The sequence below is a fragment of the Streptomyces sp. NPDC087859 genome (assembly GCF_044742595.1).
Classification (GTDB): domain Bacteria; phylum Actinomycetota; class Actinomycetes; order Streptomycetales; family Streptomycetaceae; genus Streptomyces; species Streptomyces canus_F.
The window spans coordinates 225,419-280,557 of the sequence record NZ_JBIUUU010000012.1 but is presented as its reverse complement, the minus strand read 5'-3'; the positions used below and the strand labels follow the sequence as shown (position 1 = coordinate 280,557).

General features: G+C 70.4%; 55 protein-coding genes and 4 pseudogenes (2 of these 59 running past the window's edge). 28 read left to right on the top strand and 31 right to left on the bottom strand.

The window, feature by feature from the left end:
* Positions 1-79: the 3' portion of an Acg family FMN-binding oxidoreductase gene (locus tag ACIOHP_RS29780; protein WP_401892246.1), read on the top strand. Its footprint begins 902 nt before the window's first position; only the last 79 of its 981 coding nucleotides appear in the window; the start codon falls outside the window, past its left edge; it ends in the stop codon at positions 77-79.
* A 32-nt stretch (positions 80-111) separates the two neighbouring features.
* On the opposite strand, the gene ACIOHP_RS29775 is transcribed toward ACIOHP_RS29780, so the two are convergent.
* The 4 genes from ACIOHP_RS29775 to ACIOHP_RS29760 all read right to left on the bottom strand — a co-directional run bounded on the left by ACIOHP_RS29775 (position 112) and on the right by ACIOHP_RS29760 (position 2,915).
* Positions 112-720, bottom strand: a complete 609-nt coding sequence (locus tag ACIOHP_RS29775; protein ID WP_401892245.1) for an ABC transporter permease — start codon at positions 718-720, stop codon at positions 112-114.
* Positions 690-1,556, bottom strand: a complete 867-nt coding sequence (locus ACIOHP_RS29770) for a universal stress protein (protein ID WP_401892243.1) — start codon at positions 1,554-1,556, stop codon at positions 690-692. Before ACIOHP_RS29770 ends, ACIOHP_RS29775 begins: the two co-directional genes overlap by 31 nt.
* A 192-nt stretch (positions 1,557-1,748) precedes the next feature.
* Complete coding sequence (locus ACIOHP_RS29765; protein ID WP_401892242.1) at positions 1,749-2,408, bottom strand: CBS domain-containing protein; 660 nt, start codon at positions 2,406-2,408, stop codon at positions 1,749-1,751.
* 42 nt (positions 2,409-2,450) lie between these two features.
* Positions 2,451-2,915 (bottom strand): cyclic nucleotide-binding domain-containing protein, encoded by a 465-nt coding sequence (locus ACIOHP_RS29760; RefSeq protein ID WP_401892241.1) that lies wholly within the window; start codon positions 2,913-2,915, stop codon positions 2,451-2,453.
* Between the two features lie 157 nt (positions 2,916-3,072).
* On the opposite strand from ACIOHP_RS29760, the pseudogene ACIOHP_RS29755 reads away from it, so the two are divergent.
* From ACIOHP_RS29755 to ACIOHP_RS29715, 9 genes and pseudogenes are all read left to right on the top strand, one after another.
* Positions 3,073-3,294 (top strand): annotated as a pseudogene (locus tag ACIOHP_RS29755) (carbamate kinase); the annotation flags it as partial.
* Positions 3,295-3,455: 161 nt separating this feature from the next.
* Positions 3,456-4,361: a universal stress protein gene (locus ACIOHP_RS29750; RefSeq protein WP_401892240.1), complete on the top strand. Its 906-nt coding sequence runs from the start codon at positions 3,456-3,458 to the stop codon at positions 4,359-4,361.
* A 39-nt stretch (positions 4,362-4,400) separates the two neighbouring features.
* The gene (locus ACIOHP_RS29745) at positions 4,401-5,285 is read left to right on the top strand and encodes a universal stress protein (RefSeq protein WP_401892239.1); all 885 of its coding nucleotides are present in this window, start codon (positions 4,401-4,403) and stop codon (positions 5,283-5,285) included.
* Positions 5,286-5,459: 174 nt separating this feature from the next.
* Entirely contained in the window at positions 5,460-8,153 is a 2,694-nt protein-coding gene (locus tag ACIOHP_RS29740; RefSeq protein ID WP_401892238.1) for a GNAT family N-acetyltransferase, read from the top strand.
* Positions 8,154-8,165: 12 nt separating this feature from the next.
* Positions 8,166-8,897, top strand: a complete 732-nt coding sequence (locus ACIOHP_RS29735; RefSeq protein WP_401892236.1) for a CBS domain-containing protein — start codon at positions 8,166-8,168, stop codon at positions 8,895-8,897.
* A 21-nt stretch (positions 8,898-8,918) separates the two neighbouring features.
* Positions 8,919-9,425: a flavodoxin domain-containing protein gene (locus ACIOHP_RS29730; protein WP_401892234.1), complete on the top strand. Its 507-nt coding sequence runs from the start codon at positions 8,919-8,921 to the stop codon at positions 9,423-9,425.
* A gap of 55 nt (positions 9,426-9,480) precedes the next feature.
* The gene (locus ACIOHP_RS29725; protein ID WP_401892233.1) at positions 9,481-10,452 is read left to right on the top strand and encodes an Acg family FMN-binding oxidoreductase; all 972 of its coding nucleotides are present in this window, start codon (positions 9,481-9,483) and stop codon (positions 10,450-10,452) included.
* 2 nt (positions 10,453-10,454) lie between these two features.
* Positions 10,455-11,024 carry a hypothetical protein gene (locus ACIOHP_RS29720; RefSeq protein WP_401892232.1) on the top strand — a complete coding sequence of 190 codons (570 nt, stop codon included), beginning with the start codon at positions 10,455-10,457 and terminating at the stop codon, positions 11,022-11,024.
* 136 nt (positions 11,025-11,160) lie between these two features.
* A complete protein-coding gene (locus ACIOHP_RS29715; RefSeq protein ID WP_401892231.1) occupies positions 11,161-11,583 on the top strand; it encodes an Hsp20/alpha crystallin family protein in 423 nt (140 codons plus the stop codon).
* A gap of 72 nt (positions 11,584-11,655) precedes the next feature.
* Here ACIOHP_RS29715 and hypE read toward each other — a convergent pair whose 3' ends face one another.
* From hypE to ACIOHP_RS29655, 12 genes are all read right to left on the bottom strand, one after another.
* Positions 11,656-12,690, bottom strand: coding sequence for a hydrogenase expression/formation protein HypE (gene hypE, locus ACIOHP_RS29710; RefSeq protein ID WP_401892230.1), 1,035 nt, complete (start codon positions 12,688-12,690; stop codon positions 11,656-11,658).
* Entirely contained in the window at positions 12,687-13,796 is a 1,110-nt protein-coding gene (gene hypD / locus ACIOHP_RS29705) for a hydrogenase formation protein HypD (protein WP_401892228.1), read from the bottom strand. Before hypD ends, hypE begins: the two co-directional genes overlap by 4 nt.
* Positions 13,793-14,413, bottom strand: a complete 621-nt coding sequence (locus ACIOHP_RS29700; RefSeq protein WP_401892226.1) for a CBS domain-containing protein — start codon at positions 14,411-14,413, stop codon at positions 13,793-13,795. The genes hypD and ACIOHP_RS29700 overlap by 4 nt, the downstream gene beginning before the upstream one ends.
* Positions 14,406-15,767: a Ni/Fe hydrogenase subunit alpha gene (locus ACIOHP_RS29695; protein WP_401892225.1), complete on the bottom strand. Its 1,362-nt coding sequence runs from the start codon at positions 15,765-15,767 to the stop codon at positions 14,406-14,408. The genes ACIOHP_RS29700 and ACIOHP_RS29695 overlap by 8 nt, the downstream gene beginning before the upstream one ends.
* On the bottom strand, positions 15,764-16,516 hold the full coding sequence (locus tag ACIOHP_RS29690; protein ID WP_401892223.1) for an oxidoreductase: 753 nt from the start codon (positions 16,514-16,516) through the stop codon (positions 15,764-15,766). Before ACIOHP_RS29690 ends, ACIOHP_RS29695 begins: the two co-directional genes overlap by 4 nt.
* Positions 16,516-17,322, bottom strand: a complete 807-nt coding sequence (locus ACIOHP_RS29685; protein ID WP_401892220.1) for an FAD/NAD(P)-binding protein — start codon at positions 17,320-17,322, stop codon at positions 16,516-16,518. Before ACIOHP_RS29685 ends, ACIOHP_RS29690 begins: the two co-directional genes overlap by 1 nt.
* Positions 17,319-17,786, bottom strand: a complete 468-nt coding sequence (locus ACIOHP_RS29680) for a Crp/Fnr family transcriptional regulator (RefSeq protein WP_401892218.1) — start codon at positions 17,784-17,786, stop codon at positions 17,319-17,321. Before ACIOHP_RS29680 ends, ACIOHP_RS29685 begins: the two co-directional genes overlap by 4 nt.
* Positions 17,786-18,919, bottom strand: a complete 1,134-nt coding sequence (locus tag ACIOHP_RS29675) for a 4Fe-4S dicluster domain-containing protein (protein WP_401892217.1) — start codon at positions 18,917-18,919, stop codon at positions 17,786-17,788. The genes ACIOHP_RS29680 and ACIOHP_RS29675 overlap by 1 nt, the downstream gene beginning before the upstream one ends.
* 142 nt (positions 18,920-19,061) lie before the next feature.
* Complete coding sequence (locus tag ACIOHP_RS29670) at positions 19,062-19,316, bottom strand: HypC/HybG/HupF family hydrogenase formation chaperone (protein WP_401892215.1); 255 nt, start codon at positions 19,314-19,316, stop codon at positions 19,062-19,064.
* A 6-nt stretch (positions 19,317-19,322) separates the two neighbouring features.
* Complete coding sequence (gene hypF / locus ACIOHP_RS29665) at positions 19,323-21,614, bottom strand: carbamoyltransferase HypF (protein WP_401892214.1); 2,292 nt, start codon at positions 21,612-21,614, stop codon at positions 19,323-19,325.
* Positions 21,611-22,084 carry a hydrogenase maturation protease gene (locus ACIOHP_RS29660; protein WP_401892213.1) on the bottom strand — a complete coding sequence of 158 codons (474 nt, stop codon included), beginning with the start codon at positions 22,082-22,084 and terminating at the stop codon, positions 21,611-21,613. Before ACIOHP_RS29660 ends, hypF begins: the two co-directional genes overlap by 4 nt.
* Before the next feature lie 72 nt (positions 22,085-22,156).
* The gene (locus ACIOHP_RS29655) at positions 22,157-22,975 is read right to left on the bottom strand and encodes a universal stress protein (RefSeq protein ID WP_401892211.1); all 819 of its coding nucleotides are present in this window, start codon (positions 22,973-22,975) and stop codon (positions 22,157-22,159) included.
* A gap of 163 nt (positions 22,976-23,138) precedes the next feature.
* Between ACIOHP_RS29655 and ACIOHP_RS29650 the strand changes: the two genes are divergently transcribed.
* Together ACIOHP_RS29650 and ACIOHP_RS29645 are read left to right on the top strand one after the other, a co-directional pair.
* Positions 23,139-24,038: a universal stress protein gene (locus ACIOHP_RS29650; protein WP_401892209.1), complete on the top strand. Its 900-nt coding sequence runs from the start codon at positions 23,139-23,141 to the stop codon at positions 24,036-24,038.
* A 155-nt stretch (positions 24,039-24,193) separates the two neighbouring features.
* Positions 24,194-24,672 (top strand): annotated as a pseudogene (locus ACIOHP_RS29645) (PEP/pyruvate-binding domain-containing protein); the annotation flags it as partial.
* Between the two features lie 5 nt (positions 24,673-24,677).
* On the opposite strand, the gene ACIOHP_RS29640 reads toward ACIOHP_RS29645, so the two are convergent.
* From ACIOHP_RS29640 to ACIOHP_RS29630, 3 genes are all read right to left on the bottom strand, one after another.
* On the bottom strand, positions 24,678-25,220 hold the full coding sequence (locus ACIOHP_RS29640; protein WP_401892207.1) for an NAD(P)H-dependent oxidoreductase: 543 nt from the start codon (positions 25,218-25,220) through the stop codon (positions 24,678-24,680).
* Positions 25,221-25,289: 69 nt separating this feature from the next.
* Positions 25,290-26,270 carry an aldo/keto reductase gene (locus ACIOHP_RS29635; protein WP_401892205.1) on the bottom strand — a complete coding sequence of 327 codons (981 nt, stop codon included), beginning with the start codon at positions 26,268-26,270 and terminating at the stop codon, positions 25,290-25,292.
* 387 nt (positions 26,271-26,657) lie between these two features.
* On the bottom strand, positions 26,658-27,503 hold the full coding sequence (locus ACIOHP_RS29630) for an SDR family oxidoreductase (protein WP_401892203.1): 846 nt from the start codon (positions 27,501-27,503) through the stop codon (positions 26,658-26,660).
* A 243-nt stretch (positions 27,504-27,746) separates the two neighbouring features.
* On the opposite strand from ACIOHP_RS29630, the gene ACIOHP_RS29625 reads away from it, so the two are divergent.
* Positions 27,747-28,703: a helix-turn-helix domain-containing protein gene (locus ACIOHP_RS29625; RefSeq protein ID WP_401892201.1), complete on the top strand. Its 957-nt coding sequence runs from the start codon at positions 27,747-27,749 to the stop codon at positions 28,701-28,703.
* A 190-nt stretch (positions 28,704-28,893) separates the two neighbouring features.
* On the opposite strand, the gene ACIOHP_RS29620 is transcribed toward ACIOHP_RS29625, so the two are convergent.
* Both ACIOHP_RS29620 and ACIOHP_RS29615 read right to left on the bottom strand, forming a co-directional pair.
* The gene (locus ACIOHP_RS29620) at positions 28,894-29,286 is read right to left on the bottom strand and encodes a hypothetical protein (protein ID WP_401892200.1); all 393 of its coding nucleotides are present in this window, start codon (positions 29,284-29,286) and stop codon (positions 28,894-28,896) included.
* A 17-nt stretch (positions 29,287-29,303) separates the two neighbouring features.
* Positions 29,304-30,260: a threonine/serine dehydratase gene (locus ACIOHP_RS29615; RefSeq protein WP_401892198.1), complete on the bottom strand. Its 957-nt coding sequence runs from the start codon at positions 30,258-30,260 to the stop codon at positions 29,304-29,306.
* 75 nt (positions 30,261-30,335) lie between these two features.
* On the opposite strand from ACIOHP_RS29615, the gene ACIOHP_RS29610 reads away from it, so the two are divergent.
* Entirely contained in the window at positions 30,336-31,004 is a 669-nt protein-coding gene (locus ACIOHP_RS29610) for a TetR/AcrR family transcriptional regulator C-terminal domain-containing protein (RefSeq protein ID WP_401892196.1), read from the top strand.
* Between the two features lie 227 nt (positions 31,005-31,231).
* Here the strand turns inward: ACIOHP_RS29610 and ACIOHP_RS29605 are convergent, their stop codons facing one another.
* The 3 genes from ACIOHP_RS29605 to ACIOHP_RS29595 all read right to left on the bottom strand — a co-directional run bounded on the left by ACIOHP_RS29605 (position 31,232) and on the right by ACIOHP_RS29595 (position 33,788).
* Positions 31,232-32,506 carry an MFS transporter gene (locus ACIOHP_RS29605; protein WP_401892195.1) on the bottom strand — a complete coding sequence of 425 codons (1,275 nt, stop codon included), beginning with the start codon at positions 32,504-32,506 and terminating at the stop codon, positions 31,232-31,234.
* Between the two features lie 17 nt (positions 32,507-32,523).
* Positions 32,524-33,063 (bottom strand): ArsR/SmtB family transcription factor, encoded by a 540-nt coding sequence (locus ACIOHP_RS29600; protein WP_401892193.1) that lies wholly within the window; start codon positions 33,061-33,063, stop codon positions 32,524-32,526.
* Between the two features lie 296 nt (positions 33,064-33,359).
* A complete protein-coding gene (locus ACIOHP_RS29595) occupies positions 33,360-33,788 on the bottom strand; it encodes a VOC family protein (RefSeq protein ID WP_401892191.1) in 429 nt (142 codons plus the stop codon).
* 826 nt (positions 33,789-34,614) lie between these two features.
* Between ACIOHP_RS29595 and ACIOHP_RS29590 the strand changes: the two are divergent.
* A pseudogene (locus ACIOHP_RS29590) lies at positions 34,615-34,791 on the top strand (transposase); the annotation flags it as partial.
* A gap of 103 nt (positions 34,792-34,894) precedes the next feature.
* Here ACIOHP_RS29590 and ACIOHP_RS29585 read toward each other — a convergent pair.
* From ACIOHP_RS29585 to ACIOHP_RS29570, 4 genes are all read right to left on the bottom strand, one after another.
* The gene (locus ACIOHP_RS29585; RefSeq protein ID WP_401892190.1) at positions 34,895-35,293 is read right to left on the bottom strand and encodes a nuclear transport factor 2 family protein; all 399 of its coding nucleotides are present in this window, start codon (positions 35,291-35,293) and stop codon (positions 34,895-34,897) included.
* A 312-nt stretch (positions 35,294-35,605) separates the two neighbouring features.
* Positions 35,606-36,025 carry an ester cyclase gene (locus ACIOHP_RS29580; RefSeq protein ID WP_401892189.1) on the bottom strand — a complete coding sequence of 140 codons (420 nt, stop codon included), beginning with the start codon at positions 36,023-36,025 and terminating at the stop codon, positions 35,606-35,608.
* 44 nt (positions 36,026-36,069) lie between these two features.
* Positions 36,070-37,005 carry an alpha/beta fold hydrolase gene (locus tag ACIOHP_RS29575; RefSeq protein WP_401892188.1) on the bottom strand — a complete coding sequence of 312 codons (936 nt, stop codon included), beginning with the start codon at positions 37,003-37,005 and terminating at the stop codon, positions 36,070-36,072.
* 138 nt (positions 37,006-37,143) lie between these two features.
* Complete coding sequence (locus ACIOHP_RS29570) at positions 37,144-37,911, bottom strand: 3-oxoacyl-ACP reductase family protein (protein WP_401892187.1); 768 nt, start codon at positions 37,909-37,911, stop codon at positions 37,144-37,146.
* 131 nt (positions 37,912-38,042) lie between these two features.
* On the opposite strand from ACIOHP_RS29570, the gene ACIOHP_RS29565 reads away from it, so the two are divergent.
* The 4 genes and pseudogenes from ACIOHP_RS29565 to ACIOHP_RS29550 all read left to right on the top strand — a co-directional run bounded on the left by ACIOHP_RS29565 (position 38,043) and on the right by ACIOHP_RS29550 (position 43,957).
* Entirely contained in the window at positions 38,043-38,636 is a 594-nt protein-coding gene (locus ACIOHP_RS29565) for a TetR/AcrR family transcriptional regulator (protein ID WP_401892185.1), read from the top strand.
* Positions 38,637-39,306: 670 nt separating this feature from the next.
* Positions 39,307-41,571 (top strand): tetratricopeptide repeat protein, encoded by a 2,265-nt coding sequence (locus ACIOHP_RS29560; RefSeq protein ID WP_401892184.1) that lies wholly within the window; start codon positions 39,307-39,309, stop codon positions 41,569-41,571.
* A gap of 255 nt (positions 41,572-41,826) precedes the next feature.
* A pseudogene (locus ACIOHP_RS29555) lies at positions 41,827-42,099 on the top strand (alcohol dehydrogenase catalytic domain-containing protein); the annotation flags it as partial.
* 538 nt (positions 42,100-42,637) lie between these two features.
* A complete protein-coding gene (locus tag ACIOHP_RS29550) occupies positions 42,638-43,957 on the top strand; it encodes a prenyltransferase/squalene oxidase repeat-containing protein (RefSeq protein WP_401892182.1) in 1,320 nt (439 codons plus the stop codon).
* Between the two features lie 215 nt (positions 43,958-44,172).
* Here the strand turns inward: ACIOHP_RS29550 and ACIOHP_RS29545 are convergent, their stop codons facing one another.
* On the bottom strand, positions 44,173-44,319 hold the full coding sequence (locus ACIOHP_RS29545) for a hypothetical protein (protein WP_401892181.1): 147 nt from the start codon (positions 44,317-44,319) through the stop codon (positions 44,173-44,175).
* A 33-nt stretch (positions 44,320-44,352) separates the two neighbouring features.
* On the opposite strand from ACIOHP_RS29545, the gene ACIOHP_RS29540 reads away from it, so the two are divergent.
* A complete protein-coding gene (locus ACIOHP_RS29540) occupies positions 44,353-45,258 on the top strand; it encodes a class I SAM-dependent methyltransferase (RefSeq protein ID WP_401892180.1) in 906 nt (301 codons plus the stop codon).
* The gene (locus ACIOHP_RS29535; protein ID WP_401892178.1) at positions 45,255-46,136 is read left to right on the top strand and encodes an adenosine deaminase; all 882 of its coding nucleotides are present in this window, start codon (positions 45,255-45,257) and stop codon (positions 46,134-46,136) included. Before ACIOHP_RS29540 ends, ACIOHP_RS29535 begins: the two co-directional genes overlap by 4 nt.
* Positions 46,137-46,983: 847 nt before the next feature.
* Here ACIOHP_RS29535 and ACIOHP_RS29530 read toward each other — a convergent pair.
* The gene (locus tag ACIOHP_RS29530) at positions 46,984-47,124 is read right to left on the bottom strand and encodes a hypothetical protein (RefSeq protein ID WP_401892177.1); all 141 of its coding nucleotides are present in this window, start codon (positions 47,122-47,124) and stop codon (positions 46,984-46,986) included.
* A gap of 183 nt (positions 47,125-47,307) precedes the next feature.
* Here ACIOHP_RS29530 and ACIOHP_RS29525 point away from each other — a divergent pair, with 183 nt between their 5' ends.
* The 6 genes from ACIOHP_RS29525 (at position 47,308) to ACIOHP_RS29500 (ending at position 51,213) form a co-directional block, all read left to right on the top strand.
* Positions 47,308-48,174, top strand: a complete 867-nt coding sequence (locus ACIOHP_RS29525) for an alpha/beta fold hydrolase (RefSeq protein ID WP_401892176.1) — start codon at positions 47,308-47,310, stop codon at positions 48,172-48,174.
* 30 nt (positions 48,175-48,204) lie between these two features.
* Positions 48,205-49,011, top strand: coding sequence for a strictosidine synthase (locus ACIOHP_RS29520; RefSeq protein ID WP_401892174.1), 807 nt, complete (start codon positions 48,205-48,207; stop codon positions 49,009-49,011).
* A gap of 128 nt (positions 49,012-49,139) precedes the next feature.
* Positions 49,140-49,337, top strand: a complete 198-nt coding sequence (locus ACIOHP_RS29515; RefSeq protein WP_401892173.1) for a toxin-antitoxin system HicB family antitoxin — start codon at positions 49,140-49,142, stop codon at positions 49,335-49,337.
* A gap of 457 nt (positions 49,338-49,794) precedes the next feature.
* Complete coding sequence (locus ACIOHP_RS29510; protein WP_401892171.1) at positions 49,795-49,953, top strand: hypothetical protein; 159 nt, start codon at positions 49,795-49,797, stop codon at positions 49,951-49,953.
* An 18-nt stretch (positions 49,954-49,971) separates the two neighbouring features.
* Positions 49,972-50,655, top strand: coding sequence for a helix-turn-helix domain-containing protein (locus tag ACIOHP_RS29505; protein WP_401892169.1), 684 nt, complete (start codon positions 49,972-49,974; stop codon positions 50,653-50,655).
* A 117-nt stretch (positions 50,656-50,772) separates the two neighbouring features.
* Positions 50,773-51,213, top strand: a complete 441-nt coding sequence (locus ACIOHP_RS29500; RefSeq protein WP_361552145.1) for a pyridoxamine 5'-phosphate oxidase family protein — start codon at positions 50,773-50,775, stop codon at positions 51,211-51,213.
* Positions 51,214-51,825: 612 nt separating this feature from the next.
* Here the strand turns inward: ACIOHP_RS29500 and ppdK are convergent.
* Positions 51,826-54,522, bottom strand: coding sequence for a pyruvate, phosphate dikinase (gene ppdK / locus ACIOHP_RS29495; RefSeq protein ID WP_401892167.1), 2,697 nt, complete (start codon positions 54,520-54,522; stop codon positions 51,826-51,828).
* Positions 54,523-54,866: 344 nt separating this feature from the next.
* On the opposite strand from ppdK, the gene ACIOHP_RS29490 reads away from it, so the two are divergent.
* Positions 54,867-55,139 carry the beginning of a response regulator gene (locus ACIOHP_RS29490; protein ID WP_401892165.1) on the top strand. 426 nt of this gene lie beyond the right edge of the window, so the window shows 273 of its 699 coding nt (coding positions 1-273); it begins with the start codon at positions 54,867-54,869; its stop codon lies off the right edge, out of view.

Below are 55,139 nucleotides of genomic sequence, written 5' to 3'. Positions count from 1 at the left end.
GGTGCTGCGCCTCGGATACGGCCCTTCGGGGTCCGATACCCCGCGTCGCCCGGTGTCGCAGGTCCTCGAGATCGTCTGAGCGCGCCCACGATCACGCCGTGGAAGCGGCCGTCAGCCGCCGCCGCAGGCACCAGGGCGAAACCCGCCAGCACGGCCGGCTCGCGCAGGATCGACGCCAGGTCCCCGTTCCTGGACAGCAGGGTCGTCCACGCGTCGACGGCCCACGCGTGCGGCACCGCGCAGCCAGTCGGCCACCAGTGCCAGCGGCCACACGCAGCCGCCCAGCATGCCGAGGCCGATCCAGAGCGCCGGGCCGACGGCGTGCACCTGCTCCGGCGTACGGAACACGGCACCGGCCAGGACACCCGCCCCGGTGCCGACCGGCGCCCACACGACGACCAGGACTGCGGCGGCGATCGGGTCGCCCCAGGCGACGTCGAAGGCCAGCGCCCCGACGGCGACGATCAGCAGGGACTGCAGCAGGGCCAGCAGGAGATATGCGATCGTCTCGCCGAGCACCAGGGTGCGGGCGGAGACCGGCGCCGCGAGAGCGCGGGCGTACACCCCGGTCCGGCGGGTCTGCACGGTGTCGTCAACTGCACGGCTGAAAGTGCCGTGCTGACCCGCTGAGGTGGACCTGACGGAAGACTGCGGTGCATGACGGTCCTCCCCCGGCCACTGCTGGCTGCTCAGTCGTGCGGAACGACGGCGACGGGACACGGCAGGTGGTGCAGCACCGCGTGGGCGACGGGGCCGAGCTTCCACGTGAGGTGGGACGGGTGGCGCCGACGGCCCACGACGGTGAGGCTGCTGTGCGTGGACGCGGACAGCAGCACCTGTGCGGCGGGGCCCGTGGTGACGTACTCGACCACGGGGATGTCGGGGAACTTCTCGCGCCACGGCAGCAGCGAGTCGGTCAGTCGTGCCCGCTCCGCGGTCGCGAAGTCCTCGTCGATCTCGGTGAACAGCGCGGACAGGGGCAGCGCCCGGACGACGCGCACCCGGGCACCACGCGGCTCGGCCGTGCCGAAGGCGAACTCCAGCAGCGGTTCGGCGGCCGGTCCCGTTGTCTCCATACCGACCACGACCTCGTGGCGGTCTGCTGCGGCAGGGTGCTCCTCGCCCGCTGCGACGGCGGGGTCACCCGCGCGGACGGCGACGGCCGGACACGGGGCCAGGCCCAGGACGTGAAGGCTGATCGTGCCGAGCAGGAAGCTCGCCACGGAGCCCTGGCCACGCGAACCGAGGACCAGGAGGGACGCGTCCCCGGCGCGTTCCAGAAGGGTCTGCGCGGCCGGTTCCGAGACCAGTTCCGTGGTGAGCGCCAGTCCGGGGTGGCGGCGGCGCAGTTCGGTCGCGGTTCCCCGGAGGAGGTCTCGGCCGTAGCGCCGTTTCGTGTGCGCCTCCTGCGGGATGGGCAGGTCCAGCGGCTGGGTGGTCCACGAGTGGACCAGCAGCACGGGCAGGCGCCGGTCCGCGGCCTCTCGGGCGGCCCACCACGCGGCCGCCATGCTCGCGGGCGAACCGTCGAGCCCGACGACTACAGGTCCGGTCATGACACACCTCCGGAGTCGGGGCGGCAAACCGCGACGGCGCTGCCGCGCACCTGCTCCCCCTTCTGCTTCCAGACTTCACCTCACAGCGCGGTCGGCACGAGGGCCTGATGGGGCGCGCACAGGCCGTAGGGCCCTGTGCGGGGAGAACATCGGTGAGGGTTGCCGGATCGCGGGGCGGCACATGTCCTTGGCTCAAGCCGTGGGATGCCCTGGCCCGTCCAGCTCGAACTCGATGTCCACGACCCCCTCGACCGCCCGGGTCAGCCGCGCCGCCACCGGTACCAGGGACGTGTCGCGGACTCGGCCGCCCAGCTTGACGACTCCCTCCCGCACCTCGACCCGGACCGCCGACTCCGGGGCCGGGAAGAGATAGGCGACGACCTCGCGCCGAACCTCCTCGGCGATGTCCTCGTCGTCCCGCAGGAACACCTTGAGCAGGTCCGCGCGACTGACGACACCCTCCAGCCGGCCCGACTCCTCGACGACGGGCAGGCGCTTGATCCTGGCCCGCGCCATGGTCCGGGCGGCCTGGGCGAGGGTCTCGCCGGACCGGACGGTGAGTGCCGGGGAGGTCATCAGCTCGCCCGCGGTCACCGAACCGGCCTTCGCCAGGTCGGACAGGCGGCGCAGCTGCGTGGACCGGTCCGGGTCGCTGTCGCGGAACTCCTCCTTGGGCAGCAGATCGGCCTCGGAGACGATGCCGAGGACCCGGCGGCCGCCGTCCACCACGGGCAGGGCGCTGACCTTGCGGTCCTGCATGATGCGCACGATGTCCTTGAAGGCCGCGTCAGGGCCGACGGTGGCCACGTCGCGGGTCATCACGTCACTCACGATGTGCGGGGAACCGGGCACTTGGAACTCCTGGGGTGATGGGGTCGGCACGATGTGGGGCGGTCAGCCCTGGACTCCGCTGCCGTAGGGGGCGTAAAGATCCAGGAGGCGGACACGGGCCGTCTGCAGCCGGTGGGCGACGACCTTGCCCACCCACACGGCGACGTCGCGGCCGAACTCGGGGTCGTCCTGGCACATCGCGCGGACGACCGTGGCGTCGAACTCGTAGGCCCGCACCGGCGAGGACGCCTCGGCACCCAGGTGCCAGACGTGCGGGGGGAACAGCCAGGACCAGCCGAGGAGTTCGTTGTGCCGGAGGGTCTCGATGACGGCGGCCCGGCGGCCGGGCACGCGCATGTCGAGATCGACCGTCCCGGTACGGATGATCCAGAACCGGTCGGCGCGTGTGCCCTCCTCGAAGAGCCGGGCACCCTGCGGGAACGACACCTCGCGGGCGATCCCCATGAGCCGTTCCCGGTGTCCGGCGGGGAGCGCCCGCTGCATGCTCGTCGTTGCGGGAGCGTTCATGGCGTGCCTCCAGTGCGGCGTACGGAGCTACCACCTTCATCGTGGCGACGCGGCACCGCAGGGGCCATGGGCCACCCGGCCCCGAGGCGGGGCCGATCGGCGGCCCGGCCGTGCCCTTCGGCGGCCTGCGTTCCCTGTCGGCGGGTCATTCACAGGGGACGTCCTGCTGCTCCTCACCGAGGTCCCGAACCTCTAGGCCGGCTATGGAATCCCCGATCGGCAGGCGGTCCTCGACGTCACGCCCACCGAGCTACGCGCCGCCCGGTTGCCCGAGGACTCGTTGGGCCCCGAGGCCGAGGCCGCCGCCCGGTTCGTCGAGAACACCGGCGGACTCGCCGCGATCGGGGCGCTCGACGCCGCGTACGAGATCGTCCACGGCCATCGGCGGCGTCGGCACGAACAGCTTCCGGACCATCCGGCTCTCTCGCATCGTGCGGCGGTGGGGCCGGTCGGCCCCGCCCGGGGACCTGCGGCCCCTGTGGAACCGGCGCTCGTCGCCCGCACTGTGGGAGCCGGATCCCGATTCAGGAGGTGGACAGCATGCCCCGCAACGTCATCGTGGGCCTCGACGGCTCTCCCGAGAGCCGTGCCGCTGCGGAGTGGGCGGCCCGGGAGGCGCACCTGCGTGGCCTGCCGCTGAAGGTCGTCCACGTGTGGGAGCCCGTGCCGGAGCCCATGGCCCAGGCCCCGCTCCTCGGCGCCGAGACACAGCAGCACTGGAGCGAGCGGATTCCCCGGGAGGCGGCCGAGGGCATCGCCCTTCGCCACCCCGGAGTCGAGGTGGAAAGGGTGGAGCTGAGCGGCCGGCCCGCCGACGTTCTGGTGGACGCGGCGAAGGACGCCGACTTGCTGGTCCTCGGCTCTCGCGGGCTGAGCGGGATCGGCGGATTCTTCGTCGGCTCGGTCGGGCTGGCCGCCGTCGCGCACACGGAGACTCCCGTGGTCCTGGTCCGCGCCGGAGAGCAGGCCGCGGACGAGCACGAGTTCGACCCGGTGGGCATCCCGTCGGCCGCCGCCCCCTACCGCCCCGTCGTGCTGGGCCTGGACCCCGCCGCCCCCGACGACTCGGTGATCGAGTTCGCCTTCGAGGCGGCCGTCCGGCGCTCCGCCGTCCTGCGGGTCGTCCACGGCTGGAACCTGCCGCCCTACTACGCCTACGCCCTCCCGGCCGACCCGCACCTGCACGACGAGATCTCCCGGGCGCAGTCCGCGACCCTCGCCGAGATCCTGCGGCCCTGGCGCCAGAAGTACCCGGACGTCCAGGTCACCGAGGAGTCCCGGTGCGACAGTGCCGCCCGCTACCTGATCGAGGTCGCGGACGGGGCCTCGCTGGTCGTCGTGGGTCGCAGGATCCGCCGCAACTCGTTCGGCGCCCACATCGGACCGGTGGCGCACGGCGTCCTGCACCATGCCGCGGCACCGGTCGCCGTCGTCGCGCACGAGTGACGCACCACCCAGGACCTGTCATCCGGAGGGGAGAAAACCATGAGGACGATGGAGCAACGGCCACTGGTCGTCGGCGTCGACGGCTCCGAGCCGAGCCTGCGCGCCGTGGACTGGGCGGCCGACGAGGCCGTGGTGCGCGGGGTGCCGCTGCGGCTCGTGTACGCCTGCCTGTGGGAGCGCTACGAGGGCGCCGCCCTCGCCCACGAACTCGGCACGCCCGAGGCGCGGGCACTGCCCCAGGATCTTGTCGGCGCCGCCGCGGACCGGGCGCGAGCCCGCCGGCCCGGCCTGAAGGTGTCCGCCGACGTGGTGTTCGAGGAGCCCGAGTACGCCCTGGTGCACGAGGCCCGTCAGGCTTCCGCGCTGGTGGTGGGCTCCCGGGGCCGCAGCGGTCTCGCCGAAATGCTGCTGGGCTCGGTCAGCCTTTCTGTGGCTGCTCACGCAGACTGCCCGGTGATCGTGCTCCGCGGCAACCACGACAAGCGGGCGACGCCCCCCGGCGGCGGACGGGTCGTCGTGGGCGTCGGCGAGGACGCGAAGGACTCGGCGGCGGTGCGCTTCGCCTTCGACGAGGCGCGGCGACGGGGTGCCGTACTGGAGGCCGTAAGGGCCTGGCGGTGCCCCGCGCACGAGACCACCGACCACCCGCTGCTGGCCGACGCCCCCGCACGGCTGCACCGGGAGCAGGCCGAGGAGCAGCTCAGCCAGGCCCTGCACGATGCCCCGCAGGACGTGAAGGTCGAGGGCCGCACCGTCGAGGGCCACCCCCGCCGGGTGCTGGTCGAGGCCGCACAGGGTGCCGACCTCCTGGTCGTGGGTGCCAAGCGCCGCAACGGACACCTGGGGCTCCAGCTGGGTCGCGTCACACACGCGGCACTGCACCACGCGAGCTGTCCGGTGGCCGTCGTTCCGCAGCAGGCGTGAGACGCGGGCTCGCCGTGCGATCGGTCCGGGGGCCGATGGAACGCCCGGCGAGCCCGCCACCGGTCCCGCACGGCAGGGCCGACCGGCCCACCCGTCCCGCCCGGACAGCCCATGTGGCCACGGCACATTCCGCTGGACGCTCTAAGTGCAGAGACAACCTGGAGGAGAACCGCGATGACGGACGACACACTCAGCCGGCCCACGGTCCACGCCCTGCTCGCGGACGGCACCACCGTGTGCATCCGTCCCGTGCGGCGGGCGGACCACGACCAGGTGCAGGGGCTGTACGAGGAGATGTCCCCCGAGAACCTGCGGCTGCGGTTCTTCTCCGCGAGCCGCAGGTCGGCCGCCTCGGCCGCCGACCGGGCCTGTGCCCCGCGGCACCCCGGATACCTGGCCCTGCTGGCCGAGACGGAGGGCCGGCTGATCGGCCTCGCCGAATACGACACCGAAGGCACCGGGGACACCGCCGAGATCTCCATCGCCGTCGCCGACGGACTGCACCACCGGGGCGTCGGCACCCTTCTCGTCGAGCACCTCGTATCCGCCGCCCGCGCTGAGGGCGTCACCGCCTTCGTCGCCGATGCCCTGAGCGAGAACCACGAGGTGCTGCGGCTCTTTTCCGACCTCGGCCTGCGCACGGCCCGTAAGTTCGAAGGGCCGGAGGTGCGCTGCACCATCGCCCTGGACACGAGCGACACCTACCTGACAGCCGTCGAGGAACGCGGCCGCGCCGCCGATGTCGCCAGCATGGAGCCGCTGCTGCGGCCGAAGTCGGTCGCCGTCGTCGGCGCGGGACGCAAGCCCGGCTCGGTGGGCCGGGCGATCCTGCACCAGCTGCACGCGGGCGGCTACACCGGACGTCTGTTCGCAGTGAACCCCGCCGCACACGCGATTCTCGGCGTGCCCGCCCACCCGTCGGTCAGCGCCCTGCCGGTCACCCCCGACCTCGCCGTCCTCGCCGTACCCGCCGCCGCCATCCCCGCGACCGCCGAGGAGTGCGGCAAGGCAGGAGTCCGCGCCCTCCTCGTCGTCACCGCGGGACTCGACGCCGACCAGGCGCGGGACCTGCTCGCCGCCTGCCGCGCCCACGGCATGCGCCTGGTCGGACCCAACTGCCTCGGAATCTCCAACACCGACCCGCAGTACGGCCTCGACGCCACCTTCGCCGCCGCCCACCCCCGCCCCGGCACCGCAGGTGTCGCCGTGCAGTCCGGTGGGGTCGGCATCGCCCTGCTGGACGGGATGTCCCGCCTGGGCATCGGCGTCTCCTCCTTCGCCTCGCTCGGCGACAAGTACGACGTGAGCGGCAACGACATGCTCCAGTGGTGGGAGAGCGACGGCCGCACCGACCTCGCCCTGCTGCACCTGGAGTCCTTCGGCAGCCCACGTGCCTTCTCCCGCACCGCCCGCCGGGTCACCCGCCGGATGCCGGTGCTCACCGTCGACGCGGGCCGCACCGAAGCCGGCCGGCGTGCCGCCGCCTCGCACACCGCGGCCGCCGCCACCCGCACCATGACCCGCGGCGCGCTGTTCACCCAGGCGGGCATCACCGCCGCCCGGTCGATCGGCGAGCTCCTGGAGACGGCTGCCCTGATGCACTCCCAGCCGCTGCCCGCCGGACCCCGCGTCGCGATCGTCACCAACGCGGGTGGAGCCGGAGTCCTAGCCGCCGACGCCTGCGCCGAGGCCGGCCTCCAGCTCCCGGCACCCACGCCGGAGCTGATCGATGACCTGCTCGCCGTGCTTCCGGACGGAGCCGCTGTCGGCAACCCCGTCGACGCCACCGCCGCCGTCACCGAGGAGCAACTCACCGACTGCGTGGACCGGATCATGCGGTACGGCGGTGTCGATGCCGTCCTCGTGGCGCTCGTCCCGACCGCGGTCGCCGCGGCCACCGGCGACGACCTCGTCCGCGCCCTCACCCGCGCTCCCGGCCGGCGCGTCAAGCCGATCGCCGCGGTACGGCTCGAACAGGGCCTGCCCGTCGAGCTGTTGCCCGCCGCGAAGGGCGCCACCGTCCCGTCGTACGCCGAACCTCAGGCAGCCGCACGGGCGTTGGCCCACGCGGCCCGCCGGGCGGCCTGGCTCGCCCGGCCCGCCGGGACGGTGCCCGACCTCGATCGCGTCGAGGCGGACCGCGCCCACGCCGTCGTCGAGGCGTACCTCGACACGCACCCGGACGGCGGTTGGCTCACCCCGCGCGAGTGCGCCGAGCTCCTCGGCTGCTACGGCATCCCACAGGTGGCGTGGGCCTGGGCCGACACCGAGGACGGTGCCGTGCTGGCCGCCGACCGGCTGCGCGGCGCGGACGGACGGGTGGTGATGAAGGGCCACTGGGCAGGCCTGCTGCACAAGAGCGCCGAGCACGCCGTCCACCTCGACCTGCGGGGCGAGGCCCAAGTGCGGGCCGCCTTCCGGGACCTGGAGACCCGGTTCGCCGGCCTGCTGGAGGGCGTGGTGATCCAGCCGCTCGCCGCCCGTGGCACCGAGCTGTTCGCCGGCGTCGTCCAGGACCAGGTCTTCGGGCCGCTCGTCCTGTTCGGACTCGGCGGCACCGCCACCGAGGTCCTCGCCGACCACGCCGCCCGCCTCGCGCCGCTCACCGACCACGACGTACACGACCTGATCACGGCCCCGCGCTGTGCCCCGCTCCTGTTCGGGGCACACGGCACCGCGCCCGTCGACCTGGAAGGGCTCGAACAGCTCCTGCTGCGGCTCTCCCGCATGGCGAGCGACCTGCCACAGCTGGCAGAGGCCGACTTCAACCCCGTTCTCGCGACACCGGGCGGAGTCACCGTGCTCGATGCGCGCGTACGCCTGCTGCCCCGCAGGCCCCAGGATCCGTATCTGCGCCGACTCCGCTGAGGAGGGACAACCATGAAGCACAACAAGGTCGGCTCCGTGATGACCACGGAGGTCGTCCGTGCCACCTACGGCACCACATTCAAGGAGGTGGCCCGGCTGCTGGGCGATCACCGCATCAGCGGGCTGCCCGTGGTCGACGAGGACGAGAGGGTCATCGGCGTCATCTCCGAGACCGATCTGCTGCTCCGGCAGGCCCAGACGCCGGATCCGTACGAGCCGAAGAAGCGCTTCCGTCTCGCCACGCTGACCCGTGCGGGCCGACGGCGTGCCGCCAAGGCCAGGGCCCGCACGGCAGGACAGCTGATGTCCCAGCCGCCGATCACGGTGCCCGCCGACGCCACCATCGTCGAGGCCGCCCGCACCATGGCCCGGCATCACATCGAACGGCTGCCCGTCCTGGACGAGGAACAGCGGCTGGTCGGCATCGTGACCCGTCGTGACCTGCTCCAGGTGTTCCTGCGGCCCGACGCGGAGATCCGTGCCGAGGTGATCGACGAGGTGCTGGTCCGCGCCCTGTGGCTGCCGCCGCGCGGCATCGATGTTGCCGTGACGGAGGGCGTGGTGACCCTCTCCGGCCAGATGGAACGCAAGAGCGAGACGGAGATCGCGGTCTCCATGACCCGGCAGATGGACGGTGTCGTCGCCGTCGTCGACAAGCTCACCCACCGACTCGACGACTCGGACCTCAGGCCCGACGACAACGCCCTGCACGGTGTCGCCGACGACTGGCTGCGCAGGATCTGACAGAAGAGGAGGCGAATCGCCATGACCGGCAAGGTCCTGGTCGCCTATGGGACGACGAACGGATCGACCGCGCGGATCGCCGAGGCCGTGGCCGCGGTGCTGCGCAAGGAGGGTTTCACCGCCGAGGCACTGCCCGCCGGGGCCGTCGCCCGCGTGACACCGTACGACGCCGTCGTGGTCGGCGGCGGACTGTACGCCGGACGCTGGCACAAGAACGCCCGCCGCTTCGTCCGGCGGCACGGCGACGAACTCGCCGGGCTCCCGCTGTGGCTGTTCAGCAGCGGCCCGCTCGACGCCTCGGCCTCGGAACGGGACATCCCGCCGGTGCCCGGTGTGCAGAAAGCCATCACCCGGCTCGACGCCCGGGGACACGTCACCTTCGGTGGCTGCCTGGAGGAGGGCGCGAAGGGCTGGGTCGCCCGGATGATCCTGCGCAACGGAAAGGGGGGTGACTTCCGGGACTTCGACCGGATCGAGCAGTGGGCGCGACAGATCGCCGACGAACTCGTGGCCGACGAGAAGCACTGACCCCGCAGGCCGGGGGAGGCTCGCAGGCCGGGAACTCACGAAGGGTGGATGCGCCATGCCCCTGACCTACGAGAGCCCCGGCCACGCGGCTCTCCACCTGGCCCGTGCCGCCTCCTTGGCGCCCTCGCCGCACAACAGCCAGCCGTGGTCCTTCGTCGAGGAGGGCCACGACCATGGCTTCGAGGTGCACCTGGACGACGGGCGACGGATGATCCTGACCGATCCCGGTGGCCGGGAGGCGGTCATCGCCTGCGGGGCGGCCCTGTTCAACGCGCGGCTCGCCGTGCGGCTGCTGGGTTTCCGGCCCGTCGTCGACCTGCTGCCCGAGCCGGGGAACACCGCCTACCTGGCCCATGTGGGCTATGCGTCGTATGCCCAGGCAGAGCCCGACGAGGCGCTGCTGGCCCGGGCGTTGCCCCGTCGGCACACTCACCGCGGTCCCTTCGGGCCGGTCCCGGTGCCGGACACGCTCCTCGACGATCTGCGCGACGACGCCCAGGCCGAGGGCGCCGTCCTCCGGGTCGTCGACGAGCCGGAGGGACTCCGGCGGTTGGCGCACCTGGTGCGCACGGCGGAGGACGCCCATCGTGCGCATTCCGGCCACGTCGCCGAGCAGACGCGTTGTGTCGGACCGCACGGAGTACCGCGCGAGCTCTGCCGTCATCACCCCGACGGCACGTTGCTGGCCGGCCGCGACTACCTCGGCCTCGCCTGGTACTACGTCCGCCGACCGCAGCGCTGGTCCCCGCGGACGGGCACGGTGGCCGTGCTGTCCAGCCGGTGCGACAGCCGTCAGGACTGGCTGCGCTCGGGGCAGGCGCTCCAGCGCGTCCTGCTGCGCGCGGCCACCCGTGACGTCATGGCGGCCTTCCACACGCAACCCCTCGAACTGCCCGCGCTACGGGCAAAAATGCGGACGGACCTCATGGGGGGCCTGTTCCCCCAGGTGGTTCTGCGCCTGGGTTGCGCCGCCCGGACGGCGAGCACACCCCGGCGCGCGCCCGTCGAACTGCTGGACCGGTGGTGACCATGACCGGAACCCGACGCCTGTGGTGGCGCCTCAGGCCCAGTCCGCTCCGGCGCCGCAGCTACCTCGTCGAGGCCTGGCTGCTGCTCGTGACCTGGACGCTCGCCGTCACGGCGGCCGTGGTCGCGGGTGTGGTGACCGCTCCGGCGGCCGAGCGGGACATCAACGGCCTGCGGGCCCAGCGCCACTCCGTGCCGGCCGTGCTCACCGAGAACGCGGAGCAGTCCGTGGCCGAGGGCGGCGACGGTGACCGGGCATGGGCCACCGTGCGGTGGACCGGCCGGGACGGCAGGGCCCACACAGGCGTGGCCCGGGTGGATCCCGGCAGCAGGGCAGGGAGCCCGGCCGAGGTGTGGCTGGACACGGACGACCGGCTGGTGCCGGAGCCCTCGAGCGCGGAGCAGGCCGAGTTCCATGGCGCTGTGCTGGGCACGGTGGCCGCCGTGCTCGCGGGCGCTGCGGTGGTGCTCGTCGGCTGGGGCGGCCGCGCGTGGCTGGAGCGGCGCCGACTGGCGCAGTGGGACAAGGAATGGGCCGGCTTCGGCAAGCAGCGGGGACGCAAGACCGGCTGACCAGGGTGAGACGACGCCGGCCCGGCACGCCAGGGCCCGACCGGCTCAGGGGTCGGGCCGAACGGCACTCGGCACCCCGGGCCGGCAGGAGGAGGCTGGAAATGAACACGAGGACACGCTGTCGAAGGAGGCAGACATGGCGGGCATGATCGAGCGGCTGCCGGGCTGGCCGACGCTGCCCGACCTGTTCGGCTGGGCCGAGGCCGGCTTCCCCGGGACGCACGGCATCCCCGGGCTGCACGGCATACGGGTCGAGGAGCACCTGACGGACGGAACGTACGTGCTGCGGGCCGAACTGCCGGGCATCGACCCCGCGAAGGACGTCGAGATCACGGTCGATGAGGGCGTGCTGACCCTGCGCGCCGAGCGTGGCGAGGAGACCAAGGAGAAGTACCGCACGGAGTTCCGCTACGGCACCTTCGCCCGCTCCGTCCGGCTGCCGGCCGGCGCTAAGGGGGACGAGGCGAGTGCCGACTACAAGGACGGCGTCCTGACCATCACGGTCCCGCTGCCCGAGACGAAGACAGGAACCACGACCATCAAGGTGCGTCACGGCTGAGCAGGAGTGTGCCGTGACCAGTCCGCCGTCCGGAGAGGGCACTCCGGGCGGCGGACGCATGCGTAGTGGCCGTCAGCAGATCCGGGGCAGTTGCTCCCCGAGCGGCAAGTCCACGATGCGCCGGGCCCCCACCAGCGTCCGCAGCGTGACCCGACCCCGAGGCCCGTCCGGCAGCACCTCACCGATCCGCACCGCTTGCGCCCCTTCCTCGGCCGAACGCATCGCGGCCAGTGCCTCCTCGGCCGCATCGCCGGCGACGAAGGCGACCAGACAGCCCTCGTTGGCGACGACCAGCGGATCCAGGCCGAGCAGATCACAGGCCGAGGCGACTGCCTCGGGCACGGGCACCGCGCTCTCCGCGATCTCGACGGCGACGGACGAGTCCCGCGCGATCTCGTTGAGGGCGGCCGCGAGACCGCCCCGGGTCGGGTCGCGCAGAACGTGGACGTCGCCGCCGATGGGTGCCAGGGCACGCACCAGTCGGTGCAGGGGGCGGGTGTCCGAGGCGATGTCGCTCTCGAAGCCGAGGCCTTCACGCGTACTGAGCACAGTCGTGCCGTGCAGCCCGACCGGCCCGGACAGCAGCACCGCGTCACCGGGGCGGGCCAGGGCGGCGGACGGGCGCAGCGAGCCGTGCCGCTGCCCGATGCCGGTGGTGTTGACGAAGAGCCTGTCGGCCGCGCCCCGGCCCACGACCTTGGTGTCCCCGGTGACCACGGGCACCCCCGCGGACTGCGCAGCCTTCCCCAACGAGCCGAGGATCGTGCGGAGTTCGGCCAGCGGCAGCCCTTCCTCCACGATGAGGGAGACGGACAGGGCGATCGGCCACGCGCCGCGCATGGCGAGGTCGTTGACCGTGCCGTGGACGGCGAGGGACCCGATGTCCCCGCCGGGGAAGAACAGCGGGCTGACGACGAAGCTGTCGGTGCTCATCACCAGTTCCCGGTGCCCGGGCAGCAGCGCCGCGTCCTCCATCGGGCCCGAAGCGCCGTCGAGCGCGGGCAGGATCAACTGGTCGAGGAGCTCGGCGGTGAGTCGGCCGCCGGCACCATGGCCCAGCAGCACGACCTCGTCCTCGTGGTTCGGGGTGGGGCATTCGACGGTCATGTCGTGCTCCTCACGGAAGCGGGGGCGCGCCCGGCCGCGTGGAAGGCGGCACAGGTGCCTTCCGACGACACCATGGGCGCACCGAGGGGATGGCGGGGTGTGCAACGCGTGCCGTACGCGGTGCAGTCGGTGGGCAGCTTCGCCCCGGTCAGGATGGCGCCGGCGATGCACTCGGCGTCCTCGACGGGGCACAGTCCGCCGACGTCGAAGCGCCGGGTCGCGTCGAACTGCCGGTATTTCTCGGCCAGTTCGAGGCCGCTGTCGGGCAGCGCCCCGATCCCGCGCCAGGCACGGTCGGTGACCCGGAACACCTCGCGGACCGTGTCCTGCGCGGCGGTGTTCCCGGACCGGCGTACGGCCCGCACATACTGGTTCTCCACCTCGAACCGCCCGGACTCCAGCTGCCGTACGGCCATCAGGATGCCCTCCAGCAGATCCAGCGGCTCGAACCCGGTCACCACGATCGGCACCCGGTACCGGGCGGCGATCGGTTCGTACTCCCGCCAGCCCATCACCGCGCACACGTGCCCGGCCGCCAGGAACGCCTGCACCTCGCAGTCCGGGTTCTCGAGGAGCGCGGTCATCGCGGGCGGCACCAGAACATGGCTGACCAGCATGGAGAAGTTCGTCAGCCCGAGGCGGGCGGCGTAGAGGACCGCGGTGGCGTTGGCGGGTGCGGTGGTCTCGAAGCCGACCGCGAGGAAGACGACCTCCCGGTCGGGGTGCCGGGCGGCCAGCCGTACGGCGTCCATCGGGGCGTAGACCACACGCACGTCCGCGCCCCGTGCCCGCAGCGAGAGCAGGTCGGTTTCGGTGCCGGGCACGCGCAGCATGTCGCCGAAGCTTGTCAGGATCACACCGGGCCGGGCGGCGACGGCCATGGCCCGGTCCAGGGTCTCCAGCGGTGTCACACAGACCGGGCAGCCCGGTCCGTGAATCATCCGCATCCCGGCGGGCAGCAGCTCGTCGATGCCCTGGCGGACCAGGGTGTGGGTCTGGCCTCCGCACACCTCCATGATCCGCCAGGGGAGCGTGGCGGCCTCCCGCAGCTCATCCAGCAGACGCCGGGCGAGCGTGGGGTCGCGGTACTCGTCGAGGTACTTCATCGGTGCGTCAGCTCTACCCGCACGTCGACCACCCCTTCCACGGCCCGCATGGCGCGGGCGAGCACGGGCTCGAGGCCGCGTTCGGGCAGCGAACCGCCCAGCGTGACCACGCCCTCGCTCACCTCGACCGTCAGCGGGGTGGTGACCGGCAGCCGGTTCAGGACGCTGAGCCGGATCTCCCCGGCGATCTCCGCGTCGGTCCGCAGGAACACCTTCAGCAGGTCACTGCGGCTGACCACGCCCTGTAGGATCCCGATCCGGTCCACCACGGGCAGACGCTTGACGTGGCGGCGGGCCATGATGCGCGCGGCCTCCGCGACCGTGGCGTCGGCGTGCACGGTCACGGCCGGGGCGCTCATCAGCTCGCCCGCGGTCACCGCGCCCGCCTTGGCGCGCTCCGCGAACTCGGCGTCGTCGCTGTCGCGTACCTCCTCCTTGGGCAGCAGGTCGGCCTCGGAGACCACCCCGACGACCCGGCCTTCACCGGCCAGCACTGGCACGGCGCTGACCTTCCACTGGTCGAGCAGCTCGACGATCTCCTTGAACGGTGCCTCGCTGCCGACGGCGACGACGGTGTGCGTCATCACATCGCTCACGGTGTACGGGGATTCAGACATCACAGCCTCCTGATGCGGCTCCTGACGTACGGACGACGGTCAGGTCGAGGAAGTGGGTGGAGCAGGAGATGCACGGGTCGTGGTTGCGGATCGCCCGTTCGCACAGCGCCGTCAACTCGCCGTCGTCCGGGTCGTTCTCCCGGATCGCCCGCTGGGCCAGGCGTCGCAGGTCGTCCTCGATCGCGCCCTGGTTCTGCGCGGTGGGCGGCACCAGCAGGGCGTCGGTGACGAGGCCGTCGGCGTCGAGCCCGTAGCGGTGGTACAGCACTCCGCGGGGCGCCTCGGTGGCGCCGTGCCCGACGCCCGCGACCGGCGGCACCTCCGTGTAAGGGCGGGCGGGAGGTTCGTACGTCTCGATGATCCGCAGCGCCTCGCCGACGGCGTACACGGTCTCCACCGCACGCACCAGGATCGACCGGAACGGATTGCGGCACACGGCCCCCTCCCGCGGATCGCCCAGGCCCGCCGCCACGGCCGCCTGCAGTGCCACGGGCGACAGCCGCGCCCCGCTGATCGCGAACCGCGCGAGTGAGCCGGTGAGATGCAGCCGGCCGTCGAGCCGGGAGTGCAGCGCGGTGGAGTGCGGCAGATGGGTCTCGGCCACATGCGCGGTGAAGTCCCGCACCGGGAAGGAGGTCACGGTTCCGTCGGTGCGCAGCACGGTCGGCGTCCCGCCTTCGATGGCGTACGTGTCCGGCTCGGCCAGCGCCAGCAGATCGGCCTCGACGCACGCGTCCGGGAACTCGAAGTCCGCGACCCAGCGCACCGTGTCCCACGCGTCGTCGAGCGCCTGCTTCAACTCTTCATGGAGGGGACGGAGTTCGTCGCGGGTGGGGGTTCGGTGGAAGCCTCCCAGACGGACGTTCACGGGGTGCACGGCACGCCCGCCGAGCAGCTCCATCAGCGAGTTGCCCGCCTTCTTCAGCCTCAGCCCCCGTTCCACCTCCGCCCGGTGCGTGCGGGCCAGTTCGATCGCGCTCGCCCGGCCCAGGAAGTCCGGGGCGTGCAGCAGATAGATGTGCAGGGCCTGGCTCTCGATCCACTCGCCGCAGTACAGCAGCCGGCGCAACTCACGGATGACCGGATCGACGCTCACCCCGCACGCGTCCTCGATCGCCGCGCAGGCGCTCATCTGGTAGGCCACCGGGCAGATTCCGCACACCCGGGCCGTGATGTCGGGCGGCTCGGTGTACGAACGCCCGCGCAGGAAGGCCTCGAAGAAGCGCGGCGGCTCGTAGATCTCCAGCCGCGCGTCGGTGACCGTGCCGTCGTGGACGCGCAGGCGCAGCGCGCCCTCGCCCTCGACCCGGGACAGCGAGCCGACGTGCAGCACACGGGATCCGCGGTGTGTCACTTCTCCCACTCCTCTGCGAAGGCCTGTGCGTTGAAGGTGTGAAGGAACCGCACCGTGGCGTCCTCGTTGAGTCCGTCGCGGCGCAGCAGCGGGATCAGCGCGGGCAGGTTCACCGAACCGGACGGGCCGAAGCAGCCGAAGCAGCCACGGTGGTAGGCCGGGCACAGCGCCCCGCATCCGGCGTGGGTGACCGGGCCCAGGCAGGGCGTGCCGTGGGCGACGGTGACGCAGACCGTGCCGCGTCGCTTGCACTCGAAGCACACGCTGTGGTTCGGCACGTCAGGCCTGCGGCCGGCCAGGAACGCGGTGATCACCTCGATGAGCTGCCGGCGGTCGATCGGGCAGCCGCGCAGCTCGAAGTCGACGTCCACATGAGCCGAGACGGGAGTGGAGGTGGCGAGCGTCGAGATGTACTCGGGGTGTGCGTAGACCACGCGCCGGTACTCGTCGACGTCCGCGAAGTTCCTCAGGGCCTGAATGCCGCCCGCGGTCGCACACGCCCCGATGGTCACCAGGTGGCGGGAGGCGGCACGGATCGCGCGGACCCGTTCGGCGTCCTCGGCCGTGGTGACCGAGCCCTCGACCAGGGACAGGTCGTACGGGCCGGACGTCACCGCGCTGGATGCCTCCAGGAAGTGCGAGATGTCCACCTCGGCCGCCAGAGCCAGGAGTTCGTCCTCACAGTCCAGCAGGGTGAGCTGGCAGCCGTCGCAGGAGGCCAGCTTGAACACGGCGAGGGTGGGTGCCATCACAACTCCCTCACGGACAGCAGTGGTTCGGCCCGGTTCCAGTCCACGACCGGACCCTCCTGGCACAGCAGCACCGGCCCGAGCTGGCAGTGCCCGCAGTGCCCGGTCGCGCAGCGCATGTTCCGCTCCAGCGAGACGCGGATCCGCTCGCCGGGTACGCCTCGGAAGGCCAGGTCGCGTGCCGTGGCGCGGATCATCGGCTCGGGTCCGCAGACGAACACCCAGGTGTCGGCCGGGGTGAAGGTGGCCCGGTCCAACAGGGAGGTGACCAGGCCGACGTCCCCGCGCCATTCGTCGTCGGGCCGGTCGACGGTCACACCGGTGTAAGCGGTGGTCCAGCCCTCGATGTCTTTGCGGGCGATGAGGTCGGCCGGGGTTCGGGCGCCGACGAGTACATTGACCCGGCCGTAGGCCGCGGGTTCGGCCAGTGCGCGCAGGATCAGCGGCCGCAGCGGGGCGAGCCCGATGCCGCCCGCGACCACCACCACGTCCCGCCCGCGCGCCCGCTCCAGCTCCCAGCCGGTGCCGAACGGCCCGCGCACGCCGACCGTCTGACCGGCATGCAGCTCGCACAGCCCCGCCGATACGGCGCCCACCGCGCGGATCGTGTGCGCGAGCCCGCCGGTGGCCTGCACGGAGCTGACCGAAACGGGGATCTCGCCGCGCCCGAAGCAGTGCACCATCGCGAACTGCCCGGGTGTGAAGTCCTCGAGCGGCACACCGGCCGCTTCGAGGCGCAGCGTCACCGTGTCCGAGGTCTCCGGCCGGCGGGCGACCACGCGGTACCGCACCGGTACGTCCGTCATCGCGCACCGCCCTCGCTGCCGTAAGGGCCGTACAGGTCCAGGAGCCGGGTCCGTGCCGCCTGCAGCCGGTGGGAGAGCACCCGGCCGACCCAGTGCTCGACCGCGCGCCCGAAATCGGCGTCGTCGAGACAGGCCAGCCGCACGGCCACCGCGTCGAACTCGTAGGCACGCAGCGGGGTCACGGTCTCGGCTCCCAGCTGCCAGACGTACGGCTCGTACAGCCAGGACCAGCCGACGAGGTCACCGGTGCCGAGCGTCTCCACGACCGGGGCGCGCCGGCCGGGCACATGCAGGTCGAGGGCGGCGGTGCCGTCCCGCACGATCCAGAAACGGTTCGCGTGGCCGCCCTCCTCGAACAGCCGGGTGCCCTGCGGGAACCGGACCTCGCGGGCCATGTGCAGCAACCGCTCGCGGTGGTCTGAGGGCAGGGCGTGGTTCATGCGCAGGGCCATCGAGGGAGCCATCAGTCCGTCTCCGTTCCGTGTGCGGTGTGTTCGGCGTCCAGCGCGGCGACTTCCTCGGTGATGTCGATGCCGGCCGGGCACCAGGCGATGCAGCGCCCGCAGCCGACACATCCGGACGTGTCGAACTGGTCGTGCCAGGTGGAGAGTTTGTGGGTGAGCCACTGCCGGTAGCGGCCGCGTGCCGAGGCGCGGACCGGTCCGCCGTGCAGATACGAGAAGTCCAGGTCGAAGCAGGAGTCCCAGCGCTGCCACCGCTCGGTGTGGTCACCGGTGAGATCGGTGACCTCCTCCGTGGTGGTGCAGAAGCAGGTCGGACAGACCATCGTGCAGTTGCCGCAGGTCAGACAGCGGGAGGCGACATCGTCCCAGCGTTCGGCGTCGAGGCTCGCGCCCATCAGGGCCCGCAGGTCGACCGGAGGCAGCGAGCGCCCCATACGCTCCCGGGCCGCGTCGACGGCGGCACGGGCGGCCGACTCGCTGTCGGGGCCGGCGGTGTGGTGAGGCACCTGGTCCAGCAGCTCGGCGCCTTCCTCACTGCCGACCCGCACGAGAAAGTGACCGTCTACCTCGGTGAGCGCCAGGTCGTACCCGGCGTCGGCGGCGGGACCTCCGCCCGTGGAGACGCAGAAGCAGGTGGCGCCGGGCTCGGTGCACTCGGCGGCGATCAGAAGCGCCTTGCCGCGGCGCCTGCCGTAACCGGTGTCCGCGTACCGCCCGCCGGTCAGGACCCGGTCCTGGATCGCGATGGCCCGCAGATCGCAGGGCCGCACGCCCAGAAAGGCGTACGAGGGCGTCTCGGGCTCGTCGGCGGTGAACGACACGTCGCCCTCCGGCGTCCGGTCGGCGCTCCACAGCCGCTCCCGCGACGGGTGCAGGAAGGACTTCCAGGACTGCGGACCCGCACTGTGGGCGAAGGCGGCCCCGTCGTCACGGCGGACCAGCCGATATCGCCCGGCATCGAGTTCGACGCCCCAGCCAAAGGGAAGGTCGTCCGCCGAGGCCAGCTCGGCGAGCACGATCGCCCCGTCCCGGACGGTCGGCCCGATCACCGTCCGGCCCCGCGCCACCAGGGCCGCGACCAGCGCGTCCAGCCCGTCCCGGTCGAGCACGGCCGAGGCTGTGGTGGCGGTCATGACGGTCCTCCTCGTCCAGGACGGCTCCGTGCTTCTCCACAGCCAGGTTCATCCGGACCGGACACGACGGGCAGGGGCCGACCGGCCCTGATGGAGAGCCGAGGGGTCCTTCGGAGACGGCCGCCGACTGAGACCCCCAGCGCTACAAAGGCGCTCCCAGCTCTCCCTCGACCAGATCCGCCATGGACCGCAGCACGCCGAGAGTCCGCTGAGCCTCTTCCTCGTCGACCTGACTGATGGCGAACCCGACATGCACGATGACGTACGACCCGACCTTCGCCTCAGGCGTACAACTCAGGCACACCTCGCGCCGCACACCCCCGAAGTCGGCCGTGGCCATCCGCAGCCCGGCATCGTCATGGATCTCCACGATCCGCCCCGGAATTCCCAGACACATCCGCCCTCACCTCTCCCCGTCCAGCCGCGCCGCCGCGACCGCCGCCTGTCCGTAGCTGATGCCACCGTCCCCGACCGGGACCTGACCGCCGACCAGCACCCGCAGCCCTTGCGCGTGCAGCCGCCGCTTCACCTCGGTCAGCAGCCGCCGATTGACGAAGCAGCCGCCGCCCAGGCACACCGTGCGCGGCGCGCCCTCGGCCACGGCGCGTGCGACGAGGTCCGCGGTGACGTTGGCGAGAGTGAGATGGAAGGCCGCCACCAGCCGGGCCACCGGCTCTCCGTCGTGCTGCCGTTCCAGCAGGTCGGTCAGGGTCGGCGCGCAGTCGTACACCCACAGGCCCTGGGCCCGTACGACTCGGTGGGCGAGGGACACCGCGTGCTCGTCGCCGGCCGCCGCTTCGAGAAGGACGGCCGCCTCACCCTCGTAGCCCACCCGGTCGCACAGGCCGAGGAGCGCGGCCACCGCGTCGAAGAGCCGTCCGGCGCTGGAGCTGCGCGGGCAGTTGACGTCCCGGGCGATCATGGCGCGTACCGCGTTGAGTTCGGTGGGGTCGAGCCGGTCGGTGAAGGACCGGGTGAGCCAGGGGTAGGGGCGCGGGGAGCCCAGTGTCTCGCCACCGAGGAGATGGCCGAGGGCGGTGCGGGACGGATGGCGTACCGCCGCGTCGCCGCCGGGCAGGGGCGTGGTCGCGAACCTGCCCACGCGACGGTAGCCGCTCAGATCGGCGACAAGGATCTCGCCGCCCCACAGTGTGCCGTCGTCGCCCAGCCCCAGCCCGTCGTAGGCGACGCCGAGGAACGGGCCGCGCACACCGTGCTCCGCCGCGCAGGCGGCCACGTGCGCGTGGTGGTGCTGTACCGGGATCCGGCGCAGCGTCTGCGCCTCGGCCCACTGGGTGGAGAGGTAGCCGGGATGCAGGTCGTGGGCGAGCGCCACCGGTTCGATGCCGGTGAGGTGCCTGAGGTGGTCGTACGAGGCCAGGAAGGCGTCGTACGTCGGAAGGTCGGACAGATCTCCCGTGTGCGGTCCGATGTGGGCCCGGCCGTCGGCGGCCAGCGTGACCGTGTGCTTCAGCTGGGCGCCGGCCCCCGCGACCGGTTTCCGCACGGGCAGTGGCAGTGGCGCCGGGGCCAGCCCGCGGGCCCGGCGGATGGTGATCCGGGTGCGTCCGGTGATCTGGACGACGGAGTCGTCGTACCGGGAGCGGATCGGCCGGTCGTGGGTGAGGAACCCGTCGGCGACCGGGGCCAGGGTGCTCGCCGCCTCGGCGTCGTCCACGGCGATGGGCTCGTCGCTCAGGTTGCCGCTGGTGATCACCAGGGGCCGGGCCAGTTCGTCGAGCAGGAGGTGGTGCAGGCCGGTGGTCGGCAGGAACAGGCCTATCCGGGCCAGGCCGGGGTGCACCTCGGGTGCGAGCGGAGCCACGGTGCCTTGGCGGCGGTGCCGGGCGAGCAGCACCACGGGCCGCTCCGGTGACGTCAGGGCCTGGCGTTCCGTGGCGCCGATCCGCGCCAGGCGGACCGCTGCGTCGAGGTCCTGGACCATGACGGCGAACGGTTTCGTCGGACGGTGCTTGCGCTGCCGCAACTGCGCCACAGCCGCGGAATCGCCCGCGTCGCACACCAGTTGGTAGCCGCCCAGCCCCTTCACCGCGACGATCCCGCCCTCGTCGACGGTCCTCACCGCGGCCCGCAGTGCCTCCTCGCCGCGCAGCTTCTCCCAGGCCAGCCGCGGTCCGCAGTCGGGGCAGGCGACGGGTTCGGCGTGGAAGCGCCGGTCGGTGGGGTCGGCGTACTCGGCGGCGCACCGGGCACACAGGGGGAAGCGGCGCATGGTGGTGCGGATCCGGTCGTACGGCAGGTCCTCGATGATCGTGGCACGCGGACCGCAGTCGGCGCAGTTGATGAACGGGTAGCGGTGGCGGCGGTCGCGCGGGTCGCGCAGTTCGTCCAGACAGGCGGCACAGATCGCGGCGTCGGGCGGGATTTCGCGCGGTGCCGTGCCCGTGCGTCCGGGGGAGCTGTGGCGTACCTCGAAGCCCTGGTCGTGCACAGCGTGCTGTTCGGTGCCGGTCAGTCGGACGTGGCGCACTCGGGCGAGGGGCGGTGAGTCGGTGCGCAGGCGGGCGGCGAACTCCTCGATCGCGCGGGGCGGTCCGGCGACCTCGCCCTCGACATGGCCGTTGATGTTGGCGACCCAGCCGTGCAGGCCGAGCGCCGATGCCGTGCGGTGGACGAACGGCCGGAAGCCGACGCCCTGGACGATGCCCTCCACGTGGAAGTGGCGCGCGGTCATGCCGGCCTCCCCGCGATCTCGGCCTCGACGGCTGCCACCAGGGGTTCCACGGCGTCCGCGACGGCGGGGGAGAGGCCGGTGCCGAGCGTGCTCTCGGCGCCCTCCACGGCGTAGATCACCAGACGGTCCGGCAACCGGCCCAGCACTCGGGCTAGTTCGACGGCCTCGCCGAGCCCCAGCCCGTGCGAACTGGTGGTCTGCGGCTGTGGGAGGAACCCGGCGTCCAGTTCGAGACGGTGCACGCGGCCAGGAGTGCCCGGGTGGGCGTGGGCGGCGTCCACCACTACGGCGAGCCGGGCGCCCTCCCACAGGCCGATCAGTCGTCCGGGGTCGCCGTCGCAGGTGGCGAGGCGGGTGCCGGCGGCCGGCGGCCGCTCGCGCAGCCGGGCCAGCACCGCCCAGCCCACACCGTCGTCGCGCCGGAACTCGTTTCCGACGCCGATGACGGCGATACGACCGCGACTCTCCATGACCCCCACGGTGGGTCGCGCTCGCCCCGCCCCACAGGGGCCGAAGGACCCCATCGGCAGGGCCGACCGGGGCTACACCGGGACGACGGCGACCGGGCACTGGGCATGCCGCAGCAGCGCGAGAGCCGTAGTGCCCCGCCCGACCACCACCAGCTCCGTGTTTCCGGAGGTGTGTGCCAGGGCCTCGGCCGGGGGCAACAGCCGTACGTCCTCCAGGACGTCGACGTCCGGGTACTTGCCGCGCCACGGCCGCAGCACGTCGGACAACGCCTGCACCTCCTCGTCCTCCCAGGTGGCGCGGTCCTCCTCCAGGACCGGGAAAGGTGACCGCGCGGCCTGCGCGGGCAATGTCCAGCAGTGCACCGCGTGCAGCCGTGCGCCGTGTGTCCGGGCGGCCTCGAACGCGAAGCCGAGCGGGCCGTCCGCCGGGTCTCGAGCGTCGATCCCCAGAACCACGCCGTCGGCACAGCTCGGCCGCCACTGGCCGGCGGAGGAACCGGGCACCAGCACAACCGGCCGGGCACACTCCGAGGCCAGGGCCGAGGCGGTGGAACCCACCGCGACACCGGCATGGCCTCCCTCGCCGCGCAGGCCGAGCACGAGCAGTTCCGCGTCCCCGGCCTGCGCCCGCAGGCCGGGGACGAGAGCGCCGTCAAGGGTCGTGCCCCGAGCTGACAACACCCGGTGACGTTCGGTGAGTTCGGCGAGCGCGCGGTCCGTGACGGTCTCCGGCCGGTACGGCCACCGTTCCGCCGGGTCCGGACCGCGCGAGGGCGACACATGGACCACCCGCAGGGGCAGCCCGCGCAGCAGTGCCTCGCGTGCGGCCCAGTCGGCCGCTGCACGGCTGCGGGCCGAGCGGTCGACTCCGGCGATGATCATTCGTTCCATGGTGCGCCGCCTTCCCTACGCGGAGCACCCACACTGGCCGCGATCCCGTGAGGTGTGCAGGGGGCCGAACGGCCCCGGCGGGAGACCTGGCGGCCCATACCCGCGGTCGGTGCCCGGCGGGACGCTGGCATCAGGAGCAGAACAAGCACGGGAGGTGCGCATCATGCTTCGCCCCGTCATCGCCGGAGTCGACGGCTCGGACGAGAGTCTCGCCGCCGCTGAGTGGGCCGCCCGCGAGGCGGTCCGCCGTGAACGGCCCCTGCGTCTGGTGCACGCCTGGAGCTGGCATCCGCGCCAGGACGGCGAGCCCGCCACCGCGGCCCAGCGGCATCTGGCACGACGCGCCCTGCGCCGGGCCGAGGACCGTATCCGCCGCACCTGCCCGAACGTCGTCCTGGACGACGAACAGGTCGAGGGCCCCGCGACCGCGGCCCTGCTGCGTATGTCCGAGCAGGCCGATGTGCTGGTCCTGGGCTCGCGCGGCCTCAGTGGCTTCACCGGGTTCCTGGTCGGATCGGTCGCCCAGGGCGTGGTGGCGCGCTCCGAGCGTCCCGTCGTCCTGGTTCGGGCGGGGGAGGAGGCCGCCGACGAACACCTGCCGGCCGGCGACGGCGGCGACTCCACCCGCACCGGCTTCCGGGACGTGGTGCTCGCCCTTGATCTGGGCGACCCCTGCGACGAGGTCATCGAGTTCGCCTTCGAGGCGGCCCGGACCCGTGGCGCCCGCCTCAGGGCCGTCCACGCGTGGCAGTCACCGTCCCCCCTCACACTGGGGCCCGGCGAGATCGCACTCGTCGAGGAACCTCACCGCGCTGAGGAGTGGCTGGGCTTCATGACCGCGGTGCTGCAGATCTGGCGCGACAAGTACCCCGGCGTCGAGGTCGCCGAGACCGTCACCGAGGGCCGCCCGCAGTCCGTGCTGGTCCGGGCGGCCTCCGGGGCGAGCCTCCTCGTCGTGGGCCGCCGTATGGCCGACCGGCCCGCCGGACGGCGCACCGGGCCCGTCACCCACGCAGCCATCCATCACGTTGGATGCCCCGTGGCCGTTGTCGCCCACGCATGAGAGCCGAGCCCTGATGGGCACGCCGATCAAGTCCGGGCAGGGGAGGTTCGTCCGGGACTCCCACCGAGAGGTTCGACCGAACCGTGACGGGAGTGGACGGCGACCTCTTCGAGCAGGCCATGGCTCCGCCGAACAGCTCGCCCGCGCCATCCGCCGCCCGCGTCTACCGCCACAGGGAACGCTCCCCGACGACCGCGGGACCGCCGTCAACGTCCAGACCGCGGTCCTCGGCAACCTCGGCGATGGCTCCGGCACCGGCGTCGCCTTCACCCGCGACCCCGCCACCGGCGAGAGCGGCAGGTACGGCGACTACCTGCCCCACGCCCAGGGCGAGGACGTCGTCGCGGGCGTCCGCGGTGCACCGCCGCTGCGCGAACTCAAGAACCTCGGTCCGCGCGCGTACAACTGACTCGGCGATCACCTGCTCACGCTGGAGGACCGCACGATCACTGCGGACCAGGCCCTGACCTGCGTCGACGGTGCCGGGCTGACCTTGGTGCCTCGCTGCGACGCGAAGGTCACCGACCCGCCCCCTCGCCGGCGGTGTGCCCTCCTCGCCGGGTGCGGCGGTCGCCACTGCCGTCTTCGAGCCGCCGAGGCCGTACGCCGGGCCGAGACCGGAGAACCCGCCATCTCCCATTAGGCGGCGTAGGAGTCGAGCAGTTCGTTGTACTGCTTGGCGGCGGTGGCCAGGTCCTCGTCGGAGAGGCCGAAGGCGGTGCCGTACACCTTGACCATCGGCTGCTGGATGTCGAACTGGCACAGCCGCAGGGTCGCGTGCCAGTTGCTGAGGAGGGTCTCGATGGTGGCCTGGTTCGAGCCTTCGGGGGTGTAGTGGTCGGCGGGGACGCCGGCGGTGACGGCGACGACGGCCTTCTTGCCGGCCAGCTGCGAGGCGGAGCCGTCCATGGTGAACGCCCAGCCCAGAGTGAAGACCTTGTCCTGCCACTGCTTGAACAGGGGCGTGGTGTTGTACCAGAACACCGGGTGCTGGAAGACGATCACATCGTGCTCGGCGAGCAGCGCCTGCTCTGCGGCGACGTCGATCTGGAAGTCGGGGTAGGTGGCGTAGAGGTCGTGCACGGTGACATGGGCCAGATCGCGGACGGCGTCCACGAGTGCGGCGTTGGCCTTCGACTGGGACAGGTCGGGGTGACCTACGACAAGGAGAACCTTGGACACGATGAGAAACCTTTTCAGTGATCAGTGAATTGGTGAATGGGTGCAGGTGGTCGGGATCTTCGCCGGGGCTCAGCGATCGATGCTGGCCATGTTCGCCTCGTTGTGGCGTTCGCCCGCGGCGGGTGTGAGGTTGTTCAGGCGGTCGAGCTGAGCGGCGGTCAGCTCGACGGCGTCGGCGGCGGTGTTCTCCTCGACGCGGGTGACACGGCGGGTCCCGGGGATGGGGGCGATGTCGTTGCCGCGGGTCAGCAGCCAGGCCAGCGCGGTCTGAGCGGGGGTGGCTCCGATTTCGGCGCCGATGGCCCGTACTTCGTCGACGATGGCCAGGTTGCGCTGGAAGTTGTCGCCGGTGAAGCGCGGGTTGGTCTTGCGCCAGTCGTCGTCCGTGAAGTCGTCGACGGTACGGATCTGCCCGGTCAAAAGGCCGTGCCCGAGGGGGGAGTAGGGGACGAATCCGATGCCGAGATCGCGCAGGAGCGGGAGGATCTGGGCCTCGACGTCGCGGGTCCACAGCGAGTATTCGGTCTGCAGCGCGGCCACCGGATGGACGGCGTGGGCGCGGCGGATCGTGTCGGGGCCGGCTTCGGAGAGGCCGATGTGGCGCACCTTGCCTTCGGTGACCAGCTCGCCGAGCGCGCCGATGGTTTCCTCGATGGGCGTGTTGGGGTCGACGCGGTGCTGGTAGTAGAGGTCGATGTGGTCGGTGCCGAGCCGCTTGAGTGAGCCTTCGACCGCGGTCTTCACGTTGGCGGGGCTGCTGTCGATCACGCCGGGGCCGTCGCCGGCGTGGGAGACGAGGCCGAACTTCGTCGCCACCACGACGTCGTAGCGTCGGCCCTTGATGGCCTTGCCGACGATTTCCTCGCTGTGGAAGGGACCGTAGATCTCGGCGGTGTCGATGTGGGTGACCCCGAGGTCCAGGGCCCGGTGGATGGTGCGGATCGACTCCGCGTCGTCGAGCCCTCCGCCGGTGGTGTAGGTGCCGGCCATGGTCATGGCTCCCAGGCCTATGCGGGAAACATCGAGCCCGCCCAGTGATACGTGCTTCATCAGGTACTCCTTGTCGTAGTGGCCGTCTGGGCCCGCTCGGTGGGCATGGCTGTGGGCGCTGTGACCGCCTCGTCGGCCGACGGACCGCTTCGGGGATCTGCGCATCCGGCGCCGAGGCCGAAGCGGGGCATGCGCATGACTTCATCTGACTTCGTCGTCTTTGCGGCCGGGCGCGCGGTGGCCGGCCAGGGGATATGCGAGCTGGCCGCTGTGGGCCGGGGTGACGCCGGTGTGGCGGGGGACGGGCGACGGGAGACCGCACTGGTCACGCACAAACCACGCCTTGCTCGGCTCGCGCTCGCCTTTGAGCGGCGCGCCGTCTCTCCCTGCTGTCGAAGAGTGCGCTCGGCGGGTCCTCCGCCTCGCCCTGGGTGTGGGGTGTGCCGGTCAGGCGTGGGTGTCGTCGTAGGCGAGGTTGTCGCCCAGTTCGCGGGAGGCGTCGGCTTGGGCGAGGAGGTCTTTCGCCTTGGCCTCGGCGGCCTCGATGGCGTCCGCGCCGGCGATGAAGCGCTGCGGGGGCTTGTCCTGGCCGGCGATGGTGAGCAGGGCGCGGGCGAGCTTGGCGGGGTCGCCGGGCTGCTTGCCGTTCATGCTCTTCATGCCCTCGATCCTGGGGGCGGTGCGCGGAGCGTAGTCCTCGATGGACAGCTCGGGCCAGGTCGTGGAGCCGTCCGCGAGGAGTTCGGTGCGGAAGTAGCCGGGCTCCACGACCGTGGTGCGGATGTTGTACGGCTCGACGTCGTAGTGCAGGGACTCCATCCAGCCCTCTGCCGCGAACTTGGAGGCCGCGTAGGCGGAGGTGAATTCCATGCCGACCAGGCCGGCGGTCGAGGTGATGGTGATGATGTGGCCGGCGCGCTGCCGGCGCAGGATCGGCAGGACGGCGCGGGTGACGTTCATCGGGCCGAAGAGGTTCGTCTCGAACTGCCGGCGCATCTGCGCGGGCGAGATCTCCTCGAAGTAGCCGGTGAAGAGGTTCCCGGCGTTGTTGACCAGGACGTCGATGCGCCCGAACCGGTCGACGGCGGCCTGCGCGGCGGCCTCGGCGTCCTGAAGGCTGGTGACGTCGAGCTTGGTGACCAGCAGACTGTCCTGCGGTCCTCCGAGGGTCTTCTCGACCTCTTCGGGGCGGCGGCCGGTGGCGACGACCTGGTGGCCGGCGGCGAGGGCCTCGCGGGCGATGTCGGTGCCCAGGCCGCGTCCGGCACCGGTGACGAGAATGACCTTGCTCATGAAACGTTTCCTTTCAGGCGCCGTGATCCGGCACCTGGTGTGTGCAGGGTGTGGCATGCAGCGCCGACAGCGCCGCAGAGGGAGTGGGACCGGCGGCACAGCGCCGACTGCCCGGACGGTTCACACCGCCGTGGGCGGTGCACCACCAAGAAAACCGGCTGTCACACGTGGGCGGGAGTCCCTGATGAGGGGGTCACTGACAGGGACCCCCAACCCGGCGCAAGCACCCCTAGAGTGAAGCGCATGGCAGGGAGAAACGACCCACAGGGCAATAATCGCGACATCCGTGATGATTTCCGCGCGGAGATCCGGGAATTCCTCGGCACGCGACGGGCCAGGGTCACCCCCGAGCAGGCCGGACTGCCCTTGTACGGCGGAGAGCGCCGACGGGTCACCGGGCTGCGCCGCGAGGAGGTCGCCCTCCTCGCGGGCATCTCCAGCGAGTACTACACCCGGCTGGAGCGCGGCAACGCCACCGGCGTCTCCGAGAGCGTCATCGAAGGCATCGCTCAAGCACTTCAGCTCGACGAGGCCGAACGCATCCACCTGCTCGACCTCCTGCGCGGCGCCGGCACGACCCGGCCGCCACGCCGCCGCCCGGCCCAGCAGCGAGTCCGGCCCGCGGTGCAACGCGTCCTCGACTCGATGGCCGGGACACCCGCGTTCATCCTCAGCGGACGCGGGGACATCCTGGCCGCCAACCACCTCGGGCGCGCCCTGTTCTCCCTCGTCTACGCCGATCCCGTACGGCCGCCGAACAACGCCCGGTTCGTCTTTCTCAGCCCGCAAGCGACCGAGTTCTTCCGCCACTGGGACGAAGTCGCCAACGACACGGTCGCCATGCTGCGCGCCGAAGCCGGCCGCGACCTCTACGACCGACGGCTGACGGACCTGATCGGGGAGCTGTCCACCCGCAGCGAGGAATTCCGGCGCCGCTGGGCGGCCCACAACGTCCGGATGCACACCACCGGCGTCAAGCTCCTGCACCACCCGGTCGTCGGCGACCTCGACCTGCCCTTCGAAACCTTCCCGCTCCCCGACGGCCCCAGCCAGTTCCTCCTCACCTACACCGCCGAGCCAGCATCCCCCACCCAGGACGCCCTGAACCTGCTGTCCAGCTGGGCCGCGACCAACGACGGCATCGCCCGGACCACCTTGGACAACTCCCAGCCCGCAGACTCCGGCGAGACGCCCGACTGACCGATGGGGCAGGCGAGTCGAGATGTGGCAACTCCTGCGGAGCACTGGCAGCCCCGCCTGGACGAACCACGCGACGGACGAGCCGCCGCTCAGCGCGCACTCTTCGGCCCTGACCGGCGTGGGGGCTGGCACGGGATGTCGAGTTGAGCCGTTGAAGTAGCCAGACGCCAGGTCTCTCGTGTGTGCGGTGCTACCAGAGCGTCGACGGTCCCGCGACGACCCAACCGGCGTCGGTGGATTTGACCCAAAAGCCCAGTGACACCTCGATTTCCCGCCCGCGGTGGGTGACTTCGACGTAGAAGCCGCTGTCAGTGTGGCCCCAGTGGAAGTCCCCGAGTTCGAGCTCACCGAGCCAGGACAGGTCGCGCTCCCACACGTCTGCGGCAGGGCTGCTGTCCGACTCGCCCGCATCGCCGCTCGCTCCGACCGAACCGGTCCACAACGACTTGAGCACATGCCGGACCGATGGATGATCGACGAGACGTTCGGCCTCAAGGGCCTTTCCGGCTCGGAGCAGTCTGAAGTAGCGACGGACGATCCCTTCCACGTCGGTCTTGGCAGGGCGCTCCGTCCAGATCTTCACCGCGAGATCATAGGGGTTCAGTGGACCAGGTCGCTGGGGTCTGTGTTGGCGCCGCAGAGTACGACGGCGACCTTCTCGCCGGGGACGGGTCGGTAGGGGGCCTTGGTGGCCGTGACGGCGGCGAGGGCCGTGGCGGCAGCGTGTTCGACGGCGAGTCGGCGGTCGTCCCACAGGGCCTGGCGGGCGTGGATGATCTCGCTGTCCGGTACGAGGACGGAGCGCACGTTGTCCTGCTGGGCCGCGTGGAGTGCCATCGCGGAGGTGCGGCGGGCGCCCAGGGAGTCGGCGGCGACGGAGTCCACGCGGACGTCGACCGGATGGCCGGACTCCAGGGCGGCGTTCAGGGCCCGGCAGTTCTCCGGCTCGACGGCCACGACGCGGATGCCGTGGTGTCGGGCGGCGGTGGCCACACCGGCGAACAGCCCACCACCGCCGACGGCGACCACGACCGTGTCCAGGCCGGGCAGCCGAGTGTGGATCTCCTCCAGGAGGGTGCCCGCGCCCGCCGCGATGAGCGGGTGGTCGTAGGCGTGGGAGGTGAGCGCGCCGGTCGTGTCGGCGAACTCCTGGCAGGCGGCGAGGGCTTCGGCGTACTCCGTGCCGACGAGACGGACGACGGCGCCGTACGCGCGCAGCTTGGCCACCTTCACCGCGGGTGCGGTGGTGGGTACGAAGACGGTCGCGGTGACGCCCTGCTGTCGCGCGGCCCACGCGCACGCGAGCCCCGCGTTGCCACCGGAGGCGATGGTGACCCCCGTATCCGGGAGGGTGCCGGCGTCACGGTGGGCCTGGAGGAAGTTCTGTGCGCCGCGGGCCTTGAAGGAGCCGGTGTACTGCATGAACTCCTGCGCCAGCCACAGCTCGCACGGCCCCGGAGCGCTGCCGACGTCGGCGGGAGTGAGGGTGACAGGGCGGACCCGGCCGGTGATCCGTTCGGCGGCGGCTTTGACGTCACCGTAGGTGAGCTTGTCCATGGTGCTGCTCCTGTTGAGGGGGCGCCCCCCTCTTCGGCCGGGCTTTTCGATACGACGTATCGTACAGTGACTCATATGCCGCGTCACTCACCCTCCCTGGACCGTGCGACCCCGGACCGCATCGCCGAGACCGCCCTCCTCCTCGTTGACGAGAGTGGCCCCGAAGCGCTGACTTTCCGGGCACTGGCCATGCGACTGGACATCTCCCTCGCCTCTCTCCAGCGGCGCTGCACCGACATGGCCGGCCTGCTCGACCTGTGCACCGACCACCTGGCCGCCCGCCTCCCCGTGGTCGAGCCGGGAACCGACTGGGCCACGGCGACCGAAGCACGCTTCCTCGCGCTGTACCGGCTGCTCGCTGCCCACCCCGGGCTGCTCGCGCTGCGCGGGACGCGACCCTGGCTCGGGTCGAACCTGCTGGCCCGCCTGGTGGAGCCGCAACTGGCCGACAGCCTCGCGGCAGGAATGAGTCCGCAGGAGGCGATCACCGCGTACCGGCGGTTGTACCTGCTCACGCTCGGCAGCGCGAGCTTCGTCGACCACCGCGACCCCAAGGCCACCCAGGCCGCGACGCGCACCGCGCTGGCCGCGCTCGACCCGGAGGAGTTTCCGGCACTGACCGGTCACTTGGCCGCGATCGTACCCACCGTGACCGACGACGAGGTCTACTACGGCGCCCTGCGCCAACTCATCGACGCCGCCAGCGTCGCCTCCCCCTCCGCCGACGCACAGCAAGGAGCATGAGCTCTCGGCCTCCGCGAGGCGGTCAAGGGTGGCCAGCTCCAAGTACGCATCGCTTGCAGGACCTTGTCCTTGGTGAAGGCGGCCGACACGACAGTCCCGGGCTCGGATCGCTCTGCCTCAACGACAACGTCGGCGGCCGGCCAGGCCTGCACTCCTCCCGGGAGCCGTACGCCGCCCCGGGAGGCGAGGATTGACGGCGGACACACCTGAGTTGACCTCGGCAGGCTTCACAACACGTCGGACGCGCCCTCCTGGGCGGGCTGCTTGATTGCCGGGTGATCTGGGCCGTCGGCCGGGGTGGCGGCACGCAGGGCCGCTTCGACCCGGCGGTTGCTGGTCATGGATGCCGTGACGGCCGTCATGGCCAGGAGGAGGCCCGCGGCGGCGTAGAGCGGGGTGCGGATGTCGTAGGTGGTGGCCAGCCAGCCGCCGAGGAAGGCCCCGATGGGGGCGGCGCACATGGCCAGCATGCGGGAGGTGGAGGCGACCCGGCCCATGAGGTGGGCGGGGACGATGGCCTGCCGGAGGGAGGGCGCGAGGACCATGGTGGCACCCATGCCGGCCCCGCAGACGGCGAGGGCGAGCCCGGCCACGTACGGGTTCGGGGCGGCGGCCAGGCCCAGGATGGCCAGCCCTTCGACAGCGGCCGTGCAGGTCAGTGCGGTGCCGGTGCCGAGTCGTCGGCCGAGGTAGGAGGCGATGCCTGCGCCGAGAAGACCGCCGGTGGCCTCCGCCGTGAGGAGCAGGCCGAAGCCGTAGGTGTCGATGCCGAGGCGGTCGTGCGCGAAGAGGGCGAGGACGGTCTCCACGGCGAGGAAGGCGACGTTCCCGACCGCCGGGCGGAGCGCGAGTCCGAGCAGCACCCGGTCCCGGAAGACGTACGAGGCGCCGGCCCGCGCTTGCCGAAGCAGCGACTCGCGGACCTGCGGCACGGGCCGGGGCATGGCGGGCAGCGTACGGACGAGCAGTGCGGAGAACAGGAACGACACCGCGTCGGCGAGCAGTGGAACCGCCCGCCCGAGCGCGAGCAGCGCACTGCCCGCAGGCGGCCCCGCGAAACCGGACATGGCCGTCTGGGCTCCGCGCAGGCGGGAGTTGGCGCGCTCAAGGAGTGCGGGGTCGCGGCGGAGTAGATCCGGCAGGTAGGCCGTGGCGGCTGTATCGAAGAAGAGCCCGCCGAGGCCGAGCAGGAAGGCGACGGCCGCGAGCAGCGCAATGCTCAGCACGTCGAGCGCGGCTGCCGCCGCCGGTATCGCGAGCAGTGCCGCACGCGCCGCGTCCGCGACCCACATCGTGCGTCGGCGGTCCCAGCGGTCGACCAGCGCACCGCCGAGCACTCCGAAGAGCAGCCACGGCAGCGTACCGGCGGCTGTGACGACGGCGAGTGCCATCGGATCCCGCGTCAGCGTCAACGCGATCAGCGGCAGCGCGGCGTGCGACACCCCGTCACCGAGCGAGGAGATGGTCTGCGCGGTCCACAGCCGTCCGAACCCGGTAGGCAACTTCCGAGAGCCTGAGGTCACTTGGCGTCCCCCTCGGCCTGCTCGCGCGGTGCCGGGTGGAACAGTGCGAAGACGAGTGACGCGTCCGGCAGCGACGGATCGGACAGCTCCTGGAACTCGTCCGCCAGTGCCTCCAGTCGCGCCCCCAGCTGCGCGAACTGCTCCTCGGTGAGCCGCAGATGCGCCATCCGTACGTGCCGCTCGCCGTCCACCGGCGACGCCTCCAGGTCCGCCACCGCATGGCGCATCAGCACATCCGGCCCTCCCACGCCCGGATCCGGCAGTTCGATCGACCGCGCGGCCATCGCGTAGTACCGCTCGGTGACACCGCGCACCTTCCGCGTCCGTACCACCTTCACCAGGCCGGCCCGTTCCAACAGCCGTATGTGATAGCTGGAACTCCCCTTCGCGAGGCCCACCCGCTCGGCGATCTGCGTGATCGTCGCGGGCTCGAAGCGGAGCGCGGCCATGATCCGGTGGCGGGTCAGATTGGAGACGGCGCGCAACTGTTCGTCCGTGGTGACGTGAAACGTCTCGGGGAGGTCGTCAGTAGGCATGCGAGCAATGGTCAACGATTCTTGACCATTGCGCAAGGGGATTCCACGGGCCTTCCAGAACCTGCTGTCCTGGCGCGCGAGACCTTCCGTCGAAGCGCCCCAACTCCCTTGCCGATACGGGGCCAGTCACTCAGGAGTCGGCGCACGACATGGCCGACTTGTGTGAGCCCGGCGCGAAGCGAATCCGCCCCGTCAAGCGGCTCCCGGCACCTGGCCGCCCCAAGTGTTGCTCCGGGACGGGAAGTTGGGGAGCCGCTCAGTGTGAGGGTCTGACGGGATCGCCGCTCACCAGCTTGCTAGGGGCGGACGTACGGCACAGTCATGACCTCCATGTTGTGGCCGCTCGGGTCGTCGAAATAGGCGCCGCGTCCGCCGAAGAGGCGGTTGATCCGGCCGGGTTCGGTGTGACGGGGGTCGGCGTAGTAGGTGACCCCGACCGCCTCCAGGCGGGCGATCATGGCGTCGAACTGCTCGTCAGGCACGAGAAACGCGTAGTGCTGCGGCTGGATCGGCTCGTCACGCTTCTCGTAGTAGTCGAGTGTCACGCCGTTACCCAAGTCGACGGGCAGGAACGGCCCGAAGGGTGCGCCGACCTTCAAGCCCAGGATCGTGGCGATGAACTCGGCTGACAGGTGCCGGTCCGTGGCGAAGACGGCGGTGTGGTTCAGTTGGACGACGTTGGCCGACAGCTCAGCTTCGTGCCGGCGCTGCTCATCATGTGGCATGTGTGGACGTGTCTCCGAGTCTTGGTTCCACTGTTGAGCGCCGCTCGTGGGCGCTGGAAGGAAAGACAGGGAGACGTCGGCGGGGCTCTTGCCCGCCTCGCGCTCACGCCGAGGCCGGGGGCCTCACTCGTGTATGGCCCATGGCCGACCCGGCAGTCACATGACCGACCCTATTGCCCTGCCACGCACCGTGGCAACGCTGGATCCCACTGCCATGGGCCGGAGGGCTGCCAGACGAGACGTCCCAGCGCCGCCCGTGCGAGGCCTGTCCACCACGTGTTGAGGCAGTGGCAGTTCATCGCGGTGAGGGTGCGCTGACGCTGCAGCCGCGGCCGAGCCCAGGCTGATTGCTTCGGCGGGCAGATGTCGGCCACCGGTGACGGTCTTCCAGACCGACGGCATGAGGAAGTCCCCTAACCTCGGGCTTTCACGAACCGGGCGGTCCACGGCTTGATCACAGCTGCGAGAAGTACTCCTGACCAGCGGCATCGGGGCTTGCCGAGGGTCCGGTTGGGTGCGAGGAGAGAAGCACCCCTCAGGTGAAGCGGGCGTACCCCCTTGCCCCCGGGTACTCCCCGGTCGCCGTCGCGTGTCCGTCTATGCTCGCAGTGATGAGGTCGCCCGCACGGTAAAGAACGGGACCCGGGGTGCGGTCAGGGTCGTTTGCCTCATCTCCATCGTGTGGTGGAATCCGCGTAGCCAACCTCGCGGAGTTACCCGAGCAGGTTGTTCGACGAGTGGCCTCAAGAGCAGAAAGTGCCCCTGACCAGCGAGAATGAGGATTGTCTAGGCCCTCGTTCCCGCGTCCGTCGGAGGCACTTTCCAGGTGAGGAAGCGTATCGGGTTGTACCCGCGTGTCCGCGTCGAGGGCAGTGGCAACAGGGCCGTCTCGCAGGCCGGAGTGGTGCTGCTGGTCGAGACCGTCCGCAAGGTGGGGCTGGACACCACGATTTCGGCGGCGCTGACGCCGTGGCGCAAGCCGCGGACGGTGCATGATCCGGGCTAAGGCGGCCCGAGCTGATATTCGGGACGGTCAGCGGCCCGTCGCACAGCAACAGGCCGCCGATAGGGGAAAAACGGTCAGGTCTCGCCGAACGCGGAGGCCGTCATGAGGCCTTGGCGAGGGTGTCGAGCACGCGTGAGTCGAAGTATTCCTCGATCCGTGCCACGAGCCCGCCGGAGTCGATCTCCAGCCGCATCATCGCCGGCATCCGGAACCGGTCCCCGGAGCGGAGCACCGCGGTCAGCGTGTACTGCAGGAACGCCTGGGAGCCGACCGTCGTGATACGTCGGTCCTCGTAGCTCCGGCTCGTCGAGAGGGCGCAGAGGTGACCGAGTATCGCAGCCATGGCATGGACGTCCTGCTCGATCTCGTCGAAGTTGTGCCAGGTGAGCGCGCCGGGCGCGAAGCAGCGGCGTACCTCGTCCATGTCGCCCTTCTCGATCGCGGCCAGCAAGGTGTGCACCACGCTGAAGTCCGTGGGGGCCGGTTCTTTCCGCGACATCTCTCTCCTCGGTTGTCTCGGCCGTGCGGATCAGCATGCGCCCTGAACTCGGGTCCAGGTCTGGTGGCTCGGGCTCAGCGCCGAGCCTCGGCCACCTGGCCCTTACGGGCGCGCTCGGCGCGGTATTTGGCGAACCGCTGGAATGCGGACGGATTGTCGATCGAGCCGCAATCGGCGACCTGCCAGATCTCTGTGCCCTGCGGGATGGGGAGTCGCCTCCGGCGAAGGGTCGATGGGGCGATCCACTTCGACCCTTCGCCGGGGGTTCTGTCTGGTCGGCTCACGCCGCGCTGACGAGTCCCTGCTGCTGCCTCAGTCGGTGAGCTGCATCTGCATCTGCAGTTGCAGCAGTTCCTCGACGTGCCGGATCTCGACGATCCGGCCGTCGACCACCCGCGCGAGGTCGATGCCGGAGCAGGTCACGTCACGGCCGGTCGCGGGCAGTCCGAACCAAGGGCCGGTGTGGGTCGCTGTGATCACCCACTGGGAGACGACCCAGCCGTCGTCCGTCTCGGCCTGGTAGACGATCTCGTGGTGGGGGTTGGTGAACCCGTCGCGCATGGCGGCGACCATTCCCTTCATTCCCTCGATCGCCGAGGGAGCCCCTGGGGGCAGGTTGTGGTCGATGAGATCGGGCGAGACCAGGGTGTCCAGCGCATCGATATCGCCCGCGTCGAAGGCGGCGAACACGCGGGTAGGAACATCGCGGGCGGAAGTGGGTTGGCTGTTCATCAGGGGTTTTCCTCTCACCTCGGTGTGCCGGCTCTCGAAGTCGGTCAGGCCGTGGGGTAGAAGGCGTTGATCTCGGCCAGGACGCGGTCGGGTGCTTCGTGGAGGAGGAAGTGCCCGGCGCCGGGAACGTCGGCGGAGGTGGCGCCGGGGGCGGCGTCCTGGAGGGGCGCCAGGACCATGTCGGCGAGGCCGGCCTGGGTGATCATGCGGACCGGGATGGTCAGCGGGGCCTCCTGCAGCTTGGTGTTGTCGGCCTCGTCCTGGGTCTCGGTCCGGTAGAGCTCGAAGCCGGCGTGCAGGACCTGGGGGCGGGAGTACAGCCGGACGAACTCGGCCAGTTCGTCGGCGGAGATGTTCTCGCCGGCGGTCTTCATCCCCTGGAAGAAGTGGGTGAGGAAGGTCTCGACCCGGTCGGTGACCAGTTCCTCCGCGAGGGGACGCTGCTTGTTGAAGGAGAAGTGCCAGAACATCGACTCGATGGTGGCGAACTTCAGGTTCTTGCCGGTCAGGCCGTAGTCCATGAGGAACAGGCCTGCTATCTGATCGCGATACTGGGCGGCCAGCGGGTAGGCGACGCTGACGCCGAAGTCGTGGGCGACGACGTGTACGTTCTCGCGGTGGCCGAGGTGTTCGAGCAGCTTGTGGACGTAGGTGGCCAGGACCGCCTTGGCCCTGGAGGACGGGTTTCCGGTCGAGTCGCCCAGGCCCGGCAGATCGATGGCGATGACGGTGCGGCCGGGCAGCAGCGAGGGCATGATCTGGCGGTACTCGTACCAGCTCTGCGGCCAGCCGTGCAGGAGCACCATGACCTGCGGGCCGTCGCCGCCGATGACGTAGTGCATCTGCACGTCGTCGATGGTGGTGAAACCGTGCCGGAAGAGCTGGTTGAACTCGGCGTCGTCCCTGGTCGCCGCGTCGTAGCCGGGGCTGAGCGGCTCCTCCGACCCGACGGCCGCGGGAGCTGTGGTGGAAGCGTTCATGATGGTGCGTCCTTTGTGGTGGTGGGTGCCGTCGTGGGCGGCGATGGGGTTGGAGGCCGGTGGCCTGCGCCGGTCGCGATCTCTGCGCCGACCGCGAGCGCGGGGACGTGCAGGGGAGTGCGGCCGCCGGGTGGGCGGTCAGACAGCGATGCCGCCGTCGACGTTCCAGTTGGCGCCGGTGATGAAGTGGGCTTCGGGGCCGGCGAGATAGGCGACGGCGCTGGCGATGTCGGCGGGCTCGGCGAAATGGTCGAGCGGCATGAGCTGCTTGAGGGATTCCGCGTACGGGCCGGAGACAGGGGTCATGTCCGTAGCGGTGGGGCCGGGTTGCACGTTGTTGACGGTGATGCCGTGCGGACCGAGTTCGCGGGCCAGGCCGCGGGTGAGGCCGGCGACGGCGGCTTTGGTCAGGGCGTAGACGGTTGCGCCGGGGAAGGGGACCCGGTCGACGATGACGCTGCCGATGGTGATGATGCGGCCCCCTTGGCCGAGGTGGGGAGTGGCGGCCTGGACGGCGCTGAACACGCCCCGGACGTTGACCGCTATGAGTCGGTCGAACTCCTCCAGCGGGAAGTCCTCGATCGGTGCGGCGTGGGAGACGCCGGCGTTGTTGACGAGGATGTCCAGTGCGCCGAAATGCTTCGTGGTGCGACCGACCGCGGCCCGGACGGCTTCGTGGTCCGCGCTGTCCGCCTGTATCGCCAGGGCGCCTGTGGCCTCGGCCACGGTGTCGGCCTGTTCCTTGGCGCTGGTGTAGGTGAAGGCGACCTGGGCGCCGTCGGCGGTCAGGCGGCGCACGATCGCGGCACCGATGCCTCGGGACCCGCCGGTGACCAGGGCGATTTTGCCTTCGAGGGGTGGTCGTACGGGGGACTGGGTGGCGCCGGGGGCGGACTGGGTGCTCACAAGGGGGTCTCCAGGCTCTTCAACACTTCACTTACGAACCGAACCGATCGGTTACTATATGCATGATGACACTAACCTGGGCAACCACGGGATTCCTTCCGTAGCGGCGAACTTTTCTCAAGGAGGCTTCGATGCCCAGCACGGGACGGCCCCGGTCCTTCGACACCGACGAGGCGCTGGACGTGGCCATGCGGCTGTTCTGGGCCGAGGGCTACGAGGGCGCCTCGCTCGCCGCGCTGACCGAGGCCATGGGGATCAACCGGCGCAGCATCTACGCCGCCTTCGGCAACAAGGAGGAGCTGTTCCGCAAGGCCGTCGACCGCTATGTGGAAGGCCCGGGAGGGTTCGTGGCCCCGGCTCTTGAGCTACCCACCGCCCGGCAGGTGGCCGAGGCGATGCTGCACGGAGGCGTGGAGGCCCACACCGCGCCCGGCTGCCCGCGCGGCTGCCTGCTGGTGCAGTCCGCGCTGGCGGCCGGCCCGGAGAGTGAGCCGGTCCGCCGCGACCTGGCCGAACGTCGGGAGGCCGGAGTGGCCGCCTTGCGGAAACGGTTCGAACAGGCCCAGGCCGAGGGTGACTTGCCCCCCACCGCCGACCCGGAGACGCTCGCCCGCTATGTGCACACTGTCGGGCAGGGCCTCGCCGTGCAGGCCGCCGGCGGCGCCAGCCGCGAGGACATGCATCGCGTCGCCGACCAGGCACTCAGCACGTGGCCGAGCACCTGATTCCACTACTGGACCGTCGCGTGAACACGCGCCTGATGTATACCGGGTCGGCTTGGTCGGCCGACGGCGCGAATCAGTCCTCACGCCGTGTGGGTGCTGCTGCCGTGTCTCGCCGCAGCTTCGCTCAGGGCGCGTACTGAGTCATGGTCGATGGTTGGCCGGAGCGAAGTCTTGATCCAGATCCTCGAGGGTGCAGGTGGGTCCGGCGAGGTAGCAGTCCAGGATGTTGTCGTGTCGGGTGCGATGCCTCGCCCCGGCCCTGAGCTTGTTGAGCAGGCGCTGGACGGTGTTCTGGTCGTTGTAGAGGCTGGCGTCGGGGCTGGCGAGCAGACCATCGCCGGAGCCCTTCTTCCTCTGGTTGGCGGCCTGCTCCTTCCTGCGCCGGGATCACTGCCTTGGTGCCGCGTCTGCATAGGTCGGTCGGCTGGCGCGGGACGAGCAAGCCTTGTCCGGTCGGCGGCAGGGCGGGGGTGAGTAGCTCCGCGAGCTGATGAGCCGGGTGAGGACGGGGCAGCGTGACAGACGGCGACGGGGTCGGAACGACTCCGGGACTTCGAATCACGCCCAATGCGTTGCCCGCGCATCCACACTAGGGGGCACAGCCCGTTGGCTTCCCTGGCTATCAGCGAGGGTAGAAGAGGAATGTCATCCCAGCCCGAGGGAGTGGCTGATGGAGCAACGCGGAACGGGGGACCGCACGGCGCAGGGCGGTACCGGCTCCGGCGGTGACGGATTCGACTTCCGCCGCAGCACGTTTCATGGCCCGGTGACAGGGAAGATCGCTCACTACCATGAGCCATCCCGACCGGCGGCCGCGTGGCCGCATCAAGTCGGGGCAATCCCCGCACAGGCAGCGGGCTTCCAAGAGCGTGCTGAGACCGTCCTCCTCAACAGTGCCCTCATACTGCGGGGCGCAACCGGTGTCGCGTCTGCCACGCCGACAGCCGTCCTGGCCGGCTTAGGAGGGACGGGGAAGACTCAACTTGCTGCTCGCTACGCGCGGACGGTCTGGCAGAGCGGTGAGCTGGACGTGTTGGTGTGGGTGGCGGCAGCCGGAGCATCCGCCGTCATCTCTTCTTATGCGGCGGCGGCGACGGAGCTGCTGGGGAGCACATCCCCTGTCGATGCGGATCAGGCTGCCACCGCATTCCTGGCCTGGCTGGAGCCCAAGGCCGGCCAGCGCCCCTGCCGCTGGCTGGTCGTTCTCGTCGACGTGACCGACCCGGACCACCTTCGCGGCTTGTGGCCGCCCGCCAGCCCCACTGGCTTTACGCTCGTCACCACTCGCAGCCGTGAGCCCGCTCTGCTGGCCGACCGTCAGCTCATTCCGGTCGGAGTCTTCTCTCCCGCGGAATCGCTCGCGTACCTCAACGCTGTCCTCGCAACCCACGGCTTGGCCGAACCGCACGAAGAGGTCGCCGCTCTTGCGCATGACCTGGGACACCTGCCCCTGGCACTGTCCCAGGCCGCTGCCTATGTCGCCGAACTCTCCGACGTGGGAATGAACTGCGTCCGGTACCGTCGGCTCCTCTCGGACCGCGCCACCGCGTTGGACGACACCGCGCCCGCCCGCCGACCTGACGGACAACGGGAGGCTGTGGCCGCGACGTGGGCCCTGTCCATCGAACGAGCTGACGCGCTGCGGCCCGTGGGGCTGGCCCGCCCTCTGCTTCAACTCGCCTCGTTCCTGGACGGCAATGGTGTCCCGGATGCAGTTCTGGTCAGCGCACCGGCTCGGGCTTACGTCACGCGGCACCGGGGCACATCCCGCACGCCAGCGTCTTTTGACGAGGCTCAAGCCTCCACTTCGGGGGATGCAGTCGCTGGCCCGAGCGCAGCACCCTCCACGACTGACGGATTGCTCTCTGAGAGGGACGTCCTGACGTCGTTGAGTATCTTGCGTCGGCTGAGCCTGATGGACCGCCCCACCGACGCCGTGGCTGCCGAAGTCCGCGTACACCAGCTTGTCCAACGAGCCGTCCGTGACTCACTCACCGGTCCGCACCGCGATGACGCCGCCCGAGCGGCCGCAGACGCTCTGGCAGCCACCTGGCCGTATGTCGAGCGCGATACCTCCCTGGCCAGGCTTCTGCGCGACAACACGGCCGCTCTGGCTTCCTGCGCCGAGGACGGGATCTATCGACCGCGCGCCCATGCGGTGTTGTTCCGCGCTGGACGCAGCCTTGGCAAATGCGGCCAAGTCACCGCTGCCCGGGACTACCACCGTCGGCTCGTCACCAGCACGGCCAATCGGCTTGGCCGCGATCACCCGGACACCCTCACCGCCCGGTACGGTCTGGCCCGCTGGACAGGCCAGTGCGGGGACGCCGTCGGGGCAGCAGCCATCTTCTCCGAATTGCGGGACGACATGGAGCGTGTTCTGGGCGCCGACCATCCGGACACGCTGGGCGCGCGGCACAATCTTGCCTACTCATGGGGGCAGGCAGGTGATGTGGCCGGTGCGGCTGCCGCTTTCGCCGAACTCCTCGAAGACCGATCCCGAGTTCTTGGACCCGATCACCCGCACACCCTCGACACTCGGAGCAACCTTGCCCGGTGGCGGGGAGAGGCGGGGGACGCGCCCGGTGCGGCTGCCGCTTTCGCCAAGCTCCTCGGAGACCGGACCCGGGTTCTTGGACCTGATCACCCGCACACCCTCAGTACCCGAAACAGCCTTGCCCGGTGGCGAGGAGAGGCAGGTGATGTGGCTGGTGCGGCTGCCGCTTTCGCCGAACTCCTCGAAGACCGGATCCGGATACTGGGACCCTCCCACCCGCACACTCTCAGCACCCGAGCCAACCTTGCTTATGCGTGGGGGGCAGACGGGGGATGCGGCGAAGGCGGCAACGGCCTTTTCCGAACTCCTGGACGACATGGTCCAGGTGCTGGGCCCCGAGCATCCTTCCACTCTCATCACCCGGGAAACCCTGGCTGAGTGGCAAGGTGAAGCGGGAGATCCTGCCAGAGCCGTGGTCGCGTTGACCGAGGTGGTCGAGGACATGGCGCGGGTGCTGGGGGCCGACCATCCCCGCTGTGTCGCCAGCCGAAAGACTCTCGCCCATTGGCGCACACGAGAAGCGTCGGAGCCGAGGAGCGGGTTCCCCAGGCGGGGCTGGAAGAATTTGATGATCTTCGTGCTGCCCTTTGTCTGATACGGCGCTCGCCAACCAGGAGATCTGGCGGAGTTGGAATGAGCGCAGTGACCGAGGAGGCCGACCATGGCTCCGTCGGCCGGTGGCACGGTGTTCTTCGCCCGCTGACGCAACCTGAGAGCAGGGCTCCCATGGCCGCGTCCTCCTGCTACGTGGACTCCTTCATCTTGGCCGGGCACGGCTTGCATCGACCTGACAATCGCACTCGGCCACGAGTGCGTAGCCCAGGTCGTCGAGACCGGCGGCGCCGTGACCGCCGTCGCCCCGGCGACCTGGTCGTCGTCCCCTGGTCCATCAACTGCGGTACCTGTGCCGGTGCGCTGATCGCCGCCCGGATCTCCAGGGAGTCACCGCCGCCCTGCTCGTCCTCACGTGCTGGCGACCTTCCACCAGGTACTCGAAGGGGAGCGCAAGTCCCGGGCCGGGCATACGGGCTCTGAGGCCGAGTCCGGCGGGGGAGCGCAGCCGGGCGAGCTGTTCTTCGGTGACACTCGCTTCGCGCAGGAGGTGGAGGCGTTCACGATGGGCGGTTCCGTCAGCCCGCGCCCGTTGTCGGCCCGGGATGCACGACGACGATGAGCTGCCGCTGCATGCCGCTGTGTCTGCGTCAGGCCCATGAGCGCGGCTGCCTCTGATCATCTTGTCTTTGGTCCTGGGGGCACTGGCATCGCCGTACACCGATCGCCTGGGTGACCGTCGCTTTCGCGACCATGTCTCCGCGAGGGTGGCCGGAAGCTGTTCGGTCGGGGCCCTTTGAGGCCTGTCGACTGCAAAACGGCGAATCATGCCGCTGCCCGGTGGGCATCATGGCGGCACGAGAGCAGTTCCGCGGTGCTTCAGGGGGATGTCATGGCGCGGTCGACGGCCGATCTGGACGGGTTTGCGTTAACTGAATCGATCGACCGTGCTCATACTTGTCTGCGGCGGAATTTCCGGTCTGATTCCGGGGCGGCGGGTTGGTACCACTATCTGGACGATCCCCTTCCAGGTGTCACTGCATCCGCTGTCGGCCTGTTCACCTTCAGTGTTCCAGGGGTTGTCTTCGAGAGGACTCCTGAGGTGCTGGACTATTTGATCGGTCAGCAGACCAGTTCGGGAAATCCGCAAAGCGGTGGCTGGTCTGTGCGAACGACAAATGGATTCCCCATACTCGAGGCCACAGCGTGGGTGGTTCGTGCGTTGAGTAGGCCGGACGTGGGCTTACTCAGTGGTGGTGCGAGTTTGCGGCGCGGTGCCGAGTGGATCAGGGAGAACCAGAACGTCGACTCCGGCTGGGGGTCGTATGCCGGACAGCCTTCGCGTGTGTTTCACACCGCCCTCGCTGTCCTGGCCCTCGACGAGTGCGGCGGGGACCGGGCTGCGCTGGCCCAGGCGCAGCGTTGGCTCATCGATGCCCAGAACCCCGAGGTGCCCGCCTGGGGCCCGCTGGCCGGCGCTGAGCCCACCCTGGTCCACACGAGTTGGGCTCTCATGGCTCTGACCCGTATTCCGGGCGCGCTGAGCGTCAACACCATCCGTCGCACTACGGAGTGGTTGCTGGAGGGACTCAGGCCTGGGACCCATGTCGAACGGAGCACCACGGTGGAGGAGTACGACGTGCCGTTCGTCCAGGCAGGCGCGACCGTCGTCTTCCAGAACTCGCTGCCGCACTTCGCGGGGCCCCTCGCTCTCAGTGCCCTGCTGTCGGCGGGTGTGGTCGATCCGCTTCAGCCGAAAGTGTTCGAAGCGCTTCAGGGAATATTGGATACGCAGCAGGAAAGCGGAGTGTGGGAACTTCCACGCAGCCCGACCCGGCCGTCCATATGGGCTGTCTGGCCATTTGTCAACGCGCTGACGCTGGCCAGGTCGACCATCCTTACGACGCCGCACAGTCGGGCGTCGCTTCTGTTTCCCGGTTGTGTGATCTTGCAGAACGAGGACGTGGGACGGCGCTTCTCGCGAGGTCTGCTGGTGCGGAGCATTCTGCGGGACTGGCTCCGGACGAAACGGCTCACTGCGATACTGTGGTTGGTTTCCGTCGTGGCCACAGGTATCCCGCTGGGACTGTTGATCAGCGGGAGCCTGTCCGTATCGGAATTCCTGATGTCGCTCGTAGTTCCCCTATTACTTATGCTTTTCGACTATCTGTGGCAACGGCGGAGCGCCTCTGGAGGAAGGGTGGGGCCGTGAGGAGGAGGGATGCCGACGGCCCCTGCGAGCTCTGCGACGAGGTGCGTTGGAGCGGGGGCGCGGCGACCGGGGACCCGCGCCTGCCGGGATTGCAGGAGGTCTTCTCCCGGCTCGTGCTGCGCACCCGGGCCGCTGACGTCCTGTCCGGGTTAGGCTGCGTGGCGCCTGGTTACGCACTGGTGGTGCCCCACCATCACGTTCTGAGCGTGGGCGAGTTACCCCGTGGTGAACGCGCCCACGTGTTCCGCACCGCGTGGCGAGCCGCGGAGCTGATACGTCGTGCGTTCGGCGGGGCGGTGGTCCTGGTAGAGCACGGTTCCTCCGGGGCGCGCAGCGGAGGAGGCGGTTCGTGTGTCACCCATGCGCATCTCCACTTGTTCCCGCTGGAGCCGGGCATGGACCCCAAGTCGTTCGTCGCTCCGGGAAGTCGGCGCATCACCATATCGGCGGGACTGGCGGCCGCGGCCGCGCGGCACAGCAACTACTACTACTGCTCCTGGAAACAGGACGAGGGCCATCTCTTGATCGATCCGAAATTGCCTTCGCAGTACGCGCGACGCGTGTGGGCCGGCCTGCTCAACGAACCCGACCTGTGGGACTGGGCAGCATTCCCTTTCCTGGGGAATGCCCGTTGGACCACCGCGGCCTTACGGAACGCGCAGCAGTCGCGACCTCTCGGCCCCATGGAGGAAACGGTGCTGGCATACGACAGCGCGGCCGAGTCCTACGCCCGTCGGACGGCGTCGTTCGCACCGGGCTCTGCCCTCCCCGGCGAGATCGACGAACTGGCTGGGGCGGTCGAGGGGCTCGTGCTGGATGCCGGGGCGGGTGCCGGGCGCGACGCTCTGAGGTTCGCGCAGCGGGGGAAACATGTGCTGGCACTGGACGCCAGTCTGTCACTGCTGTCCCATGCGCCGGCCCACGACCGGACCCTGCCAGTCCTGGGCGACGTGCGGAGCCTGCCGCTTCCCGCGCGATGTGTGGCGGCGGTCTGGTGTTCGGCCGTGCTACTGCACCTGCCGTCGGCGGAACTGCTCCGGTCCCTGCAGGAGTTCCACCGTGTGCTGCGGCCCGGGGGAATGGCACAGATCTCGGTCAAGGATGGGGAGGGGCACATCGCGCTGCCGATGGCCGGAGACGGCTCGCCCAGACGACACTTCTATTTCTACCGGGCGGACCGTCTGCGGAGCCTGGCGGAGAAGAGTGGCTTTGAGGTGCTCAGAACCTGGTCGGAGGACGAGTTGGACTCCTCCTCGGACATCCAGCGCTGGATCAAGGCGTTACTGAGGAAGCCGACGTGATACCGCATCTGCACCTGCATCTGGAACCGGAAGAGCGCAAGCGCCGCTCGATGGGTCTACCGGCTCGGCGGCCCAGTTCCGGTGAGGCGTTCTTCAACGCCCACCGGGTGGACACGCCCGACCGGATCCAGGTCAGCGGTCACGATCTCGGACAGTTCCTGCAAGACGTGCATGCCGAGCAAAGCGCCCAGGGTGTCGACTACGTCGAACTGCGCGTGTCGCCCAGGCGTTTCCTCACTGACGGGCTCTCACTGGAAGACTTTCTCGCCGTCACGCACCGAGTTCTCGGCGACGTACGCGACCCGTATGTACGAGCCGTTCTGCTGGTGAACCGTGACTGCCCTGACGCGACGCTGGAACAGTGCGTCGGCGCGTTGGCTCGTCTGCCCTCCACCTTCGTCGGGGTCGATCTGGCCGGCGACGAAAGGAGGCATCCGGACGTCGATCGCTTCGAGGCGTTCTGCTCGGCGGCGCGTGCGGTCGGACGTGGGGTGACTGTCCACGCCGGAGAATTCGGCTCCGATCGGCACATCTGGGCAGCAGTGGACCGACTGGGGGCGCAGCGCATAGGTCATGGCATCGCCGCCGCGTCGAGCAAGGCACTGGTGGACCGGCTGGCGCGGGACGAAATCCACGTCGAAGTATCGCTGACCTCCAACGAAGCGCTGGGCGCAGTACGGCACATCGATCAGCATCCCGTACGGACGCTGATCGAACGCGGTGTGCCCGTCTCCTTCAACGCCGACGTACCGCTCCACACGGGGCGGTCATTCCCGGCAGAGATCTCCACAGCCGCTGCGTTGCTCGATTGCACGATCCGTGAAGTCCTTGCCCTGCAGAAGCGAGCGCTTCCCTTCTGCTTCGTCAGGTTCCCCTGACTGACCGCTTGGCCTGGTGATGCGTGTCCGGTCCGGTTCAGCAGGCGGGTCGGGTCGGCGGTCAGCAGTTGGTGACCGGTCGTCGGGACGGTGTCGTTGCCGGTGCGCCCGGTTGATGACGACACTCTTCCAACGCCCGCCTCACTGTGTGCGTCGAGAGTTTCGCCCGCGGTGCGGCGGTCGTGTCCTGGTTTCAGGCCTCCGTCGGCCGAGCGGGGTGTACGGCGGTTGTTGCCAAAGGCCGGTCACAGCCGGAAGCAGGGTGACGTCGTCGTGGCCCTCGGCGTCCGGCAGCAGGGAGACGAGCACGTGGTCGGCTGGCCTCTGGGTGAAAAGGCGAGATGGCCCGCGCGGGCGCGTTCCCGCAGGTCTGCCCGGCAAGCGGCCGCCGATGCTCGCAACGATGTCGCGGGCACTGTCATTAACGGAGGCACAGGAGTGCGTGGCCTTCAGCCCGGAGACGGGTCTGGTCAGCATGGAGGAGGCGGGGTCGCGGCCGCTGATGACGCCCACGACATGGCATGCGCGGGTAGTGCGGGGGAGGGGGCAGCCCGGGCAGAAGGTTCCTACGCTGAAGGCATCGGCAGGGGCCGGTTCGAGCCCGCCAAGCGCCTCGGTGCCACGACCGTCGACTGCTCGAGCACGGGCTTCGTGAGCGAGGTCGAGGGTCGGCAAGGTGATCGACCACTGCGACCAGGCCTTCGCGCGTCACCTGGATGGCCACGACCGGGTGCCGGACAACCTCGGCGGGGACAAAGTGGAGCAGCACCTATGGGTGCTCAAGCCCGCCGGTAAAGCCATCGTGATCGCTGGTCCCCTCCACCCGTGTCAGCCCGCGGTGCCGGCCTCAACCGCTGATGCCCCGGTCGTCGCCGGTCTCAGCGGCAAGATCCGCAAGCACGCGAAGAAGCACGGCGAGATGTACGAGTTCCTGTTCATGCACGCCAGCGGCGATCAGTTTCGCCAGGTCACAGCCTGCGTCGGCCACGGCGCGGGGTGTCCGACCGGGAGACGGTGTCCGGTTTCGGGCAGGGCCCGGAGACGTGGCAGTCCCTGTACCAGGGTGGCGTTCGCGGCAAAAGCGGGGCGTCACAGGCGGCTACCGGCCCCGCCACGACCGCGACGGACGGAGCACACCGCACCGGCGCAGAGGAAGCAAGGAGAAGCCATCGTGAGCCCCAACGCCACTTCGAACGACCCCGTGATCACCTCCTACGCGAAGGCCCCGGCCCGCACCATCACCGCCGGCGGCGTCACCTACGCCTACCGCGAGCTGGGGCCCCGGGGCGGCATCCCCGTCGTCTTCTTCGTCCACCTCGCCGCGACCCTGGACAACTGGGATCCGCGCATCATCGATACCATCGCCAAGGGCCGTCACGTCATCACCTTCGACAACCGCGGTGTCGGAGCCTCCACCGGCCAGGTGCCGGACAGCATCGAGGCGATGGCCGACGACGCCTACGCCTTCATCTCGGCGCTCGGGTTCGACAGGATCGACATCTTCTCCTTCTCCCTCGGCGGCTTCATCGCCCAGGCCCTGGTGGTCAAGCACCCCGAACTCGTCCGCAAACTCGTCCTCACCGGCACCGGACCCAAGGGCGGCAAGGACATCGACAAGGTTGCCCGCACCACGTACTGGGACATCCTGCGTGCCACCTTGACCCGGTCGGACCCCAAGGAGTTCCTGTTCTTCAACCGCAACGCGACCGGCAAGACCGCCGCGCGCGCGTTCGTCAACCGGCTCAAGGAGCGCACCGCCGACCGCGACGCGAAGATCAAGACCAAGGCGTTCCGGACGCAGCTGAAGGCGATCAAGAAGTGGGGACGTTCCACCCCCGACGACTTGTCGAAGATCACTCAGCCCACGCTGATCGCCAACGGCGACAACGACCGCATGGTCCCCTCCAATCTTTCCGGGGAACTGCACCGGCGCATCAAGGACAGCGAGCTGATCATCTACCCCGACTCCGGGCACGGCGCCATCTTTCAGTACTACGAGGAGTTCACCCCGGTCGCGGTCGAATTCCTCGCCCGATAGCCGCCTGACCAGGAAGAGAAGGGCAACACCATGATCATGCAACCGGCCGTCGTGCAACTGGACGTGAAGAAGCACTTCACCTCCTCGATCCTGTTGTGGGTGCGCACCGACCAGCCCCGCCAGACCGGCATGGACTACTGGAAGGGCCCGCACTCAGGGATCATCTCCGCCACTCCGGGCCTGGAGGAGTACCGCCAGATCCACCTCGCCGAGCACAACCCGGGCCGGTGGCCGGCGACCGGCGGAGTGGAGACCTCGATCCCCGTCGACCGGAAGATCGACGGCGTCGCGGAAGTCACCTTCCGATCGGTGCTCGCGCCCTTGCAGGGGCGCAAGCAGACGAAGCTGGCCTACGCCGACGAGATCAACGTGTTCCGCCGCACCCTTCTCTACGCCGGCCCGCCGAACTCATCGCGCTGGTACGACGTCGCCGGACCGGAAGAGAGGGTCGGTGCCCGCGTCCTGGTCTACCTGCGCCGCAGAGACGGGACCGGCGCGGGTGGGTTCCGGAAGTTCGTCAACAAGCAGCTCGCCCCCGCACTCGCCGCCACTGGAGTGCTGAAGGAACTGCGCACACAGACGTTCCTGCCCTGGATCCAAAAGCTCTGGGACACCCCGAACGTCGCCCACGACAACCCCCGCGACCAGCGCTTCCACGCCTCCCTCATCCTCGGGTTCGCCGACACCGCAGCCCGGGACGCCTTCTTCAGCGGCAACGTGATCCGGGGCCTGTTCGACCAGCTGGCACCGCTGGTCTCCGCCATCCACGCCTACGACGTCACCGCCGCCCTCACCTATGTCAAGAACGGTGGCATCCTTCCGCACTACGAGGAGTGAGTGGCGGTGGCTGGAGCAGGACGGTTCTCATACCGGTGCAGCGTCGAACCTGGAGTACCGGACCCCCTCCCATGCCCCGATTCATGCCACCACTTTTCGCCACCAATACTCGGTAGCTACCTGGGGCCATGACCGTAGACATGACCCTGCGTATCCCGGAGGAACTCGCGCCCTCGGTCCGGGCCGGTGCCGAGGCGGCCGGGGTGAGTCTCAACGCCTACGTGGTGCGCGCCGCCCGCCGCCAGGCCACCCTCGACGCCGCGCGCCAACTGGCAGCGCTCGGCCTCGGCGACGACCTGGCGGGCGAAGGCGACGCCCTGCGGTGAGGCGCGGTGAGCTCTGGACCCTGGCCGACGGCCGCGACGTTCTGATCGTTTCCCTGGCCGGACTGGAGGAGGCCTACGGCGCGGTGCTCGCGATCGTCTTGCACCCCGCGGGCCGCTACCCGGACACCGCCATCTCCATCGTGGTGGGCGACCCGCCGCGGCACCGTCCCCGCCGAGACCATGGCCCGCGTCGACCAGGCGCCGCGCGCCGTCCTCGACTTGTAGCCACGCCCCACGGCATGGGCAGGCCGGTCGCGATCAGGTACTGAACGACTCCTGGATCGACCAGGTTCCGTGGTCCTCAGCTCGTAATGGCCCCGTCTGGCAGCGAGATGAGGGCCGACAGGCCCAAGCGGTGTCCAATGTGTCCGGACAAGATGGACCTGCGGGCAATACCGGCGGGCGCCGAGGCCTGGCTCCGACGGAGGAGAGCTGGGCAGATGAGGATGGCCATCCATTGCTCTCCTTCCCCGTCCGTCAGGGCGACGTGGCCGAGATGCGTCTCGCCTGCCTGGGGGAGGCGTACAACGACTTCACCCAGGCCGCCGAGACCGGCGCGCCCAAGGGCGTACTGGGTGGGCAGCAGTATGAGGTCGTCCCTGTCCAGGCGGCCTGACGAGAGGAGGTGAGGGTCATGGTCGAACAGACACCCTCGAATGCGGTGAAAGCGGCGGAGGGGTTGCCGCGCGGTGACCTGGGGCGCCGCGTCGCTGGGCGGCGCGCGCAACTCGGGCTCACTCGTGGGGAGACGGCGTCTCGGGCAGGTATGGCGCCCGACTACCTCCGGCACTTGGAGGAGCACCCGGACGCCGCACCGGACGCAGGCGCCCTCCGCAGGTTGGCCGGAGCCCTGGAAACCACGGTGTCGGAGCTCACCGGCGGGAACGTCGAGCTGCCGCCCGGCGGTGGTCAAGCCGCTCGCCAGCCCAAGTTCACCGAACTGAGCACAGCTGAGTGCTGGGAGCTGCTCTCGACGCACGGGGTGGGACGACTCGGGGTGCCGGCCGACTCGGGACCGGTCATCGTCCCCGTCAACTACAGCGTCATCGACGCCGCGATCGTCTTCAGGACCACTTCCGGCGCGACACCGTCCCAGGCATCCGAGTCCATGACCGCCTTCGAAGTCGATCGCATCGACGATGCCTTCAGCCAGGGCTGGAGCGTCCTGGTTCGTGGCCACGCCCAAGTCGTGATCGACCCCGAAGCCGTACGCCACCTGGAGAAGCGGGCGTACAGCACGCCCTGGGCGGGAGGGCGGCGCGATCTGTGGGTGCGCATCGCCCCTCAGGAGATCACCGGGCGCCGGATCACGGTCTGACGGGGCCGTTCTCCGGTATGGCCGGGACTGATGGCCGCTCATCCTCATCCCTGGCCCGGCGGAGGATGGGAGTCACACGCTCAATACCGCTGTTTCAGGCGAAAGACGGACTGGTTGATGTACCCCAATGACGGTTTCCGTGAACTCGAGCGGCAGGAGTGCCTGCGCCTGATGGCGAAGGTGCCCGTCGGCCGTATCGTCCACACACGTCATGCCCTGCCCGCGGTGCTGCCGGTCAACTTCGGTCTGGACAGCGATGGCGCAGTGCTGCTGCGCACTTCGGCGGCTTCAGAACTCGTGCACGCGATCGACGGCACGGTGGTCGCCTTCGAGGTCGACCAGGTTGATGCGTCGACGCGCTCTGGCTGGAGCGTAGTCGTCACAGGGGAGGCGACGGTGGTGACCGACCCCGCTGAACACGCGCGGCTGACCCGGACCGGCCCGCGCTCGTGGGCGCCCTGGCCGGATGAGGTCTTCGTCCGTATCGAACCAGAGCTGGTCACCGGGCGTGAGCTCATTGGGGGCCACACCACGCATGGTGTGGATCTGCCGACCTGAGCATCAGGCACCGGCGCCGATGCCACACGCGTCGCGTCCGGTCCCTATCCGGTGGTTGGGGCCGGACTTGGCTGCGGGCCAGCCGCACGACCCTGGTCATACGTCTCACTCCTCGTGTTCCGTGTCGTAGGTGGGCTGTCGCTGTAGTGGTGGTGTCACGCCGCTTTCACGAGCGGCAGCCGGGCTCGGAGGGCCGTTCGCAGGGATGGCGTGGCGGAGGTCCTCGGCGAGCGGGCGGGCGAGGCAGGGTCGGGTGTACGCGGTGACGACGAGATGGGTCCAGCCGTTCGAGGCTTGGCTGCGCCGCTCCGGTCGTTGACCTGCGTGGCGGCCGATGCCGTCCTTCGCGTGGTCCACGGCTACATCGGTGGAGGCAGTTCCAACCGGGCAGACACGGCAGAGGCTGACGGACACGCTGCGCCCGTTGTGCGAGAAGTTCCCCGATGCCGAGGTTGTTTACGAGGACGTGATCGGGCAGGCGGGCCCGCACCTGGTGGACGCTTGCCGTGATGCATCGTCGCTCGCAGGCGCCGTAGCGCGAAACGGCACAGGTGCGTCCGCCCCGGCCCAGAGGCCACCCGGCCCTGGAACAGGGCCGGGTGGGTCACCGCCTCACCTGCTGTCGCTGGCCTCTGTGCCCACCAGCGCCGCCCGGCCGGCCTCCAGACGGGCGATCGGAATGCGGAACGGCGAGCAGGAGACGTAGTCCAGTCCGGCGGAGTGGAAGAAGTGGACGGACTCGGGGTCTCCGCCATGTTCGCCACAGACGCCGATCTTCAGGTCGGGCCGTGCGGCACGGCCTTCGGCGACGGCGATCTCGACCAGTCGGCCCACGCCGTCGCGGTCGATGGTCTCGAACGGGGAGGTGGCGAAGATGCCCTTGTCGAGATAGGCGGAGAAGAATGCCGCCTCGACGTCGTCTCGGGAGAAGCCCCACGTGGTCTGGGTGAGGTCGTTGGTGCCGAAGGAGAAGAACTCGGCTTCCTTGGCGATCCGGCCCGAGGTGAGCGCGGCCCGCGGCAGCTCGATCATGGTGCCCACGGGGCACTGTACGGGGATGCCGGTCTCGCGGGAGACCTCGGCCAGCACCCGTTCCACCACTTCACGCTCGATCCGCAGCTCTTCGACGGCACCGACCAGCGGAACCATGATCTCCGCCTCGGGGGAGCCTCCGGCTCGCTTGCGTTCCACGACCGCCTCGGCGATCGCGCGCACCTGCATGGCGACCAGGCCAGGTATCACCAGGCCGAGCCGCACACCGCGCAGGCCCAGCATCGGGTTCTCCTCGTGCATGCGGTTCACCGCGTCCAGCAAGGCTGTGTCGTGCGGGTCGGGCAGGTCGCCGCGGGCCTCGGCGGTGGCGATGCGGACGGCGAGGTCGGTGTGGTCGGGCAGGAACTCGTGCAACGGCGGGTCCAGAAGGCGGATGGTGACCGGCAGGCCGTCCATCGCCTCCAGGATGCCGACGAAGTCCTGCCGTTGCAGAGGCAACAGCGCGTCCAGCGCACGGTCGCGGGCGATGTCCGTGTCGGCCAGGATCATCTCCTCGACCAGCTTGCGGCGCGCGCCGAGGAACATGTGCTCGGTGCGGCACAGCCCGATGCCCTGGGCGCCGAACCGGCGGGCCCTTGCGGCGTCCTCGGGAGTGTCGGCGTTGGCCCGCACTTCCAGCCGCCGTACGCCGTCGGCCTGTTCCAGCGCGCGGGCCACCGGAGCGACCGCCTCTTCCGACCGTTCGTCGCGCAGACCGGTCTCCAGGTACCGCATGACGACGGAGTCGACGAGCGGGGCCGCGCCCAGATACACGGCACCGGCGGAGCCGTCCACCGAGAGGACCGCGCCTTCCTCCACCACGGTGCCCCCACGGGTGGTGAAGCGGCGGGCATGGGTGTCGACGGTGAGTTCCTCGGCGCCGCAGACGCAGACCTTGCCCATGCCACGGGCCACGACGGCGGCATGACTGGTCTTGCCACCCCGGCTGGTCAGCACCGCCTGGGCGGCGACCATACCGGGCAGATCGTCGGGGGTGGTCTCCTGGCGTACGAGGACGACCTTCTCACCGGCCGCGGCACGCCGTACGGCTTCCGCGGAGTCGAAGACCGCGGCACCGACCGCGGCACCGGGTGAGGCCGGCAGGCCGTGGGCGAGCGCGTCGCCGGTCGCGGAGGTGTCGAAGCGCGGGAACATCAGCCGGGCCAGTCCCTCCCCGCTCACCCGCGTGAGGGCTTCGTCCGCGCTGATGAGCCCCTCGTCGGTCAACTCGGCCGCGATGGCGAACGCGGCCTCGGCGGTGCGCTTGCCGACCCGGGTCTGCAGCATCCACAGCGTGCCGCGCTCGATGGTGAACTCGATGTCGCACAGGTCCCGGTAGTGCCGCTCCAGCGTCAGCATGTGCTCGCGCAGTTGCCCGTACGACTTCGGGTCCAGCCGCTCCAGCTCGGTCAGAGGCACGGTGTTGCGGATGCCGGCGACGACGTCCTCGCCCTGCGCGTTCGTCAGGTAGTCGCCGTACAAGCCGGTGCGGCCCGTCGCGGGGTCGCGGGTGAAGGCGACGCCGCTGCCCGAGTCGGCGCCGAGGTTGCCGAACACCATGCGCTGCACGGTGACCGCGGTGCCCAGATCGTCGGGGATGTGCTCACGCCGCCGGTAGAGGCGGGCCCGTTCACCGTTCCAGGACTGGAAGACGGCGAGGATCGCCCGGCGCAGCTGTTCGGCGGGGGACTGGGGGAAGTCCTCGCCGGTCTCGTCGTGGATCAGGTTCTTGTACACGTCCACGAGTTCGGCGAGATCGCTCGTCTCCAGGTGTACGTCGTCAGAGACACCGCGGATCTCCTTCAACATCTGCATGGCCCTCTCGAAGAGCCCGGCGTCGACACCCATGACCGTGCTGCCGAACATTTGTATGAGGCGGCGGTAGGAGTCCCAGGCGAACCGTTCGCTTCCGGAGGCCTTCGCCAGACCGAGGACGGATTCGTCGGTCAGGCCGATGTCCAGGACCGTCTCCATCATTCCCGGCATGGAGAAGCGTGCTCCGGAGCGGACGGACACCAGCAGCGGGTCGTCCGGCTGCCCCAGCAGCCGTCCGGTGCCGGCCTCCAGGGTCGACAGGTGCCGGGAGACGGCCTCCGACATGCCGTCCGGTTCGGCGCCGGTGACCAGGAAAGCCCGGCAGGCCTCCGTGGTGACGATGAAACCGGGTGGCACCGGCAGGCCCAGCCGGGTCATCTCGGCCAGGTTCGCGCCCTTACCGCCGAGCAGGTCGGCCATGGCACGGCCGCCCTCGTGGAAGTCGTACACGTAACGGACCATGACGCTGTGCTCCTCAGCCTCGTACCGGGGCTCCGTGGACTTGGTTCAGTTCCAGCGTCGAAGGAATGCCGGCCGGACGGCAGGTCCTGGACGTCCCGTCGGATGGGCCGATCGGCCCCAGCTGTGGCCCGGCGCGGAAAGCCCTCGGATTCCGGGGCAGGGGCGCCCGTGGGTGTGGCAGCCGCACCGGAACGGGTAACGGGTAGGTGCAGGTCGAGAAGGTGTGGGAATCAGGGCCGACCGGCCCTGGTCTTTCGGTCCGGATGCGACAAGGATCTCGATTCGGAGGCCGAGCTGCCTGTCGACGGGCAGCGGCGCAGAACATGTGACTCGAGGAGCGATTGATGACGGTCAGCGAGCAGACCGGCCCGGACGGCCCGATCCAGGTCTTCCTGCTGGATGACCACGAGGTGGTACGCCGCGGCGTTCGCGACCTCCTGAACGACGAGCCGGACATCACCGTGGTCGGCGAGGCCGGCAACGTCGAGCAGGCCCTGGTGCGTGTTCCCGCCCTGCGCCCGCAGGTGGCCGTGCTGGACGTCCGGCTGCCCGACGGTGACGGTGTGACCGTGTGCCGTGAGCTGCGCTCGCGCATGCCGGAGCTGGCCTGCCTGATG

Coding starts and splice junctions, on each gene's coding strand:
- ACIOHP_RS29770 (WP_401892243.1), bottom strand. CDS start 1,556: ATGACCGGACCTGTAGTCGTCGGGCTCGACGGTTCGCCCGCGAGCATG.
- ACIOHP_RS29760 (WP_401892241.1), bottom strand. CDS start 2,915: ATGAACGCTCCCGCAACGACGAGCATGCAGCGGGCGCTCCCCGCCGGA.
- ACIOHP_RS29750 (WP_401892240.1), top strand. CDS start 3,456: ATGCCCCGCAACGTCATCGTGGGCCTCGACGGCTCTCCCGAGAGCCGT.
- ACIOHP_RS29745 (WP_401892239.1), top strand. CDS start 4,401: ATGAGGACGATGGAGCAACGGCCACTGGTCGTCGGCGTCGACGGCTCC.
- ACIOHP_RS29740 (WP_401892238.1), top strand. CDS start 5,460: ATGACGGACGACACACTCAGCCGGCCCACGGTCCACGCCCTGCTCGCG.
- ACIOHP_RS29735 (WP_401892236.1), top strand. CDS start 8,166: ATGAAGCACAACAAGGTCGGCTCCGTGATGACCACGGAGGTCGTCCGT.
- ACIOHP_RS29730 (WP_401892234.1), top strand. CDS start 8,919: ATGACCGGCAAGGTCCTGGTCGCCTATGGGACGACGAACGGATCGACC.
- ACIOHP_RS29725 (WP_401892233.1), top strand. CDS start 9,481: ATGCCCCTGACCTACGAGAGCCCCGGCCACGCGGCTCTCCACCTGGCC.
- ACIOHP_RS29720 (WP_401892232.1), top strand. CDS start 10,455: ATGACCGGAACCCGACGCCTGTGGTGGCGCCTCAGGCCCAGTCCGCTC.
- ACIOHP_RS29715 (WP_401892231.1), top strand. CDS start 11,161: ATGGCGGGCATGATCGAGCGGCTGCCGGGCTGGCCGACGCTGCCCGAC.
- hypE (WP_401892230.1), bottom strand. CDS start 12,690: ATGACCGTCGAATGCCCCACCCCGAACCACGAGGACGAGGTCGTGCTG.
- hypD (WP_401892228.1), bottom strand. CDS start 13,796: ATGAAGTACCTCGACGAGTACCGCGACCCCACGCTCGCCCGGCGTCTG.
- ACIOHP_RS29700 (WP_401892226.1), bottom strand. CDS start 14,413: ATGTCTGAATCCCCGTACACCGTGAGCGATGTGATGACGCACACCGTC.
- ACIOHP_RS29690 (WP_401892223.1), bottom strand. CDS start 16,516: ATGGCACCCACCCTCGCCGTGTTCAAGCTGGCCTCCTGCGACGGCTGC.
- ACIOHP_RS29685 (WP_401892220.1), bottom strand. CDS start 17,322: ATGACGGACGTACCGGTGCGGTACCGCGTGGTCGCCCGCCGGCCGGAG.
- ACIOHP_RS29680 (WP_401892218.1), bottom strand. CDS start 17,786: ATGGCTCCCTCGATGGCCCTGCGCATGAACCACGCCCTGCCCTCAGAC.
- ACIOHP_RS29675 (WP_401892217.1), bottom strand. CDS start 18,919: ATGACCGCCACCACAGCCTCGGCCGTGCTCGACCGGGACGGGCTGGAC.
- ACIOHP_RS29670 (WP_401892215.1), bottom strand. CDS start 19,316: ATGTGTCTGGGAATTCCGGGGCGGATCGTGGAGATCCATGACGATGCC.
- hypF (WP_401892214.1), bottom strand. CDS start 21,614: ATGACCGCGCGCCACTTCCACGTGGAGGGCATCGTCCAGGGCGTCGGC.
- ACIOHP_RS29660 (WP_401892213.1), bottom strand. CDS start 22,084: ATGGAGAGTCGCGGTCGTATCGCCGTCATCGGCGTCGGAAACGAGTTC.
- ACIOHP_RS29655 (WP_401892211.1), bottom strand. CDS start 22,975: ATGGAACGAATGATCATCGCCGGAGTCGACCGCTCGGCCCGCAGCCGT.
- ACIOHP_RS29650 (WP_401892209.1), top strand. CDS start 23,139: ATGCTTCGCCCCGTCATCGCCGGAGTCGACGGCTCGGACGAGAGTCTC.
- ACIOHP_RS29635 (WP_401892205.1), bottom strand. CDS start 26,270: ATGAAGCACGTATCACTGGGCGGGCTCGATGTTTCCCGCATAGGCCTG.
- ACIOHP_RS29630 (WP_401892203.1), bottom strand. CDS start 27,503: ATGAGCAAGGTCATTCTCGTCACCGGTGCCGGACGCGGCCTGGGCACC.
- ACIOHP_RS29625 (WP_401892201.1), top strand. CDS start 27,747: ATGGCAGGGAGAAACGACCCACAGGGCAATAATCGCGACATCCGTGAT.
- ACIOHP_RS29615 (WP_401892198.1), bottom strand. CDS start 30,260: ATGGACAAGCTCACCTACGGTGACGTCAAAGCCGCCGCCGAACGGATC.
- ACIOHP_RS29610 (WP_401892196.1), top strand. CDS start 30,336: ATGCCGCGTCACTCACCCTCCCTGGACCGTGCGACCCCGGACCGCATC.
- ACIOHP_RS29600 (WP_401892193.1), bottom strand. CDS start 33,063: ATGCCTACTGACGACCTCCCCGAGACGTTTCACGTCACCACGGACGAA.
- ACIOHP_RS29595 (WP_401892191.1), bottom strand. CDS start 33,788: ATGCCACATGATGAGCAGCGCCGGCACGAAGCTGAGCTGTCGGCCAAC.
- ACIOHP_RS29585 (WP_401892190.1), bottom strand. CDS start 35,293: ATGTCGCGGAAAGAACCGGCCCCCACGGACTTCAGCGTGGTGCACACC.
- ACIOHP_RS29580 (WP_401892189.1), bottom strand. CDS start 36,025: ATGAACAGCCAACCCACTTCCGCCCGCGATGTTCCTACCCGCGTGTTC.
- ACIOHP_RS29575 (WP_401892188.1), bottom strand. CDS start 37,005: ATGAACGCTTCCACCACAGCTCCCGCGGCCGTCGGGTCGGAGGAGCCG.
- ACIOHP_RS29565 (WP_401892185.1), top strand. CDS start 38,043: ATGCCCAGCACGGGACGGCCCCGGTCCTTCGACACCGACGAGGCGCTG.
- ACIOHP_RS29560 (WP_401892184.1), top strand. CDS start 39,307: ATGGAGCAACGCGGAACGGGGGACCGCACGGCGCAGGGCGGTACCGGC.
- ACIOHP_RS29550 (WP_401892182.1), top strand. CDS start 42,638: ATGGCGCGGTCGACGGCCGATCTGGACGGGTTTGCGTTAACTGAATCG.
- ACIOHP_RS29545 (WP_401892181.1), bottom strand. CDS start 44,319: ATGGGTGACACACGAACCGCCTCCTCCGCTGCGCGCCCCGGAGGAACC.
- ACIOHP_RS29540 (WP_401892180.1), top strand. CDS start 44,353: ATGGACCCCAAGTCGTTCGTCGCTCCGGGAAGTCGGCGCATCACCATA.
- ACIOHP_RS29520 (WP_401892174.1), top strand. CDS start 48,205: ATGATCATGCAACCGGCCGTCGTGCAACTGGACGTGAAGAAGCACTTC.
- ACIOHP_RS29515 (WP_401892173.1), top strand. CDS start 49,140: ATGACCGTAGACATGACCCTGCGTATCCCGGAGGAACTCGCGCCCTCG.
- ACIOHP_RS29505 (WP_401892169.1), top strand. CDS start 49,972: ATGGTCGAACAGACACCCTCGAATGCGGTGAAAGCGGCGGAGGGGTTG.
- ACIOHP_RS29500 (WP_361552145.1), top strand. CDS start 50,773: ATGTACCCCAATGACGGTTTCCGTGAACTCGAGCGGCAGGAGTGCCTG.
- ppdK (WP_401892167.1), bottom strand. CDS start 54,522: ATGGTCCGTTACGTGTACGACTTCCACGAGGGCGGCCGTGCCATGGCC.